The 57511-nt window shown below is 29.6% G+C and carries 56 protein-coding genes; 4 read left to right on the top strand and 52 right to left on the bottom strand.

Going from position 1 to position 57511, the window contains the following annotated elements; genetic code table 11:
• Positions 1-40: 40 nt before the first annotated feature.
• The 4 genes from codY to I4V51_RS13310 all read right to left on the bottom strand — a co-directional run bounded on the left by codY (position 41) and on the right by I4V51_RS13310 (position 5713).
• The gene (gene codY / locus I4V51_RS13325; RefSeq protein WP_195988922.1) at positions 41-817 is read right to left on the bottom strand and encodes a GTP-sensing pleiotropic transcriptional regulator CodY; all 777 of its coding nucleotides are present in this window, start codon (positions 815-817) and stop codon (positions 41-43) included.
• 156 nt (positions 818-973) lie between these two features.
• Positions 974-3073, bottom strand: a complete 2100-nt coding sequence (gene topA, locus I4V51_RS13320; protein WP_195988921.1) for a type I DNA topoisomerase — start codon at positions 3071-3073, stop codon at positions 974-976.
• A gap of 48 nt (positions 3074-3121) precedes the next feature.
• Entirely contained in the window at positions 3122-4174 is a 1053-nt protein-coding gene (gene dprA, locus I4V51_RS13315; protein ID WP_195988920.1) for a DNA-processing protein DprA, read from the bottom strand.
• A 15-nt stretch (positions 4175-4189) separates the two neighbouring features.
• Entirely contained in the window at positions 4190-5713 is a 1524-nt protein-coding gene (locus I4V51_RS13310; protein WP_195988919.1) for a YifB family Mg chelatase-like AAA ATPase, read from the bottom strand.
• A gap of 123 nt (positions 5714-5836) precedes the next feature.
• Here I4V51_RS13310 and I4V51_RS13305 point away from each other — a divergent pair, with 123 nt between their 5' ends.
• Positions 5837-6208 (top strand): YraN family protein, encoded by a 372-nt coding sequence (locus I4V51_RS13305; RefSeq protein ID WP_195988918.1) that lies wholly within the window; start codon positions 5837-5839, stop codon positions 6206-6208.
• 44 nt (positions 6209-6252) lie between these two features.
• Here the strand turns inward: I4V51_RS13305 and I4V51_RS13300 are convergent, their stop codons facing one another.
• The 19 genes from I4V51_RS13300 to pta all read right to left on the bottom strand — a co-directional run bounded on the left by I4V51_RS13300 (position 6253) and on the right by pta (position 23892).
• Positions 6253-7074 carry a ribonuclease HII gene (locus I4V51_RS13300; protein ID WP_195988917.1) on the bottom strand — a complete coding sequence of 274 codons (822 nt, stop codon included), beginning with the start codon at positions 7072-7074 and terminating at the stop codon, positions 6253-6255.
• Positions 7074-8027: a ribosome biogenesis GTPase YlqF gene (ylqF, locus tag I4V51_RS13295; RefSeq protein WP_195988916.1), complete on the bottom strand. Its 954-nt coding sequence runs from the start codon at positions 8025-8027 to the stop codon at positions 7074-7076. The genes I4V51_RS13300 and ylqF overlap by 1 nt, the downstream gene beginning before the upstream one ends.
• A 259-nt stretch (positions 8028-8286) precedes the next feature.
• Positions 8287-8637, bottom strand: a complete 351-nt coding sequence (gene rplS / locus I4V51_RS13290; RefSeq protein WP_195988915.1) for a 50S ribosomal protein L19 — start codon at positions 8635-8637, stop codon at positions 8287-8289.
• A 113-nt stretch (positions 8638-8750) separates the two neighbouring features.
• Entirely contained in the window at positions 8751-9464 is a 714-nt protein-coding gene (trmD, locus tag I4V51_RS13285) for a tRNA (guanosine(37)-N1)-methyltransferase TrmD (RefSeq protein ID WP_195988914.1), read from the bottom strand.
• A complete protein-coding gene (gene rimM, locus I4V51_RS13280) occupies positions 9454-9951 on the bottom strand; it encodes a ribosome maturation factor RimM (protein WP_195988913.1) in 498 nt (165 codons plus the stop codon). The genes trmD and rimM overlap by 11 nt, the downstream gene beginning before the upstream one ends.
• Positions 9952-10107: 156 nt before the next feature.
• Positions 10108-10347 (bottom strand): KH domain-containing protein, encoded by a 240-nt coding sequence (locus I4V51_RS13275; protein ID WP_195988923.1) that lies wholly within the window; start codon positions 10345-10347, stop codon positions 10108-10110.
• A 62-nt stretch (positions 10348-10409) separates the two neighbouring features.
• A complete protein-coding gene (gene rpsP, locus I4V51_RS13270; RefSeq protein WP_042396852.1) occupies positions 10410-10655 on the bottom strand; it encodes a 30S ribosomal protein S16 in 246 nt (81 codons plus the stop codon).
• A 41-nt stretch (positions 10656-10696) separates the two neighbouring features.
• Entirely contained in the window at positions 10697-12046 is a 1350-nt protein-coding gene (gene ffh, locus I4V51_RS13265; protein WP_195988912.1) for a signal recognition particle protein, read from the bottom strand.
• A gap of 16 nt (positions 12047-12062) precedes the next feature.
• Positions 12063-12392, bottom strand: a complete 330-nt coding sequence (locus I4V51_RS13260; RefSeq protein ID WP_195988911.1) for a putative DNA-binding protein — start codon at positions 12390-12392, stop codon at positions 12063-12065.
• 329 nt (positions 12393-12721) lie between these two features.
• On the bottom strand, positions 12722-13636 hold the full coding sequence (gene ftsY, locus I4V51_RS13255) for a signal recognition particle-docking protein FtsY (RefSeq protein ID WP_195988910.1): 915 nt from the start codon (positions 13634-13636) through the stop codon (positions 12722-12724).
• A gap of 12 nt (positions 13637-13648) precedes the next feature.
• Positions 13649-17206: a chromosome segregation protein SMC gene (gene smc, locus I4V51_RS13250; RefSeq protein WP_195988909.1), complete on the bottom strand. Its 3558-nt coding sequence runs from the start codon at positions 17204-17206 to the stop codon at positions 13649-13651.
• A 294-nt stretch (positions 17207-17500) separates the two neighbouring features.
• A complete protein-coding gene (locus I4V51_RS13245) occupies positions 17501-18532 on the bottom strand; it encodes a radical SAM protein (protein WP_195988908.1) in 1032 nt (343 codons plus the stop codon).
• A complete protein-coding gene (gene rnc / locus I4V51_RS13240; RefSeq protein ID WP_195988907.1) occupies positions 18525-19223 on the bottom strand; it encodes a ribonuclease III in 699 nt (232 codons plus the stop codon). The genes I4V51_RS13245 and rnc overlap by 8 nt, the downstream gene beginning before the upstream one ends.
• A 124-nt stretch (positions 19224-19347) precedes the next feature.
• Entirely contained in the window at positions 19348-19578 is a 231-nt protein-coding gene (acpP, locus tag I4V51_RS13235; RefSeq protein WP_195988906.1) for an acyl carrier protein, read from the bottom strand.
• A 162-nt stretch (positions 19579-19740) separates the two neighbouring features.
• Positions 19741-20742: a phosphate acyltransferase PlsX gene (plsX, locus tag I4V51_RS13230; protein ID WP_195988905.1), complete on the bottom strand. Its 1002-nt coding sequence runs from the start codon at positions 20740-20742 to the stop codon at positions 19741-19743.
• A 58-nt stretch (positions 20743-20800) separates the two neighbouring features.
• Positions 20801-20986 carry a 50S ribosomal protein L32 gene (gene rpmF, locus I4V51_RS13225; RefSeq protein ID WP_005213472.1) on the bottom strand — a complete coding sequence of 62 codons (186 nt, stop codon included), beginning with the start codon at positions 20984-20986 and terminating at the stop codon, positions 20801-20803.
• Between the two features lie 12 nt (positions 20987-20998).
• On the bottom strand, positions 20999-21496 hold the full coding sequence (locus tag I4V51_RS13220; RefSeq protein WP_195988904.1) for a DUF177 domain-containing protein: 498 nt from the start codon (positions 21494-21496) through the stop codon (positions 20999-21001).
• 159 nt (positions 21497-21655) lie between these two features.
• Positions 21656-22855 (bottom strand): acetate kinase, encoded by a 1200-nt coding sequence (locus I4V51_RS13215; RefSeq protein ID WP_195988903.1) that lies wholly within the window; start codon positions 22853-22855, stop codon positions 21656-21658.
• Between the two features lie 29 nt (positions 22856-22884).
• The gene (gene pta / locus I4V51_RS13210; RefSeq protein WP_195988902.1) at positions 22885-23892 is read right to left on the bottom strand and encodes a phosphate acetyltransferase; all 1008 of its coding nucleotides are present in this window, start codon (positions 23890-23892) and stop codon (positions 22885-22887) included.
• Positions 23893-24121: 229 nt separating this feature from the next.
• Between pta and I4V51_RS13205 the strand changes: the two genes are divergently transcribed.
• Both I4V51_RS13205 and ylbJ read left to right on the top strand, forming a co-directional pair.
• Positions 24122-25327, top strand: a complete 1206-nt coding sequence (locus I4V51_RS13205; RefSeq protein ID WP_195988901.1) for a nucleotidyltransferase — start codon at positions 24122-24124, stop codon at positions 25325-25327.
• Positions 25328-25463: 136 nt separating this feature from the next.
• Entirely contained in the window at positions 25464-26549 is a 1086-nt protein-coding gene (gene ylbJ, locus I4V51_RS13200) for a sporulation integral membrane protein YlbJ (RefSeq protein WP_243281509.1), read from the top strand.
• On the opposite strand, the gene I4V51_RS13195 is transcribed toward ylbJ, so the two are convergent.
• The 6 genes from I4V51_RS13195 to I4V51_RS13170 form a co-directional block, all read right to left on the bottom strand.
• Complete coding sequence (locus tag I4V51_RS13195; RefSeq protein ID WP_195988899.1) at positions 26535-27071, bottom strand: ATPase; 537 nt, start codon at positions 27069-27071, stop codon at positions 26535-26537. The genes ylbJ and I4V51_RS13195 overlap by 15 nt on opposite strands.
• Positions 27072-27089: 18 nt before the next feature.
• Complete coding sequence (gene coaD, locus I4V51_RS13190; RefSeq protein WP_195988898.1) at positions 27090-27569, bottom strand: pantetheine-phosphate adenylyltransferase; 480 nt, start codon at positions 27567-27569, stop codon at positions 27090-27092.
• A 15-nt stretch (positions 27570-27584) separates the two neighbouring features.
• Entirely contained in the window at positions 27585-28142 is a 558-nt protein-coding gene (rsmD, locus tag I4V51_RS13185; RefSeq protein WP_195988897.1) for a 16S rRNA (guanine(966)-N(2))-methyltransferase RsmD, read from the bottom strand.
• 121 nt (positions 28143-28263) lie between these two features.
• On the bottom strand, positions 28264-30294 hold the full coding sequence (recG, locus tag I4V51_RS13180) for an ATP-dependent DNA helicase RecG (protein WP_195988896.1): 2031 nt from the start codon (positions 30292-30294) through the stop codon (positions 28264-28266).
• A gap of 99 nt (positions 30295-30393) precedes the next feature.
• Positions 30394-32040, bottom strand: coding sequence for a DAK2 domain-containing protein (locus tag I4V51_RS13175; protein WP_195988895.1), 1647 nt, complete (start codon positions 32038-32040; stop codon positions 30394-30396).
• An 11-nt stretch (positions 32041-32051) separates the two neighbouring features.
• A complete protein-coding gene (locus I4V51_RS13170; protein ID WP_195988894.1) occupies positions 32052-32402 on the bottom strand; it encodes an Asp23/Gls24 family envelope stress response protein in 351 nt (116 codons plus the stop codon).
• A 219-nt stretch (positions 32403-32621) separates the two neighbouring features.
• Here I4V51_RS13170 and rpmB point away from each other — a divergent pair, with 219 nt between their 5' ends.
• Positions 32622-32813: a 50S ribosomal protein L28 gene (rpmB, locus tag I4V51_RS13165; RefSeq protein ID WP_005213497.1), complete on the top strand. Its 192-nt coding sequence runs from the start codon at positions 32622-32624 to the stop codon at positions 32811-32813.
• A gap of 344 nt (positions 32814-33157) precedes the next feature.
• On the opposite strand, the gene I4V51_RS13160 is transcribed toward rpmB, so the two are convergent.
• From I4V51_RS13160 to I4V51_RS13050, 23 genes are all read right to left on the bottom strand, one after another.
• Positions 33158-33796: a thiamine diphosphokinase gene (locus I4V51_RS13160; RefSeq protein ID WP_195988893.1), complete on the bottom strand. Its 639-nt coding sequence runs from the start codon at positions 33794-33796 to the stop codon at positions 33158-33160.
• A gap of 2 nt (positions 33797-33798) precedes the next feature.
• Positions 33799-34446 (bottom strand): ribulose-phosphate 3-epimerase, encoded by a 648-nt coding sequence (rpe, locus tag I4V51_RS13155; protein WP_195988892.1) that lies wholly within the window; start codon positions 34444-34446, stop codon positions 33799-33801.
• Entirely contained in the window at positions 34446-35309 is an 864-nt protein-coding gene (gene rsgA, locus I4V51_RS13150; protein ID WP_195988891.1) for a ribosome small subunit-dependent GTPase A, read from the bottom strand. Before rsgA ends, rpe begins: the two co-directional genes overlap by 1 nt.
• A 120-nt stretch (positions 35310-35429) precedes the next feature.
• Complete coding sequence (gene pknB, locus I4V51_RS13145) at positions 35430-37508, bottom strand: Stk1 family PASTA domain-containing Ser/Thr kinase (RefSeq protein WP_195988890.1); 2079 nt, start codon at positions 37506-37508, stop codon at positions 35430-35432.
• Positions 37509-37510: 2 nt separating this feature from the next.
• Positions 37511-38227, bottom strand: coding sequence for a Stp1/IreP family PP2C-type Ser/Thr phosphatase (locus tag I4V51_RS13140; protein WP_195988889.1), 717 nt, complete (start codon positions 38225-38227; stop codon positions 37511-37513).
• 17 nt (positions 38228-38244) lie between these two features.
• Positions 38245-39276 carry a 23S rRNA (adenine(2503)-C(2))-methyltransferase RlmN gene (rlmN, locus tag I4V51_RS13135; RefSeq protein WP_195988888.1) on the bottom strand — a complete coding sequence of 344 codons (1032 nt, stop codon included), beginning with the start codon at positions 39274-39276 and terminating at the stop codon, positions 38245-38247.
• 11 nt (positions 39277-39287) lie between these two features.
• The gene (gene rsmB, locus I4V51_RS13130) at positions 39288-40601 is read right to left on the bottom strand and encodes a 16S rRNA (cytosine(967)-C(5))-methyltransferase RsmB (RefSeq protein WP_195988887.1); all 1314 of its coding nucleotides are present in this window, start codon (positions 40599-40601) and stop codon (positions 39288-39290) included.
• 10 nt (positions 40602-40611) lie between these two features.
• The gene (locus I4V51_RS13125) at positions 40612-41307 is read right to left on the bottom strand and encodes a zinc metallopeptidase (protein WP_195988886.1); all 696 of its coding nucleotides are present in this window, start codon (positions 41305-41307) and stop codon (positions 40612-40614) included.
• Between the two features lie 18 nt (positions 41308-41325).
• Positions 41326-42252: a methionyl-tRNA formyltransferase gene (gene fmt, locus I4V51_RS13120; RefSeq protein WP_195988885.1), complete on the bottom strand. Its 927-nt coding sequence runs from the start codon at positions 42250-42252 to the stop codon at positions 41326-41328.
• A 13-nt stretch (positions 42253-42265) separates the two neighbouring features.
• Entirely contained in the window at positions 42266-42709 is a 444-nt protein-coding gene (gene def, locus I4V51_RS13115; RefSeq protein ID WP_195988884.1) for a peptide deformylase, read from the bottom strand.
• Between the two features lie 11 nt (positions 42710-42720).
• A complete protein-coding gene (gene priA, locus I4V51_RS13110; RefSeq protein ID WP_195988883.1) occupies positions 42721-44928 on the bottom strand; it encodes a primosomal protein N' in 2208 nt (735 codons plus the stop codon).
• 121 nt (positions 44929-45049) lie between these two features.
• The gene (coaBC, locus tag I4V51_RS13105) at positions 45050-46240 is read right to left on the bottom strand and encodes a bifunctional phosphopantothenoylcysteine decarboxylase/phosphopantothenate--cysteine ligase CoaBC (protein ID WP_195988882.1); all 1191 of its coding nucleotides are present in this window, start codon (positions 46238-46240) and stop codon (positions 45050-45052) included.
• A gap of 2 nt (positions 46241-46242) precedes the next feature.
• Positions 46243-46461: a DNA-directed RNA polymerase subunit omega gene (gene rpoZ / locus I4V51_RS13100; protein WP_195988881.1), complete on the bottom strand. Its 219-nt coding sequence runs from the start codon at positions 46459-46461 to the stop codon at positions 46243-46245.
• Complete coding sequence (gene gmk, locus I4V51_RS13095) at positions 46442-47077, bottom strand: guanylate kinase (RefSeq protein WP_195988880.1); 636 nt, start codon at positions 47075-47077, stop codon at positions 46442-46444. The genes rpoZ and gmk overlap by 20 nt, the downstream gene beginning before the upstream one ends.
• On the bottom strand, positions 47077-47346 hold the full coding sequence (locus tag I4V51_RS13090) for a DUF370 domain-containing protein (RefSeq protein ID WP_008678315.1): 270 nt from the start codon (positions 47344-47346) through the stop codon (positions 47077-47079). The genes gmk and I4V51_RS13090 overlap by 1 nt, the downstream gene beginning before the upstream one ends.
• Positions 47347-47359: 13 nt before the next feature.
• Positions 47360-48241 (bottom strand): YicC/YloC family endoribonuclease, encoded by an 882-nt coding sequence (locus I4V51_RS13085; RefSeq protein WP_195988879.1) that lies wholly within the window; start codon positions 48239-48241, stop codon positions 47360-47362.
• 228 nt (positions 48242-48469) lie between these two features.
• Positions 48470-49834 carry an NCS2 family permease gene (locus I4V51_RS13080; RefSeq protein ID WP_195988878.1) on the bottom strand — a complete coding sequence of 455 codons (1365 nt, stop codon included), beginning with the start codon at positions 49832-49834 and terminating at the stop codon, positions 48470-48472.
• Between the two features lie 294 nt (positions 49835-50128).
• Entirely contained in the window at positions 50129-51097 is a 969-nt protein-coding gene (locus tag I4V51_RS13075) for an asparaginase (RefSeq protein ID WP_195988877.1), read from the bottom strand.
• A gap of 195 nt (positions 51098-51292) precedes the next feature.
• Positions 51293-51697, bottom strand: a complete 405-nt coding sequence (locus tag I4V51_RS13070; protein ID WP_195988876.1) for a PBECR2 nuclease fold domain-containing protein — start codon at positions 51695-51697, stop codon at positions 51293-51295.
• 171 nt (positions 51698-51868) lie between these two features.
• Positions 51869-53347: a stage IV sporulation protein A gene (gene spoIVA, locus I4V51_RS13065; RefSeq protein ID WP_195988875.1), complete on the bottom strand. Its 1479-nt coding sequence runs from the start codon at positions 53345-53347 to the stop codon at positions 51869-51871.
• 301 nt (positions 53348-53648) lie between these two features.
• A complete protein-coding gene (locus I4V51_RS13060; RefSeq protein ID WP_195988874.1) occupies positions 53649-54641 on the bottom strand; it encodes an NAD(P)H-dependent glycerol-3-phosphate dehydrogenase in 993 nt (330 codons plus the stop codon).
• Between the two features lie 2 nt (positions 54642-54643).
• Positions 54644-55963 carry a ribosome biogenesis GTPase Der gene (der, locus tag I4V51_RS13055; RefSeq protein WP_195988873.1) on the bottom strand — a complete coding sequence of 440 codons (1320 nt, stop codon included), beginning with the start codon at positions 55961-55963 and terminating at the stop codon, positions 54644-54646.
• Positions 55963-57300, bottom strand: coding sequence for a DUF512 domain-containing protein (locus tag I4V51_RS13050; RefSeq protein ID WP_195988872.1), 1338 nt, complete (start codon positions 57298-57300; stop codon positions 55963-55965). Before I4V51_RS13050 ends, der begins: the two co-directional genes overlap by 1 nt.
• Positions 57301-57511: the final 211 nt, after the last annotated feature.

The raw sequence follows: 57511 nt of genomic DNA, 5'->3' as shown, positions 1-57511 counted from the left end.
ATTATATAAAAATAAGCTATACTTCTGTATAGCTTATTTTTTATCGTATTTTCTTTAATTCTTCTACTAATTTTTCATTTAAAATTTTAATATGAGTTCCTTTCATCCCTAAAGATCTTGACTCAATTACACCGGCACTTTCAAACTTTCTTAATGCATTTACAATAACACTTCTTGTTATTCCTACTTTATCTGCAATCTTAGATGCAACTAATAATCCTTCATTACCTTCTAATTCGTTAAATATATGCTCTACAGCTTCTAATTCAGAATAAGATAAAGTTCCAATAGCTAATTGAACAACAGCTTTCTTTCTTGCTTCCTCTTCTAGTTCAAATTGCTTAGCTCTTAACATTTCCATTCCAACTATAGTTGTACTATGTTCTGCTAAAACTAAATCTTCATCTGTAAATTCTTCACCGAATCTTGCTAAAAGCAATGTTCCCATTCTTTCACGATTACCTACTATAGGCACTATTGTAGTTATCTTATTAGAAACTTCACAAGTTCCTTCACCCTTAAATACACAATTACCATTACTTTTAGAGTTTGCTAAAGTTTCTGAAATCTTTAGTAGACTTTCATTATAACCTAATGGGAATCTACCTTCTTCTAAAACATACTTTTTCATTATTCCACATTCAAAATCCGTTGAAAAAGTATGTCCTAAAACTTTTCCTTTTCTACTAATTATATATACGTTACATTCTAATACTTCACTTAAAAGTTTGCATATATCGTCGAATACTACTGGGTCTGCACCACCCTTTTGTAAAATCTTATTTAATCTTCTAGTTTTATTTAATAATGATGACAATTGAATACTCCCCCCATCATAAGCCTTATCACTAAATTGTTAATTTTCAAAATTCTCAAAATTTTAAGATATCACTTCTAATCTTATACTATCATATAAGATTTTTTTTTACAACAATTTTTACATTCTTTCGACAAGGTATGATTCGGATATATTCTACTTATCGTCTTTTTTTTCAGTATCATCCTCTAACGGCATTGTATTTCCACACTCAGTATTTGAGCATATAGCATATTTACCTTTAGTCTTTGAATATTTAATAGTCATATAACTACCACATTTTGAACATGGTTCCTTTATTGGCTCATTCCAACTTACAAAGTCACAATTTGGATAATTAGAACATCCAAAGAACTTCTTACCTTTTTTACTTCTCTTAGCTAATATCTTTCCACCACATTTTGGACAAGGAACATCTAGTTCTTCAACAATAGGCTTAGCATTATGACATTCTGGATATCCAGGACATGCTAAGAATGTGCCATATCTTCCACGCTTTATAACCATCATTCTTCCACATTTATCACATGGAACATCACTAACTTTATCTTCAATTACTACTTTTGAAATTTCTTTTTCCGCTTTATCAATAGCTATCTTAAGAGGCGCAAAGAATTCTCCTACTACAGCCTTCCACTCTTCACTACCTTCTTCGATATAATCAAGCTTTCTTTCCATATCAGCTGTAAAATCTACATCAACTATTTGTTTAAAATAATCTGACATTATATTATTTACTATAAATCCTAATTCTGTTGGAACTAAATTTTTCTTTTCTCTTACTACGTATTCTCTACTTAAGATTGTAGAAATAGTAGGAACATAAGTACTTGGTCTACCTATTCCTTTTTCCTCAAGTAACTTTACAAAAGATGCTTCTGTATATCTTGCTGGCGGTTGTGTAAAGTGCTGTTTACCTTCTACTGATGTTGGTGATAATACTTCACCCTCTTCTAATACTGGTAATGTTACATCATTATCATCATCTTCTGTTGTATAATCATATATCTTCATAAATCCATCAAATTTAATAGTTGATCCTGATGCTTTAAATGAATATGCACCATTTACTATATTAATACTATTAGTATTTAATGAACATGATGCCATTTGGCTTGCAATAAATCTCTTCCATATTAGACTATATAATTTATATTGTTCAGATGATAAACTTGCCTTTGCTATTTCTGGCGTTATTTCTACATGAGAAGGTCTTATAGCTTCATGAGCATCTTGAATATTTTTTTTACTTTTGTAAACTCTAGCTTTTTCAGGAAGATACTCATTTCCATAGTTTTCTTTTATAAAGTCAACCGCTTTACTTTGAGCTTCTTCTGAAATTCTTACAGAGTCAGTTCTCATATAAGTTATTAAACCTACTGTTCCATACCCTTTTACATCAATACCTTCATAAAGAGCTTGTGCTATAGACATAGTTCTTTTAGTCATAAAGTTAAGCTTCTTAGAAGCTTCTTGTTGCAGTGTACTTGTTGTAAATGGTGGTAGTGGATTTTTTAATCTATTTCCCTTTTTCACCTTATCTATTCTGTAATCATTTTCTTCTAAATCTCTTATTATTTTATTTGCTTCTTCTTCATTATTTATTTCTATTTTTTTATTTTCAAATTTTGTTAACTTTATTGGGAACTTTTTTCTTTCCTTCTTTAAAATACAATCTACTGTCCAATATTCTTTTGGTTCAAAAGCTTTTATTTCTTCTTCTTTATCGCAAATAAGCTTTAATGCAGCTGATTGAACTCTACCAGCACTTAATCCCCATTTAACATTTTTCCACAGTATAGGACTTATTTCATAACCAACAAGTCTATCTAATACTCTTCTTGCTTGTTGCGCATCAACTAAATTTAAATTTATCTTTCTTGCTTCTTTTATAGATTCCTTTACAGCACCTTTTGTTATTTCATTAAATACAATTCTACATGTATCATCTTCTGAAATCTTTAATATATTAGCTAAATGCCAAGATATAGCTTCACCCTCTCTATCGGGGTCGGTTGCAAGATAAATTTTATCTGCTTTTTTAGCCGCTTTTTTTAATTTAGTTATTAATTCACCTTTTCCTCTAATAGTTATATATTTTGGATTAAAATTATCTTCTATATCAACGCCTAATTTACTTTTAGGCAAATCTCTAACATGCCCCATTGAAGCTTCAACTGTATAATTCTTACCTAAATATTTACTAATTGTCTTTGCTTTTGCAGGTGACTCTACAATTACAAGATTCTGACCCATACCATCAACTCCTATTTATCTCTTAGGAGCTTTTACCCCCCTAAAACTCTAACTAATCTTTACGTAATAATTGCCTGGCAGGCAAATAATTTCATTTTCATTTTGCATTTCAAATAATAACTCAAATAAAGCTATCCTGTCAATATTTAGACTTCCAATTATTTTATCTATATGTATAGGTTCCTTTCCTATTACATCCAATAAACATTTTTTAATACTATTTTTAGCATTATTTTTACCTTCTTTTTTAATTACATTAAGAAATTCATATAAATCTTTTTTTCCTAAAAACGGACGTGCTCCTTGATAAATTAATAAATTACACCCTTTACTAGCTTCATTGAAAATCGGTCCAGGAACAACCATAACATCTTTAGATTGATTTAATGCATAATCAACTGTTATTAATGATCCACTTCTACTAGATGCTTCTATAACAATTACACCATTACTTAATGCACTTATTATTCTATTTCTTCGTGGAAAATTATAAGGTAGTGGCTTAGTTCCTGGTAAAAATTCTGATATTAATAATCCATGTTCAGAAATTCTATCATATAAATTTTTATTAAATCTTGGATATACAACATCTATACCACAACCTAAAACGCCTATAGTTTTTCCACCTCTAAACAAAATTTCTCTATGCGCAATTGAGTCTATTCCTGCTGCTACACCACTTACAACTCCATATGAAATATTATATAATTCTGAAACTATAAATTTAGTAACCTGCTCTCCATAATTAGTATTTTTTCGAGAGCCAACAATTGCAACCATATTATAATTTAATAGTGTTATATCTCCCTTATAAAATATAACATATGGCGGATTTGCAATATTTTTTAATCCTTCAGGATATAAACTAGATGAATATGTTACATACTTTATGTTATTTTTAAATAAATATTCCTCTAATTTTTCTTCTTCTTTATTATTATTTTTTATTTTCGTTAAAAAGTTTTTATGCAATAATTTTTCTTTAATTATATTATCAATATTATTATAAATATTTTCTTCATTATTATACTTTTCTATTAATTTTATCTTAGCATAATCAGATAATCCTAATGTTATAAGCCAGGTTTTATATTTATCCATATTTAAAATTCCTCTCTATATTATTTCTCCGAAAATATTTTTTCTAAAGCCTATAGCCTCAATAATATGGTAATCCATTATTTCAACACTACAATCCAAATCGGCTATAGTCCTAGCTACCTTTATTATTTTTGTATATCCCCTAAGTGTTATGTCATACTTGCGATAATACTCTTCTAAAACTTTTTTTGCATTTCTACTAATATTACACAAATTTAAAACATCTTTACCTATAATCTCTGAATTATATCTATATTTTGTTCCTTTAAATCGTTCTTTTTGAATTTCTCTAGCCAAAATTACATTATGTCGCATATTGTCAGAATTAATTTTATCTTTTTTTGCATCTATTTCATTCAACTTTATTCTCGGAACAAAATTTAATATATCAATTCTATCCAAAAGTGCTCTTGACATTTTATTTATATATCTCTTTTTCTCTAACTCACTACATGTGCACATTACTCCAGAATCATGATCAAGTAGCTTCCCACAAGGACATGGATTAAATGTACCTACAAGTATAAAATTACTTGGTAATGTATAGTTTTCCTTAACTCTTGAAATATTTATAACCTTTTCTTCTAATGGCTGCCTTAAAAGTTCTAATACTTCCTTTTTAAATTCTAATATTTCATCTAAAAATAAAACTCCATTATGTGCTAATGTTATCTCTCCAGCCTTTATATCCTTACCTCCTCCAATTAACGCTGTTTTAGTTATAGTATTATGTGGAGCTCTAAATGGTCTTGATATATCATATCCTTCATTCCACATTCCTGATATGCTATATATTTTTGCTACTTCTTGCTGCTCTTCTATAGTCATAGGAGGCATAATTGATGGTAATGCCTTTGCTAGCATTGTTTTTCCCGAACCTGGCGATCCAAATAGCATTATATTATGGTTACCTGCTGCTACAATTTCCATTGCCTTTTTAGATGTATATTGCCCCATTATATCTTCAAATCTATTTATAAAAACCTCTTTAATCTTTTTCTTTTCCCCACCGTTATAGGGAAGTAAATCTTGATTTTGTATATATGATATTACTTGATTTAAAGTCTTAAAGGGAAAAAAGTTTCCTAATACAAAACTTCTCATTTCTTTCAAGTTCTCAAGTGGAAAAATAAAATTTCTTTTTTTATTACTATCACCTTCAAAAATAATCGGCACTGCACCTTTAACGCCTTTTAACTCACCATTTAAAGAAAGCTCTCCAAAAACAATATAATCCTCTAATGATTTTTCTTGAATTTGTCCTGATACCATTAATATTCCCAAGGCTATTGGTAAATCTAAAAGACTACCAATTTTTTTCACATCTGCTGGAGCTAAATTTATCGTAATTCTTCCTAACGGAAATTCATATCCACTATTTACAATAGCTAATCTAACTCTCTCTTTAGATTCTTTAATTGACGTATCTGGCAATCCTACAATATTAAAACTAGGAATACCTCTAGTTATATCAACTTCTACATTTATCAATACTCCATCTAACCCTCTATGTGTAGCACTAATTATTTCTAAAGCCATGCTTTATATCAATCCTTCCTTTTCCATATTCACTTTTTTCATTATTGACATGGTTATAATTATTTAACCTTATTTGAATAAAAAAAAATTCAAAGTCTATTATTTATAGATAGAGGTGAAAATATGAAAAAATATAATAAAGCAATTGGAGCCTACGGTGAAACTATTGCTAGTGATTTTCTAACTACTAATGGCTATAAAATATTAGACATGAATTATAGAAATAGATATGGTGAAATAGATATAATTTGCGAAAATGATAATATAATAATTTTTTGTGAAATAAAAAGTAGATATACAAATACCTTTGGAAGTCCAATAGAATCTGTTACCTACAATAAACAAAAACAAATTATAAAATTATCTCAAGTCTATTTATTATACAAAAAATACCAAAACTATAATGTTAGATATGATGTTATTGAAATTATTTTCAATAACAAAAATGCATCCTTTAAATTAAATCATTTAAAAGATGCATTTAGAACCTATTAGTTATATACCTTTTATTTTATCTCTTCCAACTTTTATTATAACTACTAGTTATTAGATAAAATATTGGTTAAAAACGACATTCTATGTATTTCTGTAGGACCATATGCCTTTATTCCTTCAATATGCTTTGAAGTTCCGTAACCAGCATTCTCCTCAAAACCATAGTAAGGATATTTTTCAGCATATTTCTTCATTAAATTATCCCTATATACCTTAGCCACTATTGATGCAGCTGCAATACATGCTGATTTCGTATCACCTTTAATTACAGACTTATTAGGTGTCTTTATCCCCTTAACAGTATATCCATCAGATAAAACTAATTCTGGTTTTATATCTAAACCACTACAAGCCTCTAAGAAAACCTCATTATTACAAACACCAATTCCTCTTGAATCAATTTCATTTGCATCACGAGAAGATATATAATATGCTAATGCTTTTTCTTTAATTACCTCTGATAATTCTTCTCTTTTCTTTTCACTTAATTTTTTAGAGTCATTTATCCACAAAATTAATTCATCATCAATTACATTTAAATCTAAGACTACAGCACATGATACTATAGGACCTGCTAAAGGTCCTCTCCCTACTTCATCTACACCTGCAATAATATTATACTCTCCAAAAGACTTATCAAAATTATACATTACTCTTACTCTTTTAATTTCGTCTTTAATCGTATCTTTAGTTTTTTGAATCTTATCACCTAAACTGTTAATGTTTTTTCTTTTATCACTTTTTAATATATCAATAATGTCAATTAGCGTTGATGAATTAAGTAATTCCTTTACATTTATTTCATCTACCTTTTCTTTAACTTCTTTAAAACTTAACTTGCTAATATCAGTAGTTAATATATCCATTATCTTTTTTCCTTCTTCTTTTCGTTTCTCTTTTCTTTTCTTATTCTTCTTTTTCTTTCTTTTTCCGTTTCTTCCTTCTCTACAACTTCAACTTCCTCAAAAACATCATCAGGACGCTCTAAAGAAATTTTTCCTAGCTTTCCACCTCTAAACTCATCTATAAGCATAACAGCGATTCTATTATAATTAATTTCATTACGAGCCATTATGCAACCTCTTTTTCTAGCAATAGCATCAAGGTTATCTAATGGGTTTTCAAGTATTTCCTCTATTCCAAATCTTTCCATTAATCTATCTGGATAATATTCTTGAAGTCTTTCAACTAGCTTAAGTGCTAATTCTTCTATATCCATAATTTCATCCTTAATGGCACCTGTAAATGCTAAGTTTAAAGCTGTTCTTTCATCTTCAAATTTAGGCCATAATACTCCTGGAGTATCTAACATTTCCATATCAAGAGCTGTCTTTATCCATTGTTTACTCTTAGTAACACCTGCTCTATCCCCAGTTTTAGCAATATTATTTCTTGCCATTTTATTTATGAATGTTGATTTACCGCAGTTAGGAACTCCAACTACCATTACCCTCATCATAAATTTAACTAAGCCCTTAGCTTTAGCTCTATCATGCTTTTCTTTTAATAATTCTAAAAGTGCTGGTTTTATTTGTTGTAATCCTTGACCTTTTAAACAGTTAACTTCTAAAACTTTAACATTTTCATTAGATAATTCATCTATCCAACTTTTAGTAACCTTTGCTTCTGTTAAATCACTTTTATTTAATAATATTATTCTTGGTTTTCCTGAGCAAAGCTTATCTATATCTGGATTTGCAGAACTTCTTGGAATTCTAGCATCTCTAATTTCTATTACAGCATCAACTAGCTTTAAATTATCTTCTATTTCCCTCTTTGTCTTCTTCATATGCCCAGGGAACCAGTTTATTGTAGCCATAATACATCCTCCTTTATGTAAATTGCGAACTAACGTAATTCATAATTAGCAATAGATAATTAAGATTCAAACTGCTATAATAGCTTTTTAAACATATATTTTTAGAAACTTCCTAAGGAGTTTCATCCTTTAATTACCCATTTTCTATTAACCTTTAATATATTACTTCGCAATATATTTTAATTATTATCATATTTATATTATTGCAAACAAAAAGGGACTTAATACTAAGTCCCTTCATATCTTTATTAACTTTTAATTATCTAGTTAATAATTCCTTAACTTTAGCAGCCTTACCTACTCTATCTCTTAAGTAGAATAACTTAGCTCTTCTTACTTTACCTCTTCTTGTAACTTCCATCTTTTCGATGATTGGTGAGTTAACTGGGAAAGTTCTTTCAACTCCAACACCGTAAGCAAGTCTTCTTACTGTGAAAGTTTCTCTTAAACCACCGTTTTGTCTCTTAATAACAGTACCTTCGAACATTTGAATTCTTTCTCTGTTACCTTCTTTAACTTTAACGTGTAATTTAACGTTATCCCCAACATTGAAGTTTGGTAAGTCATTTCTCATTTGTTCTGCTTCTATAGCTCTTAATATTTCGTTCATCGTGCATTCCCTCCTAAATTGATAATTGACGCTCTTAACAAATACTTTGACAGCGGAACGCCCGTACTAGCACAAAATTTATTGTAACATAAGTTTTTTTATATTTCAAGTTATTATTTTTTGCTATTTAATAATTTTTTGTCCTCTTTTGTCAGTATTATATCCTTATATAAATCTGGTCTTCTTTCCCTTGTAACTTCAAGTGATTGTAACCTTCTCCATTTTCTTATATTCTCATGATGTCCTGATAATAATACTGCAGGCACGCTTTCTCCCTCAAAAATTTCAGGCCTAGTATATTGTGGATATTCTAATAAACCATCAGAAAAAGACTCATCTTCGTGACTTTCAGACTTATTTAATACCCCTGGTACTAACCTTAAAATAGAATCAATAACAGGTATTGCTGCCATTTCTCCACCAGTTAATACAAAATCACCTAAGGAAATTTCCATATCAACCTCCTTAAAAGCTCTTTCATCTATTCCTTCATAATGTCCACAAAGAAAAATAAGATTTTCTTCTTTAGATAACTCTGTTGCCAATTCTTGATTAAAGGTTTTTCCCTTTGGTCCTAAGAAAATTACCTTACCTTTATTATTTTCTCTACAAGCTCTTATAGAGTCTACTACAGGTTGAGCCGCCATTACCATTCCAGCTCCACCTCCATAAGGATAATCATCAACTTTCTTATGCTTATTCAATGTATAATCTCTTATATTTAAAGTATCAATTGAAATTAACCCTTTTTCTTGAGCCTTTCCTATTATACTATGATTAAAAATATTAAACATCTCAGGGAATAGAGTTAGAATACTAATCTTCATCCATCCATTCTCCTACTGGTCTTATTGTAATTTTTCTCTCATCTATATTAATATCCACTACTATTCTTTTTAATACAGGTATTAATATTTCCTTAGGTTTTCTTATCCAATATACATCGTTATTTTTAGTTTGAATAACATCATAAATCTTACCGATTTCTTTTCCTTCAGTATCAAATACAGTACATTCTCTTAGATCAGCTAAGAAATAGCAATCTTCTTCAAGCTCAACTGCATTTTTTCTTTCTACTTCCATAAATTTTTCTTTAAGTCTTTCTGCATCTTCTATTTTATCTACCCCTTCAAGTTTAACTATAACTCTATCCTTTTGATATTTACAATTCTCTATGTTAACTTCTTTACCATCAATTAAAACATACTCTAAATCATCAAATCTTCTTACATCATCAGTTAATGCAATAACCTTAACTTCACCTTTTAAACCATGAGTATTTACTATTTTACCTACTTTTAAATTATTACTCACAAACTTCACCTCTTATGTTAGTTTAATTTTTTTCCTATATTATTTATATCAAACTTTTTATATTTTAGCAAAATTATTTATTTTACCCCTGGGGTGCCTCAGAGGCACCCCAGGGGCATGCTATATTTGTCGAATAAAAAAAGAGTTAGGAAACTCCTAACTCTTTACATCGATAATTTCAACTACTACTTTTTGATTTTCGTTTAGTGCTGCGGCTTTTACCACGGTTCTAATAGCTTTCGCTACTCTACCTTGCTTACCGATTACCTTACCCATATCTTCAGGAGCAACCCTTAACTCAAGAATTAAGTCTTGCTCTCCTTGAACTTCATTTACATGAACTTCATTTGGATTATCCACTAGGGATTTAGCAATTATTTCAACTAAATCTTTCATAAGAGTCTGCAAATACTATGTACTAAATTGTAATGTATTTTGCAGAGTTCACCTCCCAAAAATTACTTGTTAAGTCCTACTGTGTTGAATAGTCTCTTAACTACGTCTGTAGGTTGTGCACCATTGTTAATCCACTTTGTAGCTTTTTCTTCATCGATTTTGATTTCAGCTGGTTCAGTTATTGGATTGTAGTACCCGATTTCTTCGATGAATCTTCCATCTCTTGGGCTTCTAGAATCAGCAACAACAACTCTGTAGAAAGGAGCTTTCTTAGCACCCATTCTTCTTAATCTGATTTTTACTGCCATTAATTTCACCTCCTTTAAAGGGTTATGTTATATATAAACTCTTAAAAAGGTAATTTACCAAATAAACCTTTCTTGGACTTTTTAGTCAATGATTTCATCTGCTTCATTTGCTTTCTCATCATATCATGTCCTTTTATGAGTTTGTTAACTTCTTGTAATGATGTTCCAGAACCCATAGCTATTCTCTTCTTTCTTGAAGAAGACCCAACTATCAGTTTTGGATTTTTTCTTTCCTTAGGAGTCATTGAATGAATGATTGCTTTTACTCTAGCTAATTGTTTTTCACCAGCATCAAAGTCAATATCCTTCATCTCCTTAGGTACTCCTGGTATCATCTCCATGATTTTACTTAATGATCCTAACTTTTTCATTTGCTCCATAGCTGTTAAGTAATCATCGTAAGTAAAGTCATTTTCCATCATCTTTTGACCTAACTCTTTAGCTTCTTTTTCATCAATTGCTTCTTGAGCCTTTTCGATTAATGAAAGTACATCTCCCATTCCAAGAATTCTACTAGACATTCTATCTGGATGAAATACTTCAAAATCATTCATCTTTTCCCCAACACCAATAAATTTAATTGGCTTTTGAGTCATATGTCTAATTGATAAAGCAGCTCCACCTCTTGTATCTCCATCAAGTTTTGTTAATATAACTCCCGAGATATCGAGTGCTTCATTAAAGGTTTCTGCAACATTTACAGCATCTTGTCCTGTCATTGAGTCAACAACAAGTAAGATTTCTGAAGGATTAACTTCAGCCTTTACATCTTTAAGTTCAGTCATTAGCTCTTCATCTATATGAAGTCTACCAGCTGTATCTATAATTACAACATTATTTCCGTTTTCCCTACCGTATTTTATACCTTCTTTGGCAATTTGTACAGGGCTAATTTTATCACCCATTTGGAAAACTGGAATGTCAATTTGCTTTCCTACAACCTCTAATTGTTTAATTGCTGCTGGTCTATATATATCACAAGCAACTAATAAAGGTTTTTTATTTTTATCTTTTCTTAATTGTAGTGCAAGTTTCCCAGCCATTGTGGTTTTACCAGCTCCTTGAAGTCCAACTAACATAATAACAGTTGGTCCAACACTAGAGAAGTTGATTTTACTTTCACTACCTCCCATAAGATCTGTAAGCTCATCATTAACAATCTTGATGACTTGCTGAGCAGGTGTTAAGCTTTCTAAAACTTCACTACCAACACATTTTTCACTAACATTTTTAACAAAAGTTTTTACAACCTTGAAGTTAACGTCAGCTTCTAATAACGCAAGCTTTACTTCTCTCATGGCTTCTTTAATATCTTTTTCGCCTAATTTACCTTTGCCTCTAAGTTTCTTAAACGTTTCTTGTAACTTATCAGCTAAACCTTCAAAAGCCATGTTAACCCTCCTATGCCTATAAATTTTCTAGATTTTCTTTATAATTTATGTAGTCCTCATCACTTAAAGAATATTTACTATTAATATTATCCAAAATATCAACAATCTTTTTTTCTTTTTCTAAAGACTTTTCAAGTAAATTTAATTTACTTTCATAGGCTAGAAATTGTTTGTAGCATCTTTTTATAAGGTCATGAATCGCTTGACGACTCGTATTGTTTAATTCAGCAATCTCAGCTAAGGATAAATCCTCATTGTAATATAGCTCCATGATACTTTTTTGTTTTTCCGTAAGTAATGGACCATAACAATCCATTAGTAAGGAAATCTCAACTCTATCTTCCATGCATATCACCTTACCCACATATGAGATTCTAACAGAATAATTATTAGGTGTCAAGTATTTTTACTTAACACTTTAAAATTATTTTTTAACCCTTAAAAGCAGGCACAAAACCATTACTATTCCTATGAAATTTTAATATACCCCTTAGGTACCTATAGTTATTTTAATTACTAATTTAAATTTTAGCAACAAATTTTTTCACTTAAAAATTAAAAGAGAAGAGATAATAGTTATTAAATTAATATTTAAATAAAAACACTTTATAAAAGCTTATTTATAGAAGTTTATTCTTTAACTACCTATATAACCTATTATCCTTCACTTATTATCTAAAATAATGCTTCTACAAAACTTTCTGCATCGAATTCTTGCAAATCATCAATACCTTCACCAACACCTATATATCTAACAGGTATTTTTAAAGTATTCTTAATAGAAATAACAACTCCACCTTTAGCAGTTCCATCAAGTTTAGTTAAAACTATACCATCAATAGGACATACTTCCATGAATTGCTTAGCTTGAATTACTGCATTTTGTCCAGTAGTTCCATCTAACACTAATAAAGTTTGTTTATTAGCCCCTGCAAGTTCTCTATCTATTACTCTATTAATTTTACCTAACTCATCCATTAAGTTCTTCTTATTGTGTAATCTTCCTGCTGTATCACAGATAAGCAAATCTACACCTCTTGATTTAGAAGCATTAATTGCATCAAATACAACTGCTGCCGGATCTGATCCCTCTTCATGCTTAACGATATCAACCTTTGCTCTTTCACTCCAAACAACTAATTGATCTATTGCTCCTGCTCTAAATGTATCAGCTGCAGCTAGTAAAACCTTTTTACCTTTTTCTTTATTCATTGCTGCTAATTTACCTATACTAGTAGTCTTACCAACACCATTTACACCTATTACTAAAATTACTTCTTTACCGCTTTTTTCTTCATAAGCTTCTTCATTACCATCACTCATCATTTCAGCAATTACGCTTTTTAAAGCTGGTCTTACTAATTCAACATCATTAATTTTTTCTTTTCTAATTTTATCTTTCAATCTTTCGATTATTTCCATAGTAGTATCCATACCTATGTCTGCCATAATAAGTATTTCTTCTAACTCTTCATATAAATCATCATCAATTGTCACCGCTAAATTTAAAGCCTCATTTATTTTATCAGTTAATGCATTTCTTGTTTTTGTTAATCCATTTTTAAGATTATTAAATAATTTACCAAACATTATTACTACCTCCTAATTCTCCGACAAGTCTACTGATACTACTTTAGATATTCCCTTTTCTTCCATGGTTATACCATACATCACATCACTTGCTTCCATTGTTCCTTTTCTATGTGTTATAACTATAAATTGAATATTTTCAGAGAAAGCCTTTAAGAACTCTGCATATCTATAAACATTAGCATCATCTAAAGCTGCTTCTATTTCATCAAGTATACAGAATGGAGTTGGCTTCATTTTTAATATTGCAAATAATAAAGCAATTGCAGATAAAACTTTCTCTCCCCCTGACATTAAGTTTATATTTTGAAGCTTTTTACCTGGTGGTTCAACATTTATTATTATATTAGAATTTAAGACATCTTCGCCACCTAAAATAAGTTCTGCATTACCACCTTTAAATAACTCTCTAAAGGTTTCTCCGAAATTTTCATTTAATACCTTAAAGTTTTCTTTAAATAATTCCTGCATTTGAATAGTCATTTCATTTATAACTTCTATAAGTTCTTCTTTTGCCTTTTGCAAGTCTAACTCTTGTGATGACATAAATTCATACTTTTCACACACTTCGTCATATTCTACTATAGCAGATAAGTTAACTGTTCCTAAAGATGCTATCTTTGATTTTAATACAGAAATTTCATCTTTTAATTCATTTATATTTTCAACTTCAACAGCTATTTCCTTTGCTTCTGCAAGAGTTAAATTCAATTCTCTATTTAATCTATTATAAAGGCTTTCTTGTTCACTTTCTATTTTTGCATTTTGTATAGCCCTTTTATTCAGTTCATTTTCTTCAACTCTTATTAATTCAATTATTTCATTAGTTACACTTTCTTTAGCCTTATGGCTTTCTTTAAGTTCAACTTTAATAACTTCATCTTCTCTAAAAGAATTTTCAAGTTCTAATACTCTCTCTTCTATTTCCCTTAATATGTTATCTTTACTTTTAACATTTTCTGATAAAGAGTTTATATTATTATTCTTACTTGAAATTTCATTTTGTAAATGACTTATTTTATTTTCTTTTTCTCTTATCTCTAAATTCTTAGAAGATAACTGCATTTTTTGACCTTGAAGATTTTCCTCTAATGTAGCACTATTAACCTTTAAATTTACTAACTTTTCTTTTAAAGAATCTCTTTCTTTATTATTATTTACAAGTTCTTCTTCAATTAACTTAACTTTTTCTTTTCTTTCTATACTTCTAGCATCTAATTTGCTAAGCTCTTCTTTTTTACTTTTCAACTTATCAAATACGGTTTTAATTATATTATTATTCTCTTCTTTTTGTCTCTTAGAGTTTTCAATACTTTTACTTAGTTTATCTCCATCACTTATAAGATTTTTTATTTCACCTTCTAATACTGTTAACTCTATATTTTTACCATGAATTTCTTCCCTTTTATTTAATACCTCTTCATCTAACTGTTTAATCTTTAGCTTTATTTCATTAAACCTTGAAACTTCATTATTATACTCTTCTTTTAGCTTTAATATATTTTGAGCTAATTCTTCAATTTCTCTTTTTCTCCCTAAAAGATTAGCATTTCTACCTTGAATACTTCCTCCAGTTAAAGCCCCTCCTGGGTTAATTACCTCACCAGTTAAAGTTACTATTTTATAATTATGTCTACCAAGCTTAGATATATTAAGTGCACAATCCATATCTTCAGCAATTATTGTTCTACCTAAATTATATTCTATTACACCTTTATATCTTACGTCATACTTTAAAATCTCTGATGCAATTCCAACATATCCTTTTGCATTTTTAATGTCATTAGGAACATCTAATTTTTTACCTCTAATAATATTTAAAGGTAAAAATGTAGCTCTACCTAATCCTCTGTTTTTTAGATATGAAATTAAATTTTTAGCATCATTATCATTTATTGTTATTACATTAGATATTGACCCTCCTAAAGCTATTTCGACAGCAACTTCATATTTCTTTTCAACTTCAAAAATTTCACCAAGTACTTTTATATCCTTTATTCCTTGTACTCTTCCCTTTTCAACATGCTCCATTAAATTTTTAACAGTTCTATTATACCCTTCATAATGCTTTTCTAAATTTTCTAAAGTATTATGTGTAGCTTCAGATTCATTTATCTTTTTTGATAACATTTTAAGTTTATTATCTTGATTATTTAAAAGAGAATGTGTTTTAGATAACTCTTTTCTTATAGAAATAACTTCTTCTTCTAACTTAGAAATACTCTCTTTCGTATGTATAAGTTTTAACTTAACTTCATCTATAGTTCCTATGTTAATAGCTAGATTTCCTTCTAAGGTAACTATTGATTTATCCAAAGATTCTTGTATATCACTTTTATCTTTTATTTCTTTCTCTAAAGATTGAATACTATTGTTAATATCAGAGTTTCTAGATATAATTTCAAACTCATTGTTCTTCAAAACGTTAAGTTCTTTTTCTATTTTATTAATTTTTACACTTATTTCATCAATTAATCTCTCTACATTTCTAATCTCTGATACTTTTTCATTATTCTCTTTACTTTTTTCATTTAAAGCTTCTTCTAAAGCCTTCTTTTCTAGAGTAATCTTTTCCAAATTCTCTTTTAAAGCTTTTATTTCATTTTCTTCTTTGTCTATTAAAGACTTGAAATTATTAATTCTTTCTTTAAAAAGCTCAATATCTCTTATATGATTTGTAGCTTCTTCCTTTTTTCTATAATACTCTTCTTTTTCTAATTTGTTTTTCTTTTCTATGTTTTCTATGTTTGTTTGTAATTCATCAAGCTCATTCTTATGAATTTTAAGTTTTTCCCTTTTTTCATCTATTGACTCTTGTCTTTTTTCAATATCTTTTGATAAAACTTCTATATCATTTAAAACTCTATCAATATGATTTACTAGAATAGAAACTTCTTTAATATTTAACTCCTCTGCTAGCGCTTTATATTTCTCTGCTTTTTCCTTTTCTATTCTTAATGGTTCTAATCTTTCTTCATAAGTTGCTATTATATCCCTAATTCTAACTAAATTACTATCAGTATTATCAAGTCTCTTTTCAGCCTCTTCTTTTCTAGACTTATATTTAACAATTCCAGCAGCCTCTTCTAATAAAGCTCTTCTTTCCTCTGGTTTACCGCTTAATATTGCATCTATTTTACCTTGTCCAATTATCGAATATCCTTCCTTACCTATACCAGTATCCATAAATAATTCAGTAATATCCTTTAATCTACACTTTTGATTATTAATTAAATACTCTGTCTCACCAGATCTAAATATTCTTCTAGTTACAGTTACTTCATTATAATCTGTTGATAATGTTCCATCTGAGTTATCCAAAGTAAGAGATACTTGTGCAAGGCCTAAAGGCTTTCTAAACTGTGTTCCTGCAAAAATAACATCCTCCATTTTTCCACCTCTAAGACTTTTGACACTTTGTTCCCCAAGAACCCATCTTACAGAATCAGAAACGTTACTTTTTCCACTACCATTAGGGCCAACAACTGCAGTTACTCCCTTTTTAAATCTCAATTCAGTTTTATCTGCAAAAGATTTAAATCCACGTATCTCAAGTGACCTTAAAAACATAAATACACTCCTTATCTTTTTATATAAAAGCTGGTATTAAACTTAGTATAAATACTATAAGCATAAAAACAGTAATAATATATATCATTTTTTCTCTTGTCTTTGCTTTCATAACAACTCTCACTCCATTCTTTCTCTAGTTTATAGCAAAGCTAAAGAAATATCAATAAAACAATGACAAGATTCAAAGGATCCTAAACAAGAATATTATTCTCTTGTTATATACCCTTTGCCCCTTGCCACCTAAATTTATATCCTTTATTATTTTGTCTACTAAAGTCTAAATTACAACAATTATATTTTAAATTCTTCTCTACTCTCAATAACTGTTAACTTAACTTTTCCCTTCTTAACCTTATTATTAGTATTAACATATACTTTACCTTGTCTATTGGCTAAGAACTTTTTGAAGTATTGCTTTTTATTAGTATATAATTTACTAATATCTTTTTCATTAATTTCAACTATAATATCCTTTTCCTTTGGAGATCTTTTGTCTAAAGTTTCACAAATCAAATATCCTTCAACCAACTCCCTAAAAGCTGGATGAAAAGGTCCATCTACTATATCTTTTCCTGTTGTTATAGTATCTGTTGGTTGTAATCCAATCCTAATTACTTTAACCTTAGCCTCATTGTATAATTTAAGCATTTCACCAGAAATATATACAGCCTCATCTAAAGAGTATGGTACATAATCCCCTCTATTATACATATCCTCCATAGGCGTATCCTTAATAACTAAGGATGGATATATCCTACATATATCTGGCTTCATCTCTATTGATTTTTTAGTGGTTTCTATATCAATTTTAAAACTATCCCCTGGCAATCCTGGCATTATTTGATGCCCTAAAGTAAATCCTGCTTCTTTAATAAGCTTAGATGCAATTACTACATCATTAACGCTATGCCCTCTCCCGGCCTTTCTTAAGACATCATCATCTAAGGATTGAACTCCCAGTTCTATTATATCAACCTCATATTCTTTTAAATACCCTAAAATATAAGGTAATATTGCATCTGGTCTAGTTGATAGCCTTATTTTATGTATTAGCCCTTTTTGTTTATATTCCCTAGCAACTTCTAATAATTCCTTTTGCTTATTTACATCAATTGCTGTAAAGGTTCCACCAAAAAATGATACTTCTATAGTAGCCCCATTGCTATTTATAGTTTCTAAATACTCATCTATAGTTTTTCTTACATCTCTAGCAAAAACTTCTTCATATTTTCCTGCTATTCTATCTTGATTACAAAATACACATTGATGAGGACAGCCTTGATGAGAAATAAAAATAGGAATTATATAATAATTTTTACTCATTCTTTTCCTCCAAAACTTTTAAAGCTGCTTTTGCTGCATTTTGTTCTGACTCCTTCTTACTATATCCCTCTCCACATGTTAACTCGTTATTATCTATTATAAGCTTAGTATAGAATTTTCTTCTATGTGGAGGCCCTTCAAATTTAATAAGCTCATATACTATTGATATTTCACCGTTCTTTTGAAGATATTCTTGTAACTTAGTTTTGTAATCTAAAATTATATCATTATTTATAGCACGTTTTATTATATCTTCAAATCTACCTATAATATAATCTTTAGCAAATTCTAAACCTTTATCTAAATATATAGCCGCAATTAAGGCTTCAACAGCATCCGCTATTAGAGATACTCTCTCTCTTCCTCCAGTTAATTCTTCTCCTTTACTCATTCTTAATAAATAGCCTAAATTTAAGGATTTACCTATCTCATATAAAGAATTTTCACAAACAATTAAACTACGTATTTTGGTTAATTCACCTTCACTTTTTTCTTTATAATTTAAGAATAAATATTCAGTGATACATACTTGAAGAATTGAATCTCCTAAAAACTCAAATCTTTCATTGTACTCTTCATCTCTATGCTGATTTGCATACGATGAATGAGTTAAAGCTGTAGCTAACAATTTAGGTTCATTAAACTTAATACCTATTATATCCTCAGCTTCTTTCTGATAGAAATTATTCATTTTTTACACTCCTTCAAGTTTATTCTTCAACTTGCTTATAAAAACAAATTCAAGAATAAACTATTTTGATTTTTTATAAAAGTAATTTATAACATAAAATCCCGCAAATACTGCGGGATTTTATTTATTCCTCAACATGTGACTTTACAAATTTAACTACATCACCAACAGTAACAAAGTTTTCTGCATCTTCGTCTGGAATTTCCATATCTAACTCATCTTCTAAAGCCATTATAAGTTCAACTATATCTAAAGAATCTGCATTTAAATCTTCTAAAAATGCTGAATCCATAGTTATTTCGTCTTCACTAATGCTTAGTTTATCAGCAATGATTCCTTTAATCTTCTCAAACATTCTTTCACCTCCTAAACACACCCATTTAGATAATATTATATATTTTTATTATCGTCAATATAGATTCAATATATTTATTACGAAAACAAATATATATAATAAGAATTTTACTTCTAGCGAATATTTGATCCAATATATTAAAACTTAAAAATCACTTATTTTCTATGCTTTTAGCTCTAACTCTTCCTTAATTTTTTCTAAAACCTTACTGTCATAGAATTGCTTACTTTGCCTTATAGCATTTTTAAACGCTTTTCCGTCAGAACTTCCATGAGCTTTTATACAAATTCCATCAACACCTAAGAATGGCGCTCCACCATATTCCTTATAATCAAACTTTTTCTTTATACTTTTAAATACAGGTTTCAATAAAAGAGCCCCAACCTTTGCCTTAACACCTGAAGAAAGCATTTCATCCTTTATTATCTTTAAAACAGTAGATGCTGTTCCTTCATACATCTTTAATATTGTATTTCCTGCAAAACCATCACAAACAAGAACATTAGTATCTCCTAATGTAACATCTCTTGGCTCTACATTTCCTACAAAATTAAGACTTTCTTCACCTTTTAGCAATTGGTATGTACTTTTAGTTAATTCGTTACCTTTCTCCTCTTCAGCACCTATATTAACTAATCCAATGCTAGGATTTTCTACCTTTAATACACCTTTATAATATTCTCTACCCATATGAGCAAACTGAACTAAATATTCTGGTTTACAATCAACATTAGCTCCAGCATCAACTATCATAAACGGCGCATTCTTACCTGGCATGATAGGAGTTAACGCAGGTCTTTTAACACCTTTTATTCTTCCTACAATAAAATTACAACCTGCTAAAAAGGCACCTGTACTTCCTGCTGATAAAACAGCATCACACTTTTTCTCTTTAACTAAGTTTAAAGCTTTACACAGGCTTGAATCCTTTTTCTTTCTTATAGCCATAACCGGATGCTCATTAGTTGATATAACTTCCTTAGCATCAACTATAGTTATTTTATTACCTGTGTAATTTTCTTTTTTTAACTGTTCTTTTATTATATCTTCAGGTCCAGTTATATAAAACTCTAAATCTTTAAATTCATTAAGAGCCTGAACTACACCGTTAACAACAGCTTGTGGTGCATTATCTCCACCCATACCATCTATAGCAATCCTCATTTCTTTCACCCCTTATATTTCTTTATATATAAAGAAAAGAAAGTCATAAGACTTTCTTTTATTCTTCAGTTGAAGCAACTACTTCTTTACCTTTGTAGAATCCACAGTTCTTACAAACTCTGTGAGCCATCTTCATTTCGTGGCATTGTGGACATTCAACTATTCCTGGTAAGCTTAACTTAAAAGTTTGAGCTCTTCTAGAATCTCTTTTTGCTCTATATGTCTTTCTAGCTGGATTTCCCATTATTACACCTCCTTATTCCCCAAACAACTCTCTAAGCTTTGCAAGCCTAACGTCAACATCATAATCTAAACAGCTACAATTTTCAACATTTTTATTTGCACCACATTGAGAACATAGTCCCTTGCAGTCTTCCTTGCAAAGTCTTTTGATAGGTAAGGTTGAAATAATACTATTTTCAATAATTTCGGTAATATCAAGTGTATCACCATCTACAAACATAATTTCTTCATCTTGAAGTTCCTTATTATTTGTAAACCTTTCTTCTATATCAATATCTATTGGATAGATAAAGGTATCTAAGCATCTAGAACAATTCAACTTTAACTTAGTTTTTATAGAAGCCTCTATTACTATAACATCATTTTCTGATATTGCAACCCCTTCTACATCAACTTTTTCAATTGCTCTAATTTCTTCTCCTTCGAATTCAAAATGTTCTAACTCGAATGATAAAGATATTTGTTTCTTTCTGTTCTTCTTAGATAATAAATCTGAAAAATTAATCACCATATCTTAAGCTCTGGATATAATCCTCATACCTTTAAGGTATATTATACATTATGTACAGCTTGAGCTAAAGCAAAGTTTCACTCCTCGCTAAAATTTACTGAATTCAAACACAATTTATTATATAAAGCTCGACATAAAAAGTCAAGCCTTATATGGAAATTACTTTTGTATTAATTCTAAAGTATCTCTAGCAATTACTAATTCTTCATTAGTAGGAATAACAAATGCCTTAACTTTACATCCTGGTTTAGATATTTCTCTTACCTTACCTCTAACATTGTTAGCTTCTCTGTCTATTTCTACGCCTAAGAATTCTAAACCTTTTAAGCATTCTTCTCTAGTTTCTGGTCCATTTTCTCCTACACCTGCTGTAAATACTATAGCATCTACTCCACCCATTATAGCAGCATATGATCCAATTGTAGCTCTTACTTTGTATTCAAATACTTTAAGTGCTAATATAGCTCTTGGGTCTTTATTCTTAAATGCACCATCTTCAATATCTCTAAAGTCAGAGCTTAATCCTGATATTCCAAGAACCCCTGATTTTTTATTCATTAAATCGTTAACTTCATCAGCTGATAATCCTTCTTCTTTCATTAAGAATGTAACTATAGCAGGATCTATGTTACCACATCTTGTTCCCATTGCTACACCTTCAAGTGGAGTGAATCCCATTGAAGTATCTACTGATACACCATTCTTAATAGCACATAAACTTGCACCATTTCCTAAATGACAAGTAATTATCTTTAAATCTTTTATATCTCTTCCCATAACTTCTGCAACTTTTTGAGAAACATACTTATGTGAAGTACCATGGAATCCGTATTTTCTTATTCCATGTTTCTTATATAATTCATATGGTAAAGCATAGATGTATGCTTCTTCTGGCATACTACCATGGAATGCAGTATCAAATACAGCTACCATTGGTGTCTTTGGCATTAACTCTTCACAAGCATTAATTCCAATCATGTTTGCTGGATTATGAAGTGGAGCTAATTTAAAGCATTCTTCTATATATGACTTAACATCTGCATCAATTATAACAGACTTATTGTACTTCTCTCCACCATGTACAACTCTATGTCCTACTGCTGAAATTTCATCCATTGAAGAAATAACGCCGTTTTTCTCATCTACTAGAGCTTCTAAAACTAACTTTATTGCGTCCTTATGGTCTGCCATTGGTTGTTTTACTATATATTTATCTCTACCTTCAACCTTTTGAGTTAAAACAGAACCTTCAATCCCTATTCTTTCAACTAATCCTTGTGCTAGTGATTCTTCTGTTGTCATATCGATTAATTGATATTTAAGTGAAGAACTTCCACAGTTTATAACTAATACTTTCATTTTTGAACACCTCTTAACATTTAATTTCACTATTTTGCATTTTGTGCTTGCGCTTGCACTGCAGTTAATACTACAACATTAACAATATCTTCTGAGTTACATCCTCTTGATAAATCGTTAATTGGCTTTGCAAATCCTTGACACATTGGTCCTATAGCATCTGCTCCGGCAAATCTTTGAACTAGTTTGTATCCTATGTTTCCTGATTGTAAATCTGGGAATATTAATACGTTTGCTTTACCCGCAACTTTACTGTTTGGTGCTTTTTGAGCTGCAACGCTTTCTACTATAGCTGCATCTAATTGTAATTCACCATCAATTAGTAAATCTGGTCTTAGTTCTTTTGCAAGTTCTGTAGCTTTTCTAACCTTGTCAACCATTTCATGATCAGCACTTCCCATTGTTGAAAATGATAACATCGCAACTCTTGGCTCTACTTTACAAAGGTTACGTGCTGTATCAGCTGTTGCGATTGCAATTGCTGCTAATTGTTCATAATTTGGATTTGGATTAACAGCACAGTCAGAGAATAATAACATTCCATCTTCTCCATACTTAGATCCTGGTACCATCATAATAAAGAAACTTGATACAACTGATACTCCTGGTGCAGTTTTAATGATCTGTAAACCTGGTCTTAATAAATCTCCAGTTGTATGGACAGCACCTGATACCATTCCATCAGCATCATCTAATTTAACCATCATTGTTCCAAAGTATAATGGATCTCTAACGATTTTATCCGCTTTCTCTAAAGTCATACCTTTATTTTTTCTTGACTCATAAAATGCATTTATATAATCTTGAAGTCTTTCTGATTTATTTGGATCGATTATTTCAACTCCATTTAAATCAACTCCAAGTTCTTTAGCTTTTTCTAATATTCTTTCTTCATCGCCTACTAAAATCGGGAAAGCTAATCCTAGCTTTTGAATTTTTTCAGTAGCAACAATAGTTCTTTCTTCATCACCTTCAGGTAAAACTATTCTTTGCTTATTTTCCTTAGCCGCATTCCATAATTTATCCATAAGTTCCATGTCTAATTTCCCCTTTCGAATTTGTACGGTCTCATCTTCACTATTACTATACTCCTATGCGTACATATTTTTCAATACCTAAATTGCTCAAAAAATTAATTCTTTATATTATAAATTTTCTGAATTTACTATATATTGTTTTTTATATAATATTAATATTATATAACATCTTTAACATTTCCTTCTCTATGCTATAATATTTTTATATTTCCCAAAAAGGAGTTTAAATATGAATGTAACAGGAATAATTACTGAATATAATCCATTTCACAATGGACATCTTTATCATTTAACAGAAGCAAAGAAAGCTACCAACGCCCATGCTGTTGTTTGTGTTATGAGCGGAAACTTTGTTCAAAGAGGTGGTCCTGCAATAATTGATAAATGGAAAAGAACTGAAATGGCTTTAAATAACGGAGTTGATTTAATAATCGAACTTCCTACCTACTACGCAGTTTCATCTGCTGAATTCTTTGCAAAAGGCTCTGTATCAATACTTCACAACCTTGGTATTGTTAATAATTTATTTTTCGGTTCAGAATGTGGAGATGTAGAAAAATTAAGCAAAATATCTAAAACTTTAGTTAACGAAGATGATAGATTTAAAACACTCATAAAAGAACATTTATCAAAAGGTGATACCTTTGCTAAAGCTCGTGAAAAAAGCTTAATAGAATATTTAAAAGATGATGCTATAAACAACATAATAACTTCATCAAATAACATCTTAGGAATAGAATACATAAAATCTATTATAAAATTAAATAGCACTATTACAGCATCAACACTTAAACGAGAAGGTTCAAATTACAACGACAAAAATTTATCAAACTCTTTTTCATCAGCTACATCAATTAGAGAATTGTTAAAAAATGAAACATCAATAGAATTATTAAAAAATTTAATTCCTAATGAATCATTTGAAGTATTTGAAAGTTTACAGAAAAACTCTTATCCTTTCGTTTTCGATGAAGATATGTTTAAATTTATTAAATATAAAATCCAAACACAATGTATAAATTTTAACAATCTTTACGAAATAACTGAAGGTCTCGAAAATAAATTAATAAAAGAAATATCTTCATCAACTTCATATGAAGATTTCATTTTAAAAGTAAAAAGTAAAAGGTATACCTATAGTAAAATTTCAAGACTTTTAACTCATATATATCTTGGTCTTGATTCTGATACTTTCTTAAATATAGAAGATCCAAATAACCTATACGCCAGAGTATTAGGCTTTAATAAGACAGGTAGAGAACTTCTTTCATTAATAAAAGCTAATTCTACTATACCTCTTATTACAAAAGTACCTCGTTTCATTGATAATCCATTATTAAAGTTAGATATACAAGCTACAGCAGCTTACTCAAACTTAAATAACAAAATAAATTCTAATAGCGATTATCTTATAAGTCCAATAATAAAATATTAATAATACCTTATGTATACTGCATATAAATACTATAGATGGGGGGGTTACCATGTATAGTATTATTTTTTTATCAATAATCATATTTTTTCTATTATTACTACTATTCAAACTATTTAACAAAAACAGAAATTATTTTATGTGTCTCTTAATTACAGGATTTATATTTCTTTTTGTATATAACCTACAAAGTTGTATAGATGCCGCACTAGTTGGAGTAAACTTAGTTGTAAAAACAATCATTCCAACAATTTTTCCATTTTCAGTCATATGTAATCTTTTGATTTCATATGACGGTGTTGGATTATACTCGAAAATATTAGGGCCTATTTTATGTAAACCTCTTAAGCTTTCAAAATCCTCTTCTTTTCCTATAGTTGCTAGCTTTTTAAGCGGATATCCTCTTGGCTGTAAATATTGTTGTGATCTTTACTCTTTAGGATACATAGATAAGAGAGAATTTGAACGACTTTTAAATATAGCTAGTAATGCTAGTCCAATGTTTATAATAGGTTCCATAGGAGCAACCATGTTAGGTGATGTAAAATTAGGTTTTATTTTACTTATTTCTAATTATTTGTCTCCAATCATTGTAGGTATTTTAACAATGAGACACAGTAAAATTTCATCTACTTCTAAAGAATTACCTAAAAACAACACTAATACGAACTTTGGTTCAGCCTTAAAATCTGCTTTAGATAATGGAATAAATACTACATTACAAGTAGGAGCTTTTGTAGTTTTGATCTCTATAATTATAAGCATAATAAAAAACAATGCTTATATAAGCATTGCTTTTAATAATATCGAAGCTTTTTTAAATCTCCCTAAATATTCAATTTATGGATTATTTTTAGGCAGTGTTGAATTTACTAACGGTTGCAAACTTATAACAACACTACCATTAACACTACCATTTAAATTAGCTATAATAAGCTTTATTTGTTCTTTTTCCGGATTATCAGTAATAGCCCAAATAAGCTCTTTCATTTATAAATACGATATATCTATAGCTAAATACAGCTTTATTAAGTTTATTCAAGGCATAATAAGCTTTGGAATAACCTTTATTATAAGTAGTGTATTCTCACTGCAATATACAGCTTATACATCATCTGCTACAATTGATAATTATAATATCTCAATATTAATTACGTTATTTATAGCATTTTTCTTAATAGGAACTTTAATAATTGCATTTTTTAGAAAATTACATCGTTCTTAATTCAGCTATATTTTCCTTAATTATTGTTCCTGTTTTAGTTAAATTATCATCTATATCTTTTGCTACTTTTTCAAAGGATTCTTGCATAGACTTAATTAACTGAGCCTTTTGTTTTTCTATTTCAACATCTAATTGCATTAAAATTTCATTAGAATATTCTCTAGAACCTATTCTAATAGCTTTAGCATCCCTTTGTGCTAGAGCTATTATTTCATTTGCTCTCATTTTAGCTTCTCTAACAATGTCATGACTTTCAACATTTTGCTTCATTATCTCAAATGTTTCTTTTTTAACATTGTCAAATTCTCTTTGTGCTTCTTTAAGAATTCTGTCCTTTTCATTAACAACCCATTGAGCTTTTTTGAACTGATCGGGTAAATAATTAATTATTTGATCAATCACTTCATCAAATTCTTTTTTATCAATAATTGTCTTTCCTGTTATAGGCATTTTAGGTGAATTTTCTACCATATCTTGTAGATATTCTAATAGCTCAATAACACTCAATTCTACCTTTTCCAAAATATCCCCCCTAAGTTTTTATCCCTTAATTTTTCTAATAACATCATCAACTATTTCATCTGGAACTAACCCATTAATTTTCCCTCCAAATTTAGCAACCTGCTTAACCGATGAAGAACTTAAAAATGAATTAGCTGCAGATGTTGTCATAAATAATGTTTCGACTTCTGAATCTAATTGTGAATTCATTAATGCCATTTGAAATTCATATTCAAAATCTGACACAGCTCTTAACCCTTTTAATATAACTCTTGCATCATTCTTTTTAGCTAAATCAACTAAAAGTCCATTAAAACTAACAACTTCTACATTATCTAAATGTGCTGTTACTCTTTTTATAAGCTCTACCCTTTCTTCAATAGGAAATAACCCAACTTTATCAACATTCACTAAAACACCAACTATTAGCTTATCAAAAACCCTTGCCCCTCTTGTAATAATATCTAAATGACCATTAGTAATAGGATCAAAGCTACCTGGATAAATTGCAACTCTCATAATTTTCTCCCTAAGTTATTCTCTAATATACTTATAGTAACATACAGTCGTGTTACCATACTTCTTACTCTTAAATAATCTTATATCTTCATACCCATCATAAATTTCTTCTATTGAATCTATTTTAGTTACTATTATACCATCTTCACTTAACATATTATTTTCCTTAATGATTTTAATTGCTTCTGGAATCATCTCTCTACAATAAGGCGGATCTATAAAAACAACATCCATTATCTTACCCTTCTTAGCTAAATTTCTAAGAACTTCATATGAATCCATATTTAAAGGAAAACAAAAATCTTCAAATTTTAAATTTTTAACATTTTCTTTTAATAAAGGAAAGGTTACAGCACTCTTATCAACTAAATATACTTCTTTAGCACCTCTACTTGCTGCTTCTAATCCTAAACTACCTGTTCCAGCAAATACATCAATTACTACTGCATCTAGCAAATAATTTTGTATTGTACTAAACATAGCTTCTTTAACTCTATCTAAAGTAGGTCTAGTTTCCATAGTTGCTGGAGGTATCAACTTACGTCCTCTTGCTCTTCCTGCTATAATTCTCATTTAATTTCCTCCTTTGTCATTAACATTATAATTCTAACATATAATTAATTTATTAACAATTTTTTTATTATTTAAACTACTTTCATTATATTTTATATTAAAGTAATCATCTATATATTTTTTAGTTAAAACAAATATATTTACTCCATCTTTCTAAAGAGTTTTTTACCTCATTACAGAACTTAACCTTTTCTTCCTCATGAGAATCTAGCAATATCTTAGCTTCACTTTTAGCACATCTTAATATATTCATATCATCATATATATTAGCTAAAATAAATTCTTCATCTCCACTTTGTCTTCTTCCAAACATTTCTCCTGATCCCCTTAACTTTAAATCTTCTTCAGATATATAAAATCCATCAGTTGAACTTGTCATAATTTCCATTCTCTTTTTTGTATTTTCAGTTTTTGCTTTTGCAATTAATATACAATAGGATTCATAACTACCTCTTCCAACTCTACCTCTTAATTGATGCAATTGTGCTAAACCAAATCTTTCAGCATTTTCAATAATCATAACAGATGCATTAGGAACATTAACACCAACTTCTATTACTGTTGTTGAAATTATGGCCTTTGTTTCATTATTTTTAAATCTATTTATAATTTCATCTTTTTCCTTAGGCTTCATTTTCCCATGTAAAATTTCTATAGGTATACCTCTAAAGACACCATCACTTAATTCGTTATATAATTTTTCAACTGAATTCAATTTCATATCTTCATCTTCTTCAATAAGTGGACATACTATGTAAACTTGACGTCCCTTATCAATTTCATCTAAAGCTAAATCATAAGCAGAAAATCTTTCACCCTCATTAAAAAACCTTGTATCTACCGGCTTTCTACCTGGCGGTAATTGATCAATAGCTGATATATCTAAATCTGAATAAACATATAAAGCTAAAGTTCTTGGTATTGGTGTTGCTGTCATTACCATTACATCAGGACGTCTACCCTTATTTATGAGTCTACTTCTTTGTTCTACACCAAATCTATGTTGCTCATCTGTTATAACTAATCCTAAATTCTTAAAATCTACATCTTCTTGTATCAAGGCATGAGTTCCTATTACTATTACTGGCTCATCTGTAGTTATAAGTTCTTTTATTCTTCTTTTTTCTTTTAACGATGTACTCCCCGTTAATAACTCAATATGTATGCCAAAAGGTTCTAATAACTTTTTAGCTTCTAAGTAATGTTGATTAGCTAATATTTCTGTAGGTACCATCAAGGTAGCTTGATATCCATTTTTAACAACATTAAACATAGCAATTAAAGCCACTACAGTTTTTCCACTTCCTACATCACCTTGAACCAATCTATTCATAGGCCATGGACTTTTTTGATCCCTTAATATTTCTCTTACTACTCTAGTTTGCGCATCTGTCAAACTATAAGGAAGAGCTGCTTTTAAATCCTTCAATTCATCTACTAGCTTAAATTCAATTCCATTTTTAGTTCTTAGATTCTTTTTAAGCATTAAAAGCTTCATTGAATAAGTAAATAATTCTTGAAACTTCAATCTATTTATAGCTAATTCAAGCTCTCTTTTCCCTGTAGGAAAGTGAATATTTTTTATAGCAAAATCTAAATTTGTCATCTTATATTTTTCTAATAAATATTGGGGCAAATTATCTTTTATTGTTATTTGCTCTAAACAATTACCTATAAGCTTTATTAATATTTTATCTGTTAAATCACCTTTTAAACTATATTTAGGAACTATTTCATTTTCTTTAGCTAATTTAACACCTACTATAGGATTAATAACTTCTAGCCTATTAGTAACTCTTTTAAATTTCCCCATCAAATCATAACTTTGCCCAATTTTAAATGTATTTTTTATAAAGCCTTGATTAAACCATTTTCCAAGTACTAAATTTCCTAAATAATTAAATCTTATAGTAGTTAATGTTTTTCCTGTTTTAGTTCTAACATCTCTATCTATGCCTACACAAACACAAGATAATACTTGTTTATCTTCTTCATCTATCTCACTAAAGGGAATATTACTTCTTAAAAATTCATAATCTCTAGGAAAATACAAAAGCAAATCTAAAACAGTAAATATCCCACATCTATTTAATTTCTCTAATAATTTAGGTCCAACACCCTTTAGATACTTTACATCTTGTGATATATCCATTCTCTTCCTCCTAATATTTAGATAATAAATATAATTTTATATTATTATCTAAAAAAAATAAAGCACAAGAAATTAAACTTTCTTGTGCTTTATAATTAATTATTCCACAGCCATTATAAAGTAGTATAAAGGTTGATCTCCTTTGTAGAATTGTACATCACAATCTTCATACTTTTCTTCTAATTTTTCTGTAAATTCTTCTATTTTACTTTCATCTACATCTTTACCATAGAATATAGTTATAAGTTCACTATCTTCATCAATCATAGACTCTAAAACTTCTTCAGCTACTTCAAAATAATCTTCTCCAACCTTATTGATTTTGCCTTCAATAAGTCCAAGCATATTACCTTCTTTAATTTCTATTCCATCCATTTCAGTATCTCTAACTGCATAAGTTACAGAGCCTGTCTTAACAAGTTCTAATGCTTCCATTAAAGCAGCCTCATTTTCATCAACTTCATGTTCTGCATTAAACATAGTTATGCAAGTAATTCCTTGTGGAATACTCTTAGTTGGTATAACTCTAACATCCTTATCTGCTATTTCTGCTGCTTGAGTTGCAGCCATTATTATATTCTTATTATTAGGTAATATGAATATATGATCAGCATTTAATTTAGATATACATTCCATCATATCTTGAGTAGATGGATTCATCGTTTGCCCACCTTCAATTACATAATCAACACCTAAATCTTTAAGAACATGAGTTATTCCTTCTCCCATAGCAACTGAAACGAAGGCATATTTCTTCTTTTCTACAGCTACTTCTGCTTCAACATCTTCATTTTTTCCTACAGCGTACTCTTCTTTAGACATTAAAACTTCTCTATGTTCTTCTCTCATATTATCTATCTTAATTTTAGACAATTCACCTACAGTAACAGCCTTAGATAATACTAAACCAGGATCATTAGTATGAATATGAACTTTAATTACATCATCATATCCAACAACTATCATAGAATCACCAAGTGGTTCTATTTCATCTTGGAATTTTTTTGCTTTAGAAGCATCTCCTAATATTATAAATTCTGTACAGTATCCAAATTTAATATCTATATCCTCTATTGCTTGAGCACTTGCTCCTACTGATCCATTAGAAACTATATCCTTTATCTCAGCTTTTATTCCATCTTTTAAAGCATCATACATTCCTTGTAATATGATATATAATCCCATACCACCTGAATCTACTACTTTTGCTTTTTTAAGAGCTGGTAAAAGATCTGGCGTTTTATCAAGCATCACCTTAGCTTCAACTACAGTCTCACCTAAAAGTTCTACTATATCAGTTGCATTACTTTTTATAGCTCCTTCTGCAGCTGCTCTAACAACTGAAAGAATAGTACCTTCAGTAGGTTTCATTACAGCCTTATATGCAGCCTTACTACCTTCTACAAAAGCATTAGCAAGTTCTGCGCTATCAACACTTGTTTTTCCTTCTAACCCCTTAGAAATACCTCTAAGTATCTGAGATAAGATAACACCTGAGTTACCTCTTGCACCCATTAAAGCACCTTTAGCTAGCTTCTTTGAAGTTTCTCCAATTGATTCTGAATTCAAGTTTTCTATTTCTTTTACTGCAGCCTTAAAAGTCATTGACATATTAGTTCCTGTGTCACCATCTGGTACAGGAAAAACATTTAACGCATTAACGAAATCACTTTCCTCCAATAATCTGTTACTAGCATTAACAACCATATTATAAAAATCATGGCCGTTTATTCTATCATACTTCATTCTGTTACCTCCTAGACTCTTACCGCTTGAACATTAACTGTAACTGAAGCAACCTTTAGTCCAGTATAATTTTCAACACTATAACGCACCTTTTGAATTATATTATTAGCTATTACAGAAATTTTAGTTCCGTATTCAACCATTATTGATAATTCTATTATTAATTTATCTTCATCATTAAATCTTAATTTAACACCCTTACTTAAATTCTCAATTCTCATTAACTCCCATAAGCCTTCAGTAGCATTCTTTGAAACCATACCAACAACTCCATAGCACTCCATTGTTGATAAGCCTACTATCTTTCCTAATACTTCTTCAGAGTAATGTATACTTCCAAGGTCATTTGAATATCCTACCATAGAAAATCCTCCTTTTTTATCTTTCCATATAGATTATTGTATATTAGTTACTATATTAATTCAAGTAAATTTATCCTATTCATTCGCCATTTAACAACATAAGATAATTTTTTTTAATATTTTTTTCAAATAGGCTTGCTTTTTTTATATCACCTATGTTAAAATCTATTTTGTCCTATTGAAGAGAAATTATCTTCAAACATAAGGAGGTGTTTTCAAGTGGCAAGAAGATGCGAAGTTTGTAATAAAGGTGTAGTATCTGGAACTCAATACTCACACTCACATCGTCAATCTAAGAGAACTTGGGCTCCTAACATAAAGAGAGTAAAGGCTTTAGTTAACGGAACACCAAAAACTGTTCACGTTTGTACAAGATGCCTTAGATCTGGTAAGGTTGAAAGAGCAATATAAGTTCAAATAAAAAATGCAATTGATTATTCAATTGCATTTTTTATTATTTAAATTTAATAATGTATAAATAAAAGGTATACTATCCTTAATAGCCTTCTGCTATCTTTCTCCTATGTACTTATTTTTTTCTAGTAAAAAATTTAATTATAGATGATAAAAATTTAGGCAATTTAATAGCGATAATCTTCAAAATTCTCCCCCCATTCATTTTGTGTTTTCTAAGCTGTCAAAGATATAGTACTTTTTAAAAATAAAAACACCACTCCTTACTACACATATTATGCAAGTAACTGTAAAGTGGTGCTTATTTTTTTAAAATTTTTTTATTTTTTTATTTTTTTATTTTAATCTTTAGAATATACTACTAATATGCTTCCATTAGAAATCTCTAAACCTATTTCATCATTTATAAACTCATTAGATACGGTTCTAGAGTCTCCTATTTCTAAAGCATACTTATCTAAAGGGTATTTAGCATTTCTTATAGAAAATTCTTCAATTCTATTATTATATGCTAAAAATGATACATATTTATATTTATCATCTTTTTGTATTATAGTATTTTTATTAATTAAAAACATTCTATTTCTTTCATCAACTATTTCAGCGTATACGCCTGATTTTAAAGCCTTTAATAACAAACCTAAATTACCTAATGTATGATCAAAACGATCACCTGTAGCTCCTAAAAACTCAATTCTTTTTGCTCCCTTTGATATTGCTAACTCAAAAGCTTCTTCAGAATCAGTAAAATTCTTCTCACATTGATATTTATATTTAATTACACCTTGCTTAACTATTTCATCTATAATATCTAAATTAGAAGAATCAAAATCCCCTACTATATATTGTGGTTTTACTTTAGCTTCAAAAAGATAATTACACCCTTTATCCACACCTATTATTAATTCACATTTTTTCGAATAATACTTAATAACTTCATCCTTAGGTTTAACCCCTCCAGCTACTATTAAACAATTCATCATTACCCTCTTAAAGCTTTAATATTCTCTTCTATATTTCCATCTCCAAAAACAGCAGATCCTGCTACTATAACATTAGCTCCAGCTTCAATAACATCTTTGACATTACTTCTATCTACTCCACCATCAACTTGAATTAAAATATCAGGATTATTAGCTTTTATAGCCATTTCTTTAACCTCTTTAATTTTATCTAAAGAATAAGGAATAAACTTTTGTCCTCCAAAACCTGGATTAACAGACATTATTAAAACCATATCTAAATTAGCTATTATATCTTTTAAAACCATTGTTGGTGTAGCTGGATTTAATGCAACCGCAGCCTTAACACCTTTGGATTTAATATATTGTATAGCTCTATCTAAATGTCTTTCTGCCTCATAATGTATAGTTATTATATCTGCTCCAGCAGCTATAAAATCATCAATATATCTTTGAGGATTATTTATCATTAAATGTACATCAAATACCTTATCTGTTTTATTTCTTATTGCTTTAATTACAGGCATTCCAAAAGTAATATTAGGCACAAACTCTCCATCCATTACATCAATATGAATAAAATCTGCTCCACAATCATGTAACTTTACTACTTCCTCTCCTAATTTTGAAAAATCTGCTGATAATATAGACGGCGCTATTTTAACCATTAATACTTCCTCCCATTCATTATTTCTTCTAATGTTCTTATATAAAATTCATATCTAAAATTATTAATTTTACCTTCTTCAACTGCAGTCTTCACTGCACAACTAGGTTCTTTATAATGTGAGCAACCTCTAAACTTACATTGATTATTATATTTCTCAAACTCTGGGAAACAATATTTCAAGTCATCTTTTTCAATAAAAGTTACTTCTAATGTTGAAAACCCTGGAGTATCAACTATGTATCCATCTTCTACATCGATAAGTTCACTATGTCTAGTAGTATGTTTTCCTCTTCCTATTTTATCAGAAACTTCCCCAGTCTCCATATGATATTTTTCTGTTAAAGTATTAATAAGCGTAGATTTCCCTGCTCCTGATGGACCACATAAAACTGTTACATTCCCATCTAGTTTTTCTTTCAAAGTCTCTACCCCTAAGCCTTTTTTAGCATTAATAAACAACACCTCATAACCAATGGCATTTATCTTACTTTTAACAAACTCTTTTTCTTCATCTGATACTAAATCAACCTTATTTAAACAAACTATAGCTTTAATATTATTATGTTCACATAATACTAAAAATCTATTTAATAAATCATAATTTATATCTGGATTTTTTATAGCAAAAACAACAAATGCTTGCGTTACATTTGCTACTGTAGGCCTAATAAGTTCAGACGTCCTCTCATGAATATCACAAATAACTCCTTTACCATTATCTACTAGTATTTCTACATCATCCCCTACAAGCGGCTTCATATCTTTATGTCTGAATTTACCTCTTGCTTTACACTCAATTAATCCATCAGTAGTTTTTACATAATAAAAACCACCAATTCCTTTAATTATTTTTCCTTTCATAGTACCTCCAAACTTTTTACTCTTCTTATTATAATAAACACTATTTTAAATTAAATGCAATATTTTATTTTAGAAAATAAAAAAAAATAAGATTGCCTAAAAATAGACAATCTTACTTTTTTAATTATTTGCTGTAGGATTTGGTTTATCTACACCTGCATTTGCATTTGTAGAATCTCCATCTTCAGGCGTTGTAGTTGTTGTATCCTCATCATCTGGGTTTGTAGGCGGCTTAGTTTCATTCTTTTTAACTTGAATCTTAACTGTTTCACCTTTTTTAATTTTATTTGTAAACCCTGTAACAACATAAAGATTCATATCACTTGTTTGAGGAGTTCCTCCTGTTATAGAGTATGATATTCCTGCTGCATTTAAAGAACTAATTGCATCAGCTAAAGACATACCATTACTTATATATTGAGTAACATCTATATCAGCAGGTGCTGTATATTTTCCATACGTTAATATAATTTTTGCTCCTTCAGAAACTTTTGTGCCACTTTCTAATGATTGAGTTATTACAACTCCATTTTCTGATTCTCTATCTGTTGCCTGTTCTTGCAAAGCAACAACTAAACCTAGTGCTTCCAAATCACTTTTAGCAGTATCAACATTTTTTCCTAAATAATTAGATACTGATACAAGTTTAACTTCTGGCCCTTTACTTATAGTAAGTTCAATTGTAGCTCCCTTATCAACTTCTGTATCCCTTTCAGGATATTGTTTAATTAAATATCCAGATTTAATATTTTCACTATATTGTTCAGTGATATTCCAATTTAATCCCTTTTGAGTTAATAAATCTTCTATATAATTTATTTCATAATCTCTTAAATCTGGAACCTTCACTTTAGCTACTCCTCCAGAAACCTTAACTTCTATAGTATCACCCTTTTTAGCTTGTGTGCTTGCTAAAGGATTCATTTCTAATATAGTATTTTCTTCTTTATCACTTTCAACAGTTCCAGAAACCTTAATCTTTAAACCTACTTTTTCTAATTCACTAGTCGCTTTATCTAATGTCATACCAACAATATTAGGAATAGTAACAATCTTACTACTTCCTCCACCACCTAATAACCCTGAACCAAAGGCAATGCCACCTAATAATGCAATTGCAAGAATTATAACTACAACAATTATTATAACTTTATTATTGCTTTTTTTCTTTTTTGAAGTATTTCTTGATTCAAAGAACTCTTCATCATCTTCATCATCTTCATCTTCATAATCATTTTCAAAATCAGACTTTGAATATAAGTTTTTATTTGGTGTTGCACTTACATCATTATTTACAATTTGTTCAGTTCTAATAGGCTCCATAACTATAGTTCTACCATCATCATAATTTGCTCTAGTACCAATAGCTACATTAGGATTCTCTTTTATCTTTTGTAAATCATTTATTAATTCTCTACAGTTTTGATATCTATTTATACTTTCCTTACTTATAGACTTCATTATTAAATTATTTAAAGCTTCTGGTATAGCTTCATTATACTTTTTAGGTTCAACCGGTTCTGATTGAATATGCTTTAATGCAATTGTAACAGGTGATTCACCATCAAAAGGAAGTATTCCTGTTACCATTTCATATAAGACTATTCCTAAAGAGTAAATATCTGATCTTAAATCAATAAATGTCCCTTTCGCTTGTTCTGGTGATAAATAATGAGCAGAACCCATTATAGTTGTTGTATTAGTTATTGTTGCTGAAGTTGAGCTTTTAGCTATTCCAAAATCAGTAACCTTTACTAATCCACTTTCAGTAACTAATATATTTTGTGGCTTTACATCTCTATGAATAATATTATTCCTATGAGCGCATTCTAAAGCTTTTGCTATTTGAACTCCTATACTAATAGCAACTGTATAGTTTAACTTTCCATTTTCAACTATTAGCTCCTTTAATGTTTTACCATTAACATATTCCATAACAAAATAGTCAATATTTCCTTCTTCTTCATGTCCAACGTCTAATACATTAACTATATTTGCATCTGAAAAATTAGCTACAGCTGTTGCTTCTTTTTTAAATTTATCTGAAATATCTTTATTATTGGCAAATTCCTTCTTAAGAATTTTAACAGCAACTAATCTACTTAGCTTATTATCTCTAGCTTTATAAACTATTGCCATTCCGCCTTCACCTATTTTTTCTATCAGTTCATATCTATTGCCTAATACTTCACCGATCATCTCTACACCTCTCCTCCAAATAGCAAGACCGTAATATTATCTCTTCCCCCTCGATTCTTTGCTAATAAAACTAACTTGTCACAGGCAGTATTGTAGTCATTAATATCATTCATTTCCATTAATATTTCTTCTTTTAAAACTTCGTTAGATAATCCATCTGTACACAACAAATATTTATCATAAGTATTTATATCAACTTTAAATATATCAATCTTAACAACATTATTAGTCCCTAATGCTCTTGTAATAACATTTTTCTTAGGATGATTTCTCCCCTCTTCTTCTGTTATACTTCCTGAATCTATTAATTCTTGAACTAAAGAATGATCTTTTGTAATTTTAGTAATATTACTATCAACAATACCAAAACAACTACTATCACCAACATTAGCAACAATAATATTATTTTTATATACTAAAGCTGCAACTAAAGTTGTTCCCATACCTTTGTATTCCGAACCCGCTATCGCTTTATTATATATTTTTTCATTTGCAAATAGAACAGCATTTTCAAGTACATTACCACCCTGTTCTTTATAATTTTCTTTAACATATGCTTCAACAGCTTTTACAGCCATTTCACTAGCTACTTCTCCAGCATTATGCCCTCCCATACCATCAGCTACAACATATAACTTAAATTCCTCTTCCTCGATGTATCCAGCATAATCTTCATTTAAACTTCTAACTATACCTACATCACTTTTTATACCCACCATTTTTTTTCTTCTCCCCTTTATTTTTGAGTGTCTAGATAACTTCTTCTTAATTGTCCACAAGCGGCATTAATATCTGTACCCATTTCTCTTCTTACTGTAACTTCAATCCCTTGTGATTTTAATATTTCCTCAAAATCTTCTATAGTTTTTCTTGATGGTCTTTTTAATTCATTTTCTTTAATTTCATTAACAGGAATTAAATTAACATGACAATTCATGTTTTTTAATAATTTTCCTAAAGATTTAGCATCTTCTTTCCCATCATTTACTCCAGACACTAATGAATATTCATATGTAATTCTACGCCCAGTTTTATCCATGTAATATCTACACGCTTCTAATATTTCAGCTATACTATATTTATTGGCTATAGGCATTATAGTTTTTCTTTTTTCATCACTAAAAGCATGTAATGAAATTGCTAACGTAATACTTAAATTTAAATCTGCTAATTCCTTTATTTTAGGTACTAATCCACATGTTGACAATGTTATATGTCTTTGCCCTATATTTAATCCATATTCAGCGTTAGCTAAATTTAAAAACTTAACTACATTATCATAATTATCTAATGGTTCTCCACTTCCCATTAAAACAACATTAGAAATTCTTTCTCCTAAGAATTTTTGTGCTACCATTATTTCTGATAGTATTTCTCCAGAACTTAAGTTTCTTATTCTACCTCCGATTGTAGAGGCGCAAAATTTGCACCCCATTCTACAACCAACTTGAGTAGATACACAAATTGAATTTCCATGTTTATATTTCATAAGAACACATTCTATTAAATTATTATCTTTCATAGATAATAACATTTTCTTAGTATCATCTACATTAGATTCATATACTTCTACAATTTTAGGAATTTCAATAGCAAAGTTTTCTTTTAACTTTTCCTTTAAGCTACCTGGTATATTCTTCATTTCATCAAAGTTCCATACATCTTTATAAATCCAAGAAAAAACTTGTTTTGCTCTAAAAGCACTTTCACCATTTTCCTTCATCCAATTTTGTAATTCTTCTAATGTAAAATCTAAAATATTATACATTTGTTCACCTACTATTTTTTAGAAATCTTAGAAATATAGAATCCATCCATATATTCATTTGGTAATATTGTTAAAGAACCATCATTGTTATAAATGAAGTTATCCATATTTCCTAAGAATATCTTTTCTACCTTTGCATCTTTATGTTTATTTAAGAACCATTCAATATTATCTTGATTCTCTTCTGTATTTAATGTACAAGTTGAATAAATCATAGTACCACCATTTTTTAAGTATGCCCAAGCATTTTCCATTATTTCTCTCTGTGTTGGTACTAAATCTTTAAGTGACTTTCTTGATTTGTTCCACTTAATCTCTGGTTTCTTTCTTATTATACCAAGACCTGAACAAGGTACGTCTATTAATACCTTATCAGCATATGCTACATATTTAGGATCTAATTTTGTTGCATCCATAACATCTACTTCAACATTATTTAATCCTAATCTTTCTAAGTTTTCATTAATTAGAGATAATTTATTTTCATGTAAATCAAATGCATGAACTTTTCCTGTACCTTCTAGTAATTCTGCTATATGAGTTGTTTTTCCTCCTGGTGCCGCACAAAGGTCTAATGCAATATCGCCTTCTTTTAAATCTAATATAGGCGAAACAAGCATAGCACTTTCATCTTGAACTGTAATTAATCCTTCTTTGAATAACTCATTATTTTCAATAGAGCTTCCACCCTTTATTATTATAGCTTCAGGACACGCATATCCTTCTTCTACGTCATATCCTAACTCTTCAAGCTTTTCATATACTTCATCGTAATCAGCTTTACTTGCATTAACTCTAACAGTCACTTTAGGTGTTGCATTTAATCCAGATAAAATCTTTCTTCCGTTTTCTTCTCCGTATTGTTTGTATACCATTCTTATAAACCATGGTTCATAAGAGTATTGATATACTAATCTATCAATTTTATCTTTTACATCCATATCATCAGGATTTTTTGTATAACTTCTTAATATTCCATTAACTAACTTTGAATCTTGAACTGAAATTTGCTTTGCTAATTCAACAGCTTCATTACAAGCCGCAAATTCTGGCACCTTATCTAAAAAGTGCATTTGATATATAGCCATTCTTAAGATATTTAATACTCTTTCATCCATTAAAGATATATCTTTAATGTAATTAGAAATTATCATATCTAATGTTTTCTTTCTTCTTATAGTTCCATAAACAAGTTCTGTTGCTAAAGCTCTATCTTTTTCATTTAAATCAGATTCATTTAATTCATTAGATAAAACTAAGTTAGAATATGCTCCTTCGATTAGAACTCTGTTAATTATGTTTAATGCTACTTCTCTACTATTCATACGTTACCTCTTAATCATTATTTCTATTGCTAATTGCAATTAGTCTTATTAATTGTGAAATTGACATTAATGCAGCTGCTACATATGTCATTGCTGCTGCGCTTAAAACCCTTTTTGCGCCATTAATTTCATTACCATATAATATATTTCTATTTTCTAATATAGTCAATGCTCTTTTTGATGCATTAAACTCAACTGGCAATGTAATTAATTGATAAATTACTGCTACTGTAAAAAATATAATTCCGATATTTGTTAACATTGGAATACTAAAAAGTAAACCAATCATAAAAATAATAATGGATGCTTGACTGCTAAAATTAACAGCTGTAGCTATTGATGTTCTCAATACTAAAGGTTTATAAGCTTCTTTATGCTGAATTGCATGCCCAACTTCATGAGCTGCTATTCCTGCAGCTGCTATACTTGATCCATGATATATATCACTTGATAATCTTATAACTCTACTAGTAGGATCATAATGGTCCGTTAATTCTCCTCTAGTTTCAACTACAGGCACATCATAAAGTCCTGCTGCATCAAGTATCATTCTTGCAACATTTTCGCCTGTGTATCCATTCATAGTCCTTACAGTTCTATATTTTTTATATGTGCTACTTACCTTTGATTGTGCCCAAAATGCAATTATTATTGCAGGAAGCAACAAAATCATAGTTCTGTCAAAATAAAATCCTGGATAAAACATACAAACTCCCCTTTCATATTATACCAATTTACAACCTAACTCAATATCCTTACCATTTATATATTGTTCAATAGTTAATGGCTTTCCATTAGGGAATTGAACTTTTTTAACTAATAAAATCCCTTCTTTACAACTAACTTTCATACCTGATTTATTAACACTTAATATAGTTCCAGGTTCTTTATTACTATTTTCATTTAGAACTTCTGATTCATATATCTTCATGTTTTCCCCTTTATATGTAGTATGTGCAATTGGCCATGGGTTAAGCCCTCTAATTAAATTATGAATTTCTAAAGCACTCTTATCCCAAGATATTTTCCCAGTGTTTTTAGAAAGCATTTTTGCATAACAAGTTTCACCTTCTTGTTTTATACCTTTTACAGTACCATTAGAAACACCTTCTATTGTTTCTATTAAAAGTTTTCCGCCTCTAACCATTAATATATCATGTAACTCTCCAGCTGTCATGTTTTCAGTTATTTCTACTTCATCTTTTAATAACATATCACCAGTATCTAATCCAACATCCATAAGCATAGTTGTATTACCTGATTTCTTTTCTCCATTAATTACAACCCAATTTAATGGCGCTGCTCCTCTGTACATCGGAAGCAGAGATGCATGTAAATTTATGCAGCCATATTTAGGAATATCTAAAACTTCTTTAGTTAATATTTGCCCAAAAGCAACTACTATTATAAAGTCTGGCTTTATCTCTTTTAAATACTCTATAGCCTCTCTATCATCCTTTAATTTTTCTGGCTGCAACACTTTTATATCATGCTTAACAGCCACCTCTTTAACAGCAGAAAAGGCCATTTTCTTACCTCTTCCTTTTGGTCTATCAGGCTGTGTAAAAACAGCCTCTACACCATACTTTTCTATTAAAGCTTCTAGTGATGGAACAGCAAAATCAGGAGTTCCCATAAATACAATTTTCATTTATAACTTCCTCCTATTTTACAAGATCTACATATAAAATGCCATCTAAATGATCATTTTCATGTAGTATAGCTCTTGCTAATAATCCTTCTCCCTCTAATATAAATTCTTCACCTTTTTCATTGAAGGCTTTAACCTTTACGTAGTTTGGTCTTTCAACATCACTAAATTCACCTGGAACACTTAAGCATCCTTCTTCTCCACATTGAGTTCCGCTAGTTTCTAAAATCTCCGGATTAATAAATACCATTGTTCCATTTTCATCATCAATATCTATAACGAATATTCTTTTAAGTATCCCAACTTGTGGAGCTGCTAAACCAACACCATTTGCCTCAAACATAGTGTCAATCATATCATTAATAAGAGTTATTTCTCTTTTAGTTATCTCAGTAACCTCTTTACACTTCTTTCTTAAAACATCGTCTCCCTTAGTTCTAATAGTTCTAATTGCCATTTTATTTCCTCCTAGAATAAATTATTTGGGTTTATATCCATACTTATTCGTATATCATTATATACGTTCTTGTTCTCATCATAAAGTAGTTCTTTAATTTTTTTAGCAAATTCCGAATTAAATTCACCTTTTATCACAATTTGCCATCTATAATTTTCTTTAACCTTAGCTACCAAGCATGGTATTGGTCCTAAAATATCAACATCTACTTCCTTTTCAACTAATGGTTTTATCACATTAGATATTTTATGCATAAAGTTCTTTAATAAATCCTCTTTTTTTGATATAGCATTTATTAATAATATTTTTCCAAAAGGAGGATATTTCATTAATGCTCTAACCGTAAATTCTTTTTCATAAAATCCTTCATAGTCATAATTAACAGCATATTCTAAACTATAATGCTCTGGTGTATATGTTTGTATTACTACTTTACCTTGTTTTTCTCCTCGGCCTGCTCTTCCTGCTACTTGAGTAATTATTTGAAAAGTCCTCTCTGCCGCCCTATAATCTGGTATGTTTATAGACATATCCGCTGCCAAAACCCCTACAAGAGTGACATTTTTAAAATCCAGTCCCTTAGATATCATTTGAGTTCCTATAAGAATATCAGCCTTTCCTTCTTTAAAAGTATTATAAATATTTTCATAGGAATCCTTTGACCTTGTAGTATCAACATCCATTCTTAATACTCTTGCATCTTTAAAATACTTCTTTACTTCCTCTTCAACTCTTTGAGTTCCTGCCCCAAAGAATTTAACATATTTACTATCACATTTAGGACATTTTTGAGGAGCTCTTTTAGTTTTTCCGCAATAATGGCAAACTAGTAGTCCACTTCTGTGATAAGTCATAGAAATATCACATTCTTCACATTTAAATACATATCCACAACTTCTACAGGATACAAAAGTAGAAAACCCTCTTCTATTTAAAAACAAAATTATCTGTTCCCCATTAGAAAGCTTTTCTTGAATTTCCCTAAAAAGTGGTCTACTAAATAGAGATATGTTTCCACTTCTTAACTCATTCCTCATATCAACAACCTCCATAGGCGGCATATCTTTGCCATCTACCCTTGAATTTAATTCTAATAAATCCAATTCGCCTATTAAGGCTCTATAATAACTTTCTATAGTAGGTGTAGCCGACCCTAATACAACTCTACAGCCTTTTTGCTCACTTAAGAACTCTGCAACCTCTTTAGTTTGGTATTTAGGATTCTGATCTGATTTATAAGTATTCTCATGCTCTTCATCAATTATAATAAGTCCTAAATTCTTTACTGGTAAAAAAATTGCACTTCTTGCTCCTACAACAAGCTTTGCTTTTCCTTCCTTTACTCTAAACCATTCATCAAATCTTTCTCCATCTGATAACTTACTATGAAATAAAGCTACATTTTTCCCAAATCTACCTTTAAATCTTTCAATCATTTGAGGAGTTAATGAAATTTCCGGAACTAAAACAATAGCTGATTGATTTTTTTCTAAAACTTCTTCAACCATTCTCATATATACTTCTGTTTTTCCTGAACCGGTAACACCTTTAAGTAAAAACAAACTATTCCGTGAGCTATTATATTCATCAAGAACATATTTTTGTTCTATTGTTAGCTTTTTTTCATAATCCACGTTATAAGCTCTATTATTATATCTAAAAACAGTTTCCTCTTCTACTGCAAGTAAACCTTTCTCAATTAATTTATTTAATTTATACTGAGAAATAGAATTATTATTAATAAGTTCACTCTTTGTATATTTACCAGAATTATCTTTTAAAAAATTAATAATGTCTATATATCCATCTGGCTTTTGGATATCTCTTAAATCGTCATTTTTAAATACTATAACATTTTTACTTTTACTTTTAGCACCTTTCATAATTCCAACAGGTATAAGTAATCTAAATGCATCAATATATTTACATAGATATTTTTCCCTTAAAAAATTAATAAGAGCAATATCATCTAAATCTATAACCGGGTCATCTGTTATTATAGTTGAAATTTTCTTAACCCTAAAACTTATGTCAACTTCATCTTCCCGCTTTATTGCTAATACAAATCCCTCTAAAGTTTTATTACCCATTCCAAAGGGTACTTTTACTATTTGACCTATTTGAACCTTTTCTTGAAGCTCCAATGGAATCTTATATGTAAAAGGTCTATCAATTTCTAATGCTTCTGAATTCAATATTATTTCAGCATATAAATTCAATTTATCACCCTCACTCTTCATTAATTGCTACGTATATCCGCTCACAATTAAATTTAAACTCATAAGAGTTCATTGAATAATTACATTCTATTAACATTATTGTATATAAAGAAAAGCGCAATTAGCGCTTTTCTAAAATCATGTCAAATATATTACTTGCAACCTCTTTTTTGCTCATTTTATCTAGCTCTAGCTTTTCATTATTTTTTGAAAGAATAACTACTTTGTTGTCCTCACTACCAAAGCCAGTATCAGAAGCAGTAATATCATTTGCAACTATAAAATCCAAGTTCTTGTTTTTTAGTTTCTTATCTGCATTCTTTAAAACATCATTGCTTTCTGCTGCAAATCCAACTAAAATTTGGTGAGTTTTCATATCTCCTAAAGATTTTAATATATCACTATCTCTAGTTAAGCAAAGATTTAAATCTCCCTCACCTTTTTTGATTTTTTCTTCGCTATATTCCTTAGGCTTATAATCAGCCACTGCAGCTGACTTAATAACTATATCAGCCCATTCAAAATTACTATGAATTGCATTTTTCATTTCTTCATTAGTTTTTATGTTTATTACTCTTACGTTTTTTGGAGGATTTAAATTTGTAGGTCCTGAAACTAAAACAACTTCTGCACCCCTATCTCTAGCTTCTTCAGCTATAGCATAACCCATTTTTCCTGTTGATCTATTAGTTATATATCTTACAGGATCAATAGGAGCAATAGTTGGTCCAGCGCTTATAAGAACCTTTTTCCCCTTTAAGTCTTGTTCTTTATCATTTAACTCTGTTAATACTCTTTCTACAATTGTATTAACATCTGCAAGTTTTCCAACTCCAATATCTCCACAAGCTAATCTTCCACTAGCTGGTTCAATAAAATCATATCCATAACTCTTTAACTTTTCTATGTTCCCTTGAACTATTTTATTTTGATACATATGCGTATTCATAGCTGGTGCAAATATTACCTTAGCCTTTGATGCTGCCATTATAGTTGTTGATAGCATATCATCTGATATACCATTTGCAACTTTACCTATTATATTTGCAGTAGCTGGTGCAATTAACATTAAATCAGCTTTTTGAGCTAATGAAATATGTTGGATTTCCCAAGCCTTAGGTTCTGCAAACATATCAGTAACAACCATGTTCTGACTAATAGATTGGAATGTTAAAGGATTTACAAACTTTGTTGCACTTTCAGTCATAATAACATGAACTTCTATATCCTTTTTTCTTAAAGCACTAATTACATCCAATGCCTTATAAACAGCAATTCCTCCAGCAACTCCGATAACAACACATTTACTCATGACTATTTTATTCCTTCATTACTTTTGTGATAACTAACTAATCCTTCGTTAACTTCATTGATTGCTATTGTTAATGGTTTTTTTGAAGGATTTAAAGTTAATGGTTCATTCCCATCTATTATTTCTCTTGCTCTTCTTGATGTCACTATAACTAGCGAATATCTGTCTTCTACCTTATTTAATAAGTCCACCACTGATGGATTAATCATAGAGTTGTTCATGAATTAAGCCCTCCTTAGAATCTAATATTGTATCTTTTATTCTATCTACTCTACATTTTTCTGCAGCAATTATTCCTTCTATTTTAATAACTGCTGTATCAACTTCATCATTAACTACTGCATAATTATATTTAGAAACATAATTTATTTCTTGATATGCATTTTTAAATCTTGTCATTAATGATTCTTCTGTTTCACTACCTCTTTTAATTATTCTTTGTTTTAATTCTTCCATTGATGGAGGTAGTATAAATATAAATACTCCTTCTCCAAAGTTTTCTTTAACCTTTAAAGCACCTTGAATATCTATTTCTAAAATGACATTCTTACCTTCAGCTAACATTTCTTCTACCTTGAACTTTGGAGTTCCATACATATTCCCATGTACTTCAGCATACTCTAAGAAATCATTGCTTTCTACTTTGGAAATAAAATCTTCCTTTGTTAAAAAGTGATAGTTTACTCCATCTACTTCTCCAGCTCTTGGACTTCTTGTGGTTGCAGAAACAGAAATAAACAAATCATCGTGCTTTTCTAAAAGCGCTTTGCATATTGTTCCTTTTCCTGCACCTGAAGGACCTGAAATTACAATTAATAATCCTTTAGTATTCTGCATTATTCATCAACCTCATCTACAGCTTCATCTTTAGCTACTAATCTATGTGCAACAGTTTCTGGTTGAACTGCTGATAATATAACATGATCACTATCAGTAATTATTACAGCTCTAGTTCTTCTTCCATAAGTTGCATCAATAAGCATCCCTCTATCTCTAGCTTCTTGGATAATTCTTTTAATCGGCGCTGATTCTGGACTAACTATTGCAACAAGTCTATTAGCTGATACTATATTACCAAAACCAATGTTTATCAATTTTATTCCCATTGCTCTCCTCCTATTATTCTATATTTTGCACTTGTTCTCTTATCTTCTCAAGTATATTTTTTATATCAATAACTATATTAGTCATTTGGATATCACTAGATTTTGAACCTATAGTATTAGTTTCCCTATTCATTTCTTGAACTATAAAATCAAGTTTTCTACCAACTGGTTCATTTAAATTTAAGGTTTCTCTAACTTGATTAATATGACTTCTAAGTCTTATTATTTCTTCATCAACAGTTGCTTTATCAGCTAACATACAAACTTCCATAGCAACTCTATTTTCATCTATATCAACATTTCCTAATAACTCTTTTAGTCTTTCCTCAAGCTTTATTTTAAACGCTTTTGGTATAGTATCTGCAAACTCTTCAACTTTTGAAACTAATTGCTCTATAACAGAAATCTTAGATAAAATATCTTCTTTTAATTTATTACCCTCAACCTCTCTCATTGCAACCATCATATCTAAAGAATCTTTTATAAGAGGTTTAATTTCTTCCCAAATTTCTTCTATTTTATCTTCTTCTTCAACTACACTAATTACTTCTGGGAATCTTGCAATTTGCATTACTGAAACATCATTTTTTATACCTAACTTTTCTTCTATTTCTTTAAGACAATCAAAATATCCTTTAGCTAAATTAATATCAACCCTTGGAACTCCACTACCGTCATTGTAATTCTTTAAATTGATAAATACATCAACTTTTCCTCTATTTAGGGAATTACTTATCATTTTTCTAATTTCTTCTTCCAGAGAAATTAAAGTTTTAGGCATTCTAATATTTACATCTAAATATCTACTATTTACGCTTTTCATTTCAACAGTAAAAAATCTTTTCTTTCCTTCTTCACTGCTACTTCTGCCAAAGCTAGTCATGCTCCTTATCATATTATTCTCCTTACCTTCTATAATTTATTTAACTAATTTATGTACTTATATAATTAAATTATTTATTATCTTTTTGATATAACTTAGTTTATATCCTATACTCAATTAATGTCAATGGTTTGTTAACAAATTGTTCACATTTTATTTTTTATCTATACTCCTATACAATATTATCAATAAAAAAGCGAGTAGAAAAAGTTTTAAACTTTTTCTACCCATTTTATTATTTTATAAGAATATTAATTTTAATATAAATATTACTGCTAAAACATACATTACCCAAGAAACCTTTATTTTCTCATCCTTCTTACTAAATAAGCTATATAATAAATTAATTATGACATATGATAATATTCCAAGAGTCAAACCATCACCAATACTATAAGTTAAAGGCATAGCTGCAATAGTTAAAAAGGCTGGTACTCCCTCTGTTATATTATCAAAGTGTATTTCCTTAACTGCCCCAAGCATTAAATAACCAACGTAAATCAAAGCAGGTGCAGTTGCACATCCTGGTATAGCTATAAAAATTGGTGAAAAGAACATAGCAATCAAAAATAATACTCCAGTTGTTATAGCTGTAAATCCAGTTCTTCCTCCAGCAGCAACACCTGTCGAACTTTCAACATAAGTTGTAACTGTAGATACACCTAATAATGATCCTGCTGTTGTTCCTACGGCATCAACTAAAAGGGCTCTTCCTGCATTAGGAACATTCCCTTTCTCATCAAGCATTTTCGCCTTAGAACAAACACCTACCAAAGTCCCTACTGTATCAAAGAAATCTACAAATAAGAAAGTAAATACTACTGTAATAAACATTTTTATATTTTCAGCACTAAAGGCATGTACTAAATCAACTTTTCCTGCAATTTCTCCAATACCTTCAAACTTAAATATTCCTGTTGGTAAATAAATTCCTAAATTTGCTGCTGCTTCACTATCAATCAAAGCAAATATCCAACCTATAATAGCAGAAACTAATATTCCCCAAAGAATAGCTCCTCTTATTCCTTTTTTATCTAAAACAGCAATAATTATAAGTCCTATAATTGTTATTATTACAGCTGGAGTAAATGTTCCTAAAGAAACCATTGTTGATTCATTAGCAACAACCAATCCAGAGTTAACCATTCCAATGAAAGCTATAAATAATCCTATACCACCAGTTACTGCTAACTTCATATTTTTAGGAATAGCATTTACAACAGCTTCTCTAACTTTAAATAAGGATAAAAGAATAAATATAATACCTTCAACAAATACTGCAGTTAAAGCAACTTGCCATGAAATCCCCATTTGTCCTACAACAGTATACGCAAAATATGCATTTAATCCCATTCCAGATGCTAATGCAAATGGTAAATTAGCAAATACTCCCATAAGTATACACGCAATTGCCGCAGCTAAACACGTTGCTGTAACTAAAGCTCCTGCAGGCATACCTGTAGATGATAGAATATTTGGGTTAACTGCAATAATATAAGCCATAGTTAAAAATGTCGTTAATCCTGCCAGCATTTCTTTTTTCATATCAACTTTTTTGTTAGAAAAGATCGGCAATAACTTTTCTTTGTTAGTTAAAGCTTTCATAAAAAAATCCCCCTTTTTTTATTTATATATTTAAGTTTAAGAATAAGATAAAATTACTTTACTTCATCTTATTTCAAAGAACTTACAATAAAAAAACTGCAATGTGTTATTAAGACAACACCTTACAGTAATATTTTTATTTAAACTCATAGTCATAACTTTAATGTCCTAATGGGAAACTAATAAATCATCATTAGAATACGGCTATCTTATATTAAATTATAATCCATAATTTCCCAAAAGTCAATAATTTCACGAATATTACACCTTTATACTTATGTAATATTCGCATTACTAAAATTGATTCTTTATTTCATCCTTATCTATTGTACTATTTATTGCTAATGTTAATTTTATTCTTGCTTTTTGCCCTGGTAAAGTATCTCCAAAAATTACTCCTAAATCCTTAAGCATTTTTCCTCCACCTTCATAACCATAAGATTCATACACTCTTCCTTCAAAGCATCTAGAAACTACTACTACAGGTATTGATTTATCTAAAGCAGACTTTATTCCTTCAACCATCTTAGGTGGAACATTTCCTCTTCCTAAAGCTTCAATAACAATTCCTCCATATCCCTTTTCTATTACGAAATCAATAAATGAAGAATCCATATCCGCTACACATTTTATTAATGCAACATCCTTTTTTATTTCACTAACATCATACTTTTCAGTATTTTTAGTTTCTCTATAAAACATAACTTTATTGTTATCTACTATTCCAATTGGTCCAAAATTAGGAGTTCTAAATGCATTTAATGCCATAGAATTTGCTTTTGTAACTTCTGATGCAGAATTTAACTCACCATTAAAACAAACAAGTACACCTCTCTTCTTTGCATCCTCTGAAATAGCTGTACAAATTGATGCTGCTAAATTTGATGGTCCATCATATCCTAATTCTGATCCACTTCTCATAGCTCCAGTAATTACAACAGGCTTTTCACTTTTTATAGTTAAATCTAAAAGATATGCAGTTTCTTCTAAAGTATCAGTTCCGTGGGTAATTACAACACCATCAATATCATTTCTATCTAAAAGTTCTTTTGTAAACTTGCTTAATTCTAACATAGTTTTAAAAGTCATATGCGGTGATGGCATACTTGAAAAACTATAAGATTCAATTTCTGCAAATTCTTCTATTCCTGTAACCATTGACATTATCTCTTCTCCAGTCAAACTTGGAACAGCAGCCTTTATTCTTTCATCTACTTTCATTGATATTGTTCCACCATTAAATACTACAGCTATTTTTTTCATCTTCATCCTCCAGTTTTTTATACTATTTATCCATTATAAAAATATTTTTTCAGCTCTGATTATCGGCAGGTCGACATTCCCTGCATCTCTGGTTACTGAAAATTTCAGCGCATGAGGAGCCATTTCTCACCTCAATAATCAACTTAATTATACAATTACATATTATACATTTTGACTAAAGTTATATCAAATAAATTATTTAATCCTTTTAATATCAATTAATTTCCCACTATAAATCTTATTTTCTATCTTCTTATCCGTTATCGGATACATAGTTGTTACATAGATATACTCATTTTTTTCATCTACTTCAACTCCTAAAAGCAAATTAGTATAAACTCTCTTAATAAATTCTACAGCAGTCTGTCCCCCTTCATTTTTATAAATACCAATATAGTCCGGTTCTTCTAATATTTTTTTCATCCACTCAAGAATGCTATCTCTAGTCTTTTTATTTAGTTGCCTACCATGTCTCTTTATAATATGCTTTAACACTCCTGGGGATGCATATATTACTCCAGTAAACTCTATACCTAACTCATTGGCTATCTTTTGCCTTAAATATCCTACTCTTTTATAGGTACAAAATCTGCTCTCCATACTATCCCTCTTCACTATAATATATTAAGCATAATACTATCTGCTTAATATATTCTATTCTAATAGCAATCTAGTCTACACTAAAATATATAAAAAATTTATATTTTTACATATTTATAACAAAAAAAATAATCTACTACCAAATTCCTTTAGTAGTAGATTACATTTATGTTATAGAATTATACAAATCAATCCGCCATTTCCCTCGTTGATAATCTTTTGAAGAGTTTTTTGAATTTTAACTTGAACATCTTCTGGCATCTTATATAACTTATTTTGTAAACCTTCTTTGACTAATACCTCTAAAGATTTACCAAACATATTACTTTGCCATAATGATGCTGGATCTTTATCAAATTGATCCATAAGAGCATTAACTAACTCTTCGCTTTCCTTCTCTGATCCCATTATTGGACTAATTTCAGTTTTAATATCTGCTTTAATAAAATGTAATGATGGAGCGCTAGCTTTTAATTTTACACCAAACTTAGTTCCTTGTTTAACTATTTCAGGCTCTTCAAACTTCATTTCACTTAATTGAGGAGCAACAAGTCCATATCCAGTTTCCCTAACATCAACTAAAGCATCTTTAATTTTATCATATTCACGTTTTGCAATATTTAAATCTTTTACAAGAGCTATTAAATCGCTCTCGCTTTCAATTTCAACATCGCAATTTTCACTAAGTACTTTGTAAAAAATAGTTTCACTTGGTTTAAGTAATATTCTTGCAGTACCCTCACCAAGATTTATTTCACTTAAATCTGATGCACTTAAATTCTCATTTTCCTTGGCATCACTAAACGCTGGTTTTATGTCTCTTATTTTATCTACACTTTGACACATTCCCTTAACAATCTTAAAGAACTCTTTTTTTAACCAATGTTCTGGATTTAAGTTTTCAACCCAAACAGGCATGTCTATATTTATTTCTTTTACAGGGAATTCCTTAAGTACATGCTTAAATAACTTCTCAATATCCTTTTCAGTCATATTATAAACATCCATAACCTGAACTTCTACATCATATTTTTTCTCAAGTTCATCCTTTAATGCATCTGTTTCAGGAGAGTTTATGTTTTTTGTATTAAGTACAACTATGAAAGGTTTATTAATTGCCTTAAGCTCCTCTACTACCCTTTCTTCAGCTTCTAAGTATTCTTCTCTGTCTATACCTGTAATACTACCATCAGTAGTTACTAAAAGCCCAACAGTTGAATGATCTGTTATAACTTTTCTTGTCCCTATTTCAGCAGCATCTTCAAATGGTATTTCATATTCATACCATGGAGTATTAACCATTTTAGGTTCTTCGTCTTCTAAATATCCCAAAGCCCCTTTAACTATATACCCCACACAATCTACCATTCTAACCTTTAATTTAATATCCTCATCAATAGTTATTTCTACAGCTTCATTTGGAACAAATTTAGGCTCTGTAGTATGAATCGTTTTTCCTGATCCACTTTGTGGTAATTCATCCTTAGCTCTTTCTTTTTTATAAGCATTATCAATCTTTGGTATAACCATTAGGTCCATAAATTTTTTAATAAATGTAGACTTTCCAGTTCTAACTGGTCCAACAACACCTAAGTATATGTCACCTTGAGTCCTTTCTGCAATATCCTTATATATATTGAAATCGCCCATAAGTACACCCTCCTATTTATTTTTAACACTATATATATATTCTTAATCAAAAAAAAGTATACTATTTTTTTAAGTTTATTCCTCTAAATCAAAATTTATTTTTTTCGGAACTTAGTATTAACGTTAACCCTCTTTTTTTTAAATCTCTATATAGTTAACAATATGTAGTAACATATCTATTTATGATGTACTTTTAAATTTTATTTTTACATAATAGAATATTATTTTTTCTTATACTCCTAACACAACTTAAAATATATTATAAAAAAGCGAAGTCACATAATTGCAACTTCGCTTTTCACTAGTAATTTTCAGCTTTTTTATCTCTTTCCAATAATTCTTTAACCATTTGTTTTGCATCTTTATCTTCAAAAAGAACTTTATAAAGAGCATCAGTTATTGGCATTTCAACATCTAATTTTTCTTTTAAGTTATAGAATGCATGGCAAGCTTTTATTCCTTCAACAACCATACCTACTTCTTCTACAGCTTCTTCCCTAGACTTCCCTGTTCCTATTAAGTATCCAGCTCTTCTATTTCTTGAATGCATACTAGTACAAGTAACTATTAAATCTCCCATACCAGTAAGCCCTAAAAATGTTTCAATTTTCCCACCAAGCTTAGTACCTATTCTAACAATTTCAGCCATACCTCTAGTCATAAGTGCAGCCTTAGTATTATCACCATATCCTAATCCATCACATACTCCTGCTGCAAGAGCTATAATATTTTTTACAGCTCCCCCAATCTCTACTCCAACTAAATCATCATTAGTATATACTCTAAATGTTTTAGTCATAAATAAATCCTGAACATCTTCTGCAGCCTTCATATTTTTTGATGAAGTAAGAACTGTTGTTGGAATATTAAATGCTACTTCTTCAGCATGACTTGGTCCTGATAAAACTACCACTGGATTATCTACTTCTTCTTCAATAACCTCTACTAATGTTTTGTTAGTTCCTTCTTCTATTCCTTTTGCAATACATATAACAGGAACATCTTTTTTTACTAAGCCTTTAATACTCTTAGATGCACTTCTAATTACATGAGATGGAACAGCTAATACAACATAATCACAGTCTGTAATAGCCTCCTCTAAGCTATTATAAGCCGTAACATTTTTAGGCACATCTAATCCTTTAATAAACTTATCATTTCTTCTGTTTATATTAATATCATCTACAACGGTATTATCTCTATCATATATGGATACTTTATTTCCTTTGTGTGCTAATAAAATAGCTAAGGAAATCCCAAAACTTCCTCCGCCTAAAAAAGTTACCTTACTCATAATTAACTATCCTTTCTCTCCCTATATTCTATTTGTATTCCAGTTCCACTGAAATCAAAATTATCTCTTAATTGATTTTCTAAATATCTTTCATATGAGAAATGTCTTGCATTCATATCATTAACAAAGAACACAAACTTTGGTGGTTTAGTAGCCACTTGAGTAGCATAGTATATCTTTAATCTCTTTAATGCAACTATTGGTGGTTCTTTCATTAATATAGCCTTGCTAATAACATCATTTAATACACCAGTACCAACTCTCTTATCGTAGTTATCATAACATTCTTTAGCAACTTCTAACACTCTATGTGCTCTTTGCCCAGTTAATGCTGATATAAATAAGAACTTAGCATATTTGATAAACTTAAGTTTACTTTGTAAATCTTTTTTGTAGTTATCCATTGTCTTATCATCTTTTTCAATAAGATCCCATTTGTTTACAATAACCATTATAGCCTTATTTAATTCATGTGCAAATCCAATTATTTTTTCATCTTGCTCTGTTACACCTTCAGTTGCATCTATCATTAATATACAAACATCAGCTCTTTCAACAGCTGCAAGAGTTCTTATAACTGAATATCTTTCAATTTCTTCTTTAACCTTACTTTTTCTTCTAAGACCTGCAGTATCAATTAAAGTAAACTTTCCAAGTTCATTTTCAATTCTACTATCTATTGCATCTCTTGTTGTACCTGCAATATCTGATACTATTAATCTATCTTCACCTAGTAATCTATTAATTAATGAAGATTTACCTACATTAGGTTTCCCTATCATAGCAATTTTTATGTCTTCTTCCTCTTCATCTTTTCCAGAAATAGTATCGAAATGAGAAACTACCATATCAAGCATATCTCCAAGGCCTTTACCTTGACCTGCTGATACAGCAACTGGGTCACCTATACCTAAGTTATAGAATTCCCAAGCATTTTCCTCATCTTTTAAGTTGTCAATTTTATTAACAACAAGAACTACTGGTTTCTTAGATTTTCTAAGCATTGTAGCAACTTCATTATCAGCTGCTGTCATTCCTTCTTTTCCATCAACTACAAACATAATAACATCAGCAGTTTCTATTGCGATGTTTGCTTGTCTTCTCATTTGTTTAACTATTATGTCTTGATTTTCTGGTTCTATACCACCAGTATCAATCATTGTAAAAGTATGATTAAGCCATTCAGCTTCAGCATATACTCTATCTCTTGTTACACCTGGTGTATCTTGAACTATTGAAATTCTTTTTCCTGCTAATTTATTGAATAATGTAGATTTACCTACATTTGGTCTTCCAACTATAGCTACTATTGGTTTTGCCATTATTTTTCTTCCTCCTGACACACATCATTTATGATGCTTACTATATCTTCTCCTGTATGGTCACATACAAGAACTTTAACACCTAATTCTCTTTCTATATCATCTATCTTTGTATCATCTAACATAATATATTCTGCCGGACCTAACTCGTATCCTTTTCTAAACATATTATTAGACATAATTAAGTACTCGCTATTAATCTTTCCTTTCAATTGTCCTATAATATCTCTTCCAGTAAGAAGACCTGCAACAGTTATTGTCTCACCAAAGAAATGATTTATAATTTTATATGTATCTATTTTAATATTAGGGTTAACTTCCATTAACTTTTTCATTCCACTGCTTACTTCTTCAAAAGCTAGCTTCCCTGTTGGAACAGAAAAAGTTCCTTTTATGTCTTTATCTAAATCTTGAGCAGTATAATTTATAGATTCTCTAAAACATCTAATCATTCCAATTCCATCTTCTATCTGCTCATATCCGTTATAAAAGCTCTCTTCAGGCACATCTATACCTGATACTAAATAAAACTCATCAGAAAATCTTACAAATGGATCATTTATTTCTTCCATAAATCTCTTTTGGAATTCCATAACCATTTCTAATTCTTTTCTTGCTGTTTCATTAGTAAATGTCTTTACTTGAACTAATCCTTCTCTATACTTAGTAACTCCTATAGGAACTACTGCAATATTAGCTACTGATGGATATAGTTCATATAAATCAATTATAGTTCTTTTTAATTCTTCTCCATTATTAACTTCTGGTATAAGAACTATTTGACAGTGCATTTCTATTCCTGCCTGTGCAAGTCTCTTCATTCTTTCATATACTGCTCCCGCAAATCTATTACCAAGCATTTTTACTCTTAAATCAGGATTTGTTGTATGTACTGAAATATTTATAGGACTTATTCTATATCTTATAATTCTTTCTATATCCTCATCCTTCATATTTGTTAAAGTAACAAAATTACCTTGAAGGAAAGAAAGACGTGAATCATCATCCTTAAAATAAAGGGTTTCTCTCATTCCCTTTGGATTTTGATCTATAAAGCAAAACATACATTTGTTGCTGCATCTTTTTGCCTTATCCATAATACCGCCACCAAATTCAAGGCCAAGTTCCTCTCCATAGTCTTTCTCTATTTCATAGTCCCAAACCTCACCATTTGGTTTTTGTATTTCTAATACTATTTCTTCATCATTTGTTAAAAACCTGTAGTCTATAATATCAACTATCTTTTCTCCATTTACTGATAATAAAATATCATTTACTTCAATGCCGACTTCTTCAGCAATACTATCAGGCATTACACTTGTTATTACATTCTTCATAATGTCCACTCCTATAATTACCTATCATCTCTATGATATATTAACCTAATAATTTTATTCAGTCAACTAACAGTTAAGGTAATTTATTAAATTAAATTACTAAAAACTTATTTAATATTTCAAAAAAATATTAAAATCAGGACCACCCGTAAAACGGGTGGTTTGCTCTACGCCTATAAGGCTCTGTTACTGGCCGTGCTACTCGCACGTC

Source organism: Clostridium sp. D53t1_180928_C8, from assembly GCF_015667795.1.
Taxonomy (GTDB): Bacteria; Bacillota; Clostridia; order Clostridiales; family Clostridiaceae; genus Clostridium.
Note: the sequence above shows the minus strand (reverse complement) of the source record. Positions and strands in the feature narration are given on the sequence as shown.

Excerpts from the sequence above, each read along its gene's own strand:
- pta (WP_195988902.1), bottom strand. The coding sequence starts at position 23,892 with ATGGAACTTATGGATAAATTATGGAATGCGGCTAAGGAAAATAAGCAA.
- I4V51_RS13060 (WP_195988874.1), bottom strand. The coding sequence starts at position 54,641 with ATGAGTAAGGTAACTTTTTTAGGCGGAGGAAGTTTTGGGATTTCCTTA.
- rlmN (WP_195988888.1), bottom strand. The coding sequence starts at position 39,276 with ATGTATAATATTTTAGATTTTACATTAGAAGAATTACAAAATTGGATG.
- I4V51_RS13075 (WP_195988877.1), bottom strand. The coding sequence starts at position 51,097 with ATGAAAAAAATAGCTGTAGTATTTAATGGTGGAACAATATCAATGAAA.
- I4V51_RS13140 (WP_195988889.1), bottom strand. The coding sequence starts at position 38,227 with ATGGTGGGTATAAAAAGTGATGTAGGTATAGTTAGAAGTTTAAATGAA.
- I4V51_RS13305 (WP_195988918.1), top strand. The coding sequence starts at position 5,837 with ATGAAAAAATATAATAAAGCAATTGGAGCCTACGGTGAAACTATTGCT.
- ffh (WP_195988912.1), bottom strand. The coding sequence starts at position 12,046 with ATGGCTTTTGAAGGTTTAGCTGATAAGTTACAAGAAACGTTTAAGAAA.
- gmk (WP_195988880.1), bottom strand. The coding sequence starts at position 47,077 with ATGCAGAATACTAAAGGATTATTAATTGTAATTTCAGGTCCTTCAGGT.
- spoIVA (WP_195988875.1), bottom strand. The coding sequence starts at position 53,347 with ATGGGCGATTTCAATATATATAAGGATATTGCAGAAAGGACTCAAGGT.
- I4V51_RS13260 (WP_195988911.1), bottom strand. The coding sequence starts at position 12,392 with ATGGAAGATAGAGTTGAGATTTCCTTACTAATGGATTGTTATGGTCCA.
- plsX (WP_195988905.1), bottom strand. The coding sequence starts at position 20,742 with ATGAGGATTGCTATAGATGGTATGGGTGGAGATAATGCACCACAAGCT.
- coaD (WP_195988898.1), bottom strand. The coding sequence starts at position 27,569 with ATGAGAGTTGCAATTTATCCAGGTAGCTTTGATCCTATTACTAATGGT.
- der (WP_195988873.1), bottom strand. The coding sequence starts at position 55,963 with ATGGCAAAACCAATAGTAGCTATAGTTGGAAGACCAAATGTAGGTAAA.
- ylbJ (WP_243281509.1), top strand. The coding sequence starts at position 25,464 with ATGTGTCTCTTAATTACAGGATTTATATTTCTTTTTGTATATAACCTA.
- dprA (WP_195988920.1), bottom strand. The coding sequence starts at position 4,174 with ATGGATAAATATAAAACCTGGCTTATAACATTAGGATTATCTGATTAT.
- I4V51_RS13090 (WP_008678315.1), bottom strand. The coding sequence starts at position 47,346 with ATGGGAATAAAATTGATAAACATTGGTTTTGGTAATATAGTATCAGCT.
- I4V51_RS13245 (WP_195988908.1), bottom strand. The coding sequence starts at position 18,532 with ATGAGTAAAAATTATTATATAATTCCTATTTTTATTTCTCATCAAGGC.
- ftsY (WP_195988910.1), bottom strand. The coding sequence starts at position 13,636 with ATGTTTGGTAAATTATTTAATAATCTTAAAAATGGATTAACAAAAACA.
- ylqF (WP_195988916.1), bottom strand. The coding sequence starts at position 8,027 with ATGGCTACAATAAACTGGTTCCCTGGGCATATGAAGAAGACAAAGAGG.
- I4V51_RS13125 (WP_195988886.1), bottom strand. The coding sequence starts at position 41,307 with ATGTTTTATCCAGGATTTTATTTTGACAGAACTATGATTTTGTTGCTT.
- trmD (WP_195988914.1), bottom strand. The coding sequence starts at position 9,464 with ATGAAGATTAGTATTCTAACTCTATTCCCTGAGATGTTTAATATTTTT.
- def (WP_195988884.1), bottom strand. The coding sequence starts at position 42,709 with ATGGCAATTAGAACTATTAGAACTAAGGGAGACGATGTTTTAAGAAAG.
- fmt (WP_195988885.1), bottom strand. The coding sequence starts at position 42,252 with ATGAAAATTGTATTTATGGGAACTCCTGATTTTGCTGTTCCATCACTA.
- I4V51_RS13085 (WP_195988879.1), bottom strand. The coding sequence starts at position 48,241 with ATGATAAGGAGCATGACTAGCTTTGGCAGAAGTAGCAGTGAAGAAGGA.
- rplS (WP_195988915.1), bottom strand. The coding sequence starts at position 8,637 with ATGAACGAAATATTAAGAGCTATAGAAGCAGAACAAATGAGAAATGAC.
- I4V51_RS13070 (WP_195988876.1), bottom strand. The coding sequence starts at position 51,697 with ATGGAGAGCAGATTTTGTACCTATAAAAGAGTAGGATATTTAAGGCAA.
- I4V51_RS13170 (WP_195988894.1), bottom strand. The coding sequence starts at position 32,402 with ATGGTAGGATATTCAAATGACCTTGGAAGTATACATTACTCTGAAGAA.
- I4V51_RS13205 (WP_195988901.1), top strand. The coding sequence starts at position 24,122 with ATGAATGTAACAGGAATAATTACTGAATATAATCCATTTCACAATGGA.
- smc (WP_195988909.1), bottom strand. The coding sequence starts at position 17,206 with ATGTTTTTAAGGTCACTTGAGATACGTGGATTTAAATCTTTTGCAGAT.
- rpoZ (WP_195988881.1), bottom strand. The coding sequence starts at position 46,461 with ATGAACAACTCTATGATTAATCCATCAGTGGTGGACTTATTAAATAAG.
- I4V51_RS13310 (WP_195988919.1), bottom strand. The coding sequence starts at position 5,713 with ATGGCTTTAGAAATAATTAGTGCTACACATAGAGGGTTAGATGGAGTA.
- acpP (WP_195988906.1), bottom strand. The coding sequence starts at position 19,578 with ATGTTTGAGAAGATTAAAGGAATCATTGCTGATAAACTAAGCATTAGT.
- rnc (WP_195988907.1), bottom strand. The coding sequence starts at position 19,223 with ATGAATAATTTCTATCAGAAAGAAGCTGAGGATATAATAGGTATTAAG.
- rpsP (WP_042396852.1), bottom strand. The coding sequence starts at position 10,655 with ATGGCAGTAAAAATCAGATTAAGAAGAATGGGTGCTAAGAAAGCTCCT.
- I4V51_RS13160 (WP_195988893.1), bottom strand. The coding sequence starts at position 33,796 with ATGAATTGTTTAATAGTAGCTGGAGGGGTTAAACCTAAGGATGAAGTT.
- I4V51_RS13275 (WP_195988923.1), bottom strand. The coding sequence starts at position 10,347 with ATGAAAGATTTAGTTGAAATAATTGCTAAATCCCTAGTGGATAATCCA.
- rpmF (WP_005213472.1), bottom strand. The coding sequence starts at position 20,986 with ATGGGAAATCCAGCTAGAAAGACATATAGAGCAAAAAGAGATTCTAGA.
- rsmB (WP_195988887.1), bottom strand. The coding sequence starts at position 40,601 with ATGAATAGTAGAGAAGTAGCATTAAACATAATTAACAGAGTTCTAATC.
- rsgA (WP_195988891.1), bottom strand. The coding sequence starts at position 35,309 with ATGAAAGGAAAAATAATTAAAGGAATTGGTGGTTTTTATTATGTAAAA.
- recG (WP_195988896.1), bottom strand. The coding sequence starts at position 30,294 with ATGGATATATCACAAGATGTAAAGTATCTAAAGGGTGTTGGACCTAAA.
- topA (WP_195988921.1), bottom strand. The coding sequence starts at position 3,073 with ATGGGTCAGAATCTTGTAATTGTAGAGTCACCTGCAAAAGCAAAGACA.
- I4V51_RS13215 (WP_195988903.1), bottom strand. The coding sequence starts at position 22,855 with ATGAAAGTATTAGTTATAAACTGTGGAAGTTCTTCACTTAAATATCAA.
- I4V51_RS13175 (WP_195988895.1), bottom strand. The coding sequence starts at position 32,040 with ATGAAGTATGATAGAATAAACGGCCATGATTTTTATAATATGGTTGTT.
- I4V51_RS13050 (WP_195988872.1), bottom strand. The coding sequence starts at position 57,300 with ATGAAGAATGTAATAACAAGTGTAATGCCTGATAGTATTGCTGAAGAA.
- coaBC (WP_195988882.1), bottom strand. The coding sequence starts at position 46,240 with ATGAGTAAATGTGTTGTTATCGGAGTTGCTGGAGGAATTGCTGTTTAT.
- I4V51_RS13300 (WP_195988917.1), bottom strand. The coding sequence starts at position 7,074 with ATGGATATATTAACTACTGATATTAGCAAGTTAAGTTTTAAAGAAGTT.
- I4V51_RS13080 (WP_195988878.1), bottom strand. The coding sequence starts at position 49,834 with ATGAAAGCTTTAACTAACAAAGAAAAGTTATTGCCGATCTTTTCTAAC.
- rpe (WP_195988892.1), bottom strand. The coding sequence starts at position 34,446 with ATGGTTAAAATAGCGCCGTCTATATTATCAGCAGATTTTTCAAAATTA.
- rsmD (WP_195988897.1), bottom strand. The coding sequence starts at position 28,142 with ATGAGAATTATAGCAGGAAGAGCAAGAGGACGTAAGTTGATACCTCCA.
- pknB (WP_195988890.1), bottom strand. The coding sequence starts at position 37,508 with ATGATCGGTGAAGTATTAGGCAATAGATATGAACTGATAGAAAAAATA.
- I4V51_RS13220 (WP_195988904.1), bottom strand. The coding sequence starts at position 21,496 with ATGGTGATTAATTTTTCAGATTTATTATCTAAGAAGAACAGAAAGAAA.